The following is a 55,381-nucleotide window of genomic DNA, read 5'->3' as shown; positions in this document are numbered from 1 at the left end:
TTGAGGTCCGCGCCCGCGCAGAACGCGCGTCCGGCGCCGGTGAGGACGATGACCCGCACCTCGTCGTCCGCGTCGGCCTGCTCGAGCAGCGTCCCCACGGCCGTGGAGAGCGCCGCATCGACCGCGTTCAGTGCCCGCGGGCGGTTGAGGGTGATGATCGCGACGCTGCCGCGACGCTCGTACAGCGCGGCGGGCTCAGTGTTGGTCGGCTCGTCGGCCATGGGACTCCTTCAAGATGATCCTACTTACTTAACGATCGCTAAATTGGTACCATGGCGGGCAGGGAGTGCCGACGGCGGGTGCTATCTATCGCACGCTAAGTTGATCTGATGGGCATCGTGACGCTGCACCGACGCACCGAGTGACTCGGATCGTTCCTTGCGCGAGACTCATCCGCCACTGCTCGAGTGGCCCTCCGAATCTGCAACTGACAACCGAAGGAGCTCACTGTGACAACGACCGAACCGGGTGTCGTCAGTACCGTCGAGGACGGTGTCCTGCGCGTCGTCATCGACCGACCTGCGAGCATGAACGCCGTCCGCACCGAGACGCTGGACGCGATTGCTGATGCGTTCGAGAAGCACTCCGCCGACCCCGATGTTCGGGTCGCAGTCCTTGCCGGCTCCGGTCGTGCGTTCTGCACCGGGGCCGACCTGGCGGGCCTGGACCTCTCCGCTCCGCCGTCGCCGGCAGTGATCGATGCCGCCAACCGGGTCGCCGACACGATTCGCACCTTCCCGCAACCGGTGATCGGAGCCGTCCGGGGCCCCGCCGCGGGAGTCGGTGTGTCGCTGGCATTGGCCTGTGACCTCACGGTGGCATCCGAATCCAGCTACTTTCTACTGGCGTTCACCAGAATCGGCCTGATGCCGGACGGCGGTGCCACCGCGTTGGTTGCCGCCTCGGTCGGGCGGGCGCGGGCGATGGCGTTGGCGCTGTTGGCGGAGCGCCTCGGAGCTGCCGAAGCGTTGGATGCGGGACTCATCGCGCAGGTCTACGCCGACGACGAATTCGACACGGAGGTCGAGGCACTCGCGGGGCGCCTGGCCGCCGGGCCCGCTGTGGCCTTCCGAAAGACCAAGGCCGCGATCAACGCCGCGACGCTCGGACAGCTCGACACGGCCTTCGAGCGTGAGCGGGAGGGGCAACTCGAGTTGCTCGCCGCCGCGGACTTCGCGGAGGGCGTCGACGCGTTCCAGAACAAGCGCGCCGCGCGGTTCGGGCGCTGACCGTAGTCGGTGTCGACACACCGATCGATCGAAACCTCTGAAACCTCTGAACGGTGCCGGTAGTGATCCGGGTGCCGATCGGGAAAGGACTGATTCATGACCGGACCTCTCGACGGGCTGAGGGTGATAGAGCTCGCCGGTATCGGCCCCGGACCGCACGCCGCGATGATCCTGGGTGATCTCGGTGCCGACGTCGTGCGCATCGAACGGCCGAGTTCCAGCACCCCCGACGCACTGGACGGCAATCCGGACCACATGCTGCGCAACCGGCGTTCGGTTGCTGCCGACCTGAAGAACAGCGCCGAGCGTGACATGGTGCTGCGGCTGATCTCGAAGGCCGACGTGTTGATCGAGGGGTACCGGCCCGGTGTGGCCGAACGTCTCGGGCTCGGGCCCGAACCGTGCGCCGAAGTCAATCCGAGGCTGGTCTACGCCCGGATGACAGGTTGGGGGCAGACCGGCCCCATGGCCTCACGGGCCGGTCACGACATCAACTACATTTCGCTGACCGGCGCGTTGCACGCGATCGGGCGGCCGGACGAGCGCCCCGTGCCACCGTTGAACCTGGTGGGCGATTTCGGCGGCGGTTCGATGTTCCTGCTGGTCGGCATCCTGTCGGCGTTGTTCGAGCGACAGCAGTCGGGTCGCGGCCAGGTGATCGACGCGGCCATGCTCGACGGGGTAGCCGTGCTGTCCCAGATGATGTGGGCGATGCGTGGATTCGGTCAGTGGTCGTCGAGCGCAGGTACGAATCTCCTCGACGGTGGCGCGCCGTTCTATGACACGTACGCCTGCGCTGACGGGCGAGCCGTGGCGGTCGGTGCCATCGAGCCGCAGTTCTACCGGGCACTGTTGGACGGGCTGGGGCTCACGGATGCGGACCTGCCGGATCAGAACGACCGGTCCGGTTGGCCGACGTTGCGGGCGAGGTTCTCCGAGGTCATCGCCTCGAAGGACCGCGAGCACTGGATCGACGTGTTCGACGGCACCGATGCGTGCGTGACACCGGTGCTGTCCTTCGACGAGGTCGCCGAGGACTCATATCTCCGAGAGCGCGGCACCCTCGTGGATGTCGACGGCGTCACCCAGGCCGCGCCGGCACCGCGGTTCTCGCGGAGCTCGCCGGGAATGCCGACCCCGCCGCGGCCGGTGGGGGCAGACGGCCCCGACGTTTTGCGGGAGTGGTTGGGGCACTGACTCTCCGGTGTCCGGGCCGGTCGGCGGTACCGGAGCCGATCGGAAATCGAAGGACGCTCGAGTAATCTCGGATCATCAGCACAACGTGAACGATAGGTGTGGTCAGGTGGCGAAGTTGTCGACAGACGTGGCTGAAGATGCAGATGATCCGGGTGACTGGTGCAGCCTGGAGCGGTTGGAGCTGACGCCCATTCTGTCGGCGTCGCTCGACGCCTTCTACGAGTCGGGCTTCCACGGGGCATCGGTGCGGGAGATTGCTCGTCGGGTCGGCGTCACCGTCCCGTCCCTGTACTACCACCACCAGAGCAAGGAAGGATTGCTCATCGCGCTTCTCGAGCGCAGCATCGGGGACCTGCATTCCCGGTCGCTCGCTGCGAACGCCGCAGGCGACGACGATCCGGTACAGCGCTTGGCCAACGTGATCTTCACGATCGTGTTGCAGATGACCAACCGTGCACTGCTGGCTGCTCTCGAGGGCGAAGCGCGGTACCTGGGGCCGGAGAACTGGGAGCGCTACCGCGCGGTGCGGAAGGGCGTCGAGGGCCTGGTGCTCGACATCGTGAATGACGGAAACGGGACCGGGGAGTTCGACGTGGACGATCCCGCCGAGACCACCCGGGCGATTCTCGGTATGTGCCAGGTGATTCCCCGGTGGTACCACGCGGAGGGCATGCACAGCCCGGAGGTAGTCGCCCGGAAGTACGTCGTGATCGCTCTGAGGATGGTCGGTGCGACCCGGGTACCGGACATGCCCGAGGTCTCGGGGTAGGCGGCGCGACCAACGGGGTGGGCTGAAAGTCTCGGCAGCACGAGATTCAGGTGGCGCATCTCGAAGGGACTGCTGGCCACGTGATCCCGTCCCCGGCCCGCGTGGGGAAAACGTGCGGACCGGGGACCGGATCAGGCTGCCTGTTCCGGGGCCGCCACAGCCAGTCGGCGCAGCGCCAGTTCGCTGTAGAGGGCGGCGCCGTCGCCGAGGACGCCGTCATCGAACTCCGCGAGCGGCGAATGGTTGTACGCGGCCGCCGTCGGATCCCGGTCCGCGGGGCACGCGCCGAGGAACACGAACGCGCCCGGAATCTCGTTCAGCACCCGCGAGAAATCCTCGGACAAGCTCGCCGGGTCCGGTTGCCACGCGAACCGTTCCGGGCCGTGCACCTGCGAGACGACATCGGCGACGAACTCGGCCTCGGTGTCGTCGTTGACGGTCACCGGATACTGCTCGGAGTAGTCGACGTCCACGCGCAGGCCTCACGTGCAGACCGTACGCGGCCACCGGACGCGTGCCGGACGCCTCGAGGACTCCTTCTGCCAGCATGTGTCCGGCACCGTCGTATCCCTCCTCGCCCGGCTGGAACATGAACACGATGTCGCCGGCGAGGTTCTCGCGCCGCGCCGACAGCAGGTGCGCGGCGCCCACCAGCATCGACGTGTGCAGGTCGTGTCCGCATGCGTGTATGTGTCCCGGGACCGTCGAGGCGTAGTCGATGTTCACGCGCTCGCCCACCGGGAGCGTCGGCCTGGGTCACGGCGCATCCCGCAGGGCCGCAGCCGGCCGCGCTCGTCGAGATCGAGTGCGAGGCCGGACAGGTGCTCGCGACCGCCGAGGCCCTGGTGCGGTGGCCGCACGTGCTGACCGTCGAACACGCCAGTGGCTCAAGGGATCTGCTACTCACCGTCAGCGTGCCCGACCTGGCGTCGCTGGCGGGCATGCTGCTGACCTCCGTCGAGTCGCTTCCCGGAATCCGATCGACCCGAACGCATCTCGTGATCCGTCCGTACGCGATGGGCGGCGACTGGCAGTTGCAGGCCCTCGATGCGGACCAGCGTGCCCCTCGCCGACATCGCGGCGGAAGTCGACTGCAGGGTCAGTACCGCACGCCGCCGACTGAACGCGCTACTGGACCGGCACGCGGTGCTGCTGCGTTGCGATGTCGCGCAACCGCTCTCGGGATGGCCGGTCTCGGTGTGGATGTGGGCCCGCGTGCCGGTCGACGAATGCGACGACGTGGCCAAGCGTCTGTCCGCGTGGCCGGAGACCCGTGCGTGCCTCGTCGTCACCGGCGCGCCGGCCAACTTCTTCTACTCGGTGTGGGTCCGTTCGCTCGAGGACGTGCACCGCGTGGAGCAACTGCTGCGGCGGGCGGTGCCGTCGCTCGAGATTCTCGACCGCTCCATCACCCTCCGGTTCTTCGAGCGGATGGGGCGCATCCTCGACGACGTCGGGCGCAGCGTCGAGTGCGTTCCTATGGACGTCTGGTCGGATCCGGTGGAGGCGGCGCGGGGCTGACGTCAGCGGAGCCGCTCGCGGCGGGACATGGTGCTGCGCAGCCCCTCGGCGGCCGCCCGGACGGCGTCGACCTGGCTCTCGGGCCGGTAGCGGTTGGTGGGCCCGGTGACGCTGATCGCCGCGACGATGCGGTCGTCGGGTCCGAAGACCGGTGCCGCCACGCACGCGATGCCCAGCGCCGACTCCTCGCGCTCGAAGGCCACCCCGGTCTCCACCACCTTGTCGAGCTGGCCGCGCAGGATTCCCGGCGCCACGACGGTGTGCGGGGTCCTTCGGACCATCGGGGAGGAGAGGACCTCGCGGCGCAGCTCCGGATCGGAGTTCGCGAGCAGTGCCTTGCCGATTGCGGAGCAGTGCAGGGGGATCCGTCCGCCGGTGCGTGACGGGGCGTTCGCCTGGCGGTGGCCGCCGATCTTCGCGACGTAGACCACGTCGTGGCCGTCGCGCACCCCGAGGTGCACGGTCTCGTGGGTGCGCTCGTACAGGTCCTGCAGGAACGGCATCGCCATCTCGAGCAGGCTGCGCTCGAGCGAGGCGAGCATGCCGAGTTCGAACAGGCCGCCGCTGAGGCGGTAGCCGTCGTCCACGCGGTCGAGCAGTCGGTTCGCGACCAGTTCCTTCGCGAGGCGGTGCACGGTCGCCTTGTGCAGTCCGGTCCGGCGGACCAGCTCGGCGAGGGAGACCACGTGGTCCTCGGGGCGGAAGGCACGCAGGATCGTCACCGCCTTGCCGAGGACCGTGTCGAGGTTGGTGGCTCCGGTCATGCATCGAGCGTATCGCTGAGTGAGACGAAAGGTTGGCCTGCGGGGCTTCCGCCCAGCACAGTAGGCGTCATGAGCCAGCCCACGAACTCCACCGCGGTGAGCGAGTCCGCTATCGCCGCTGCCGCGGAACGCCTCGCGTCGGCCGCTGCGGCCGGTGTGCCCTGTGCGCCCATCCGCGACCTGATCGGCGCCGACGACCTCGCGGCCGCGTATGCCGTGCAGAACCGCGTCAACGACCTGCGCATGCAGGCGGGCGCCGTCGTCGTCGGCCGCAAGATCGGCCTCACGTCGGAGGCTGTCCAGCAGCAGCTCGGCGTCAACCAGCCCGATCTCGGCGTCCTGTTCGACGACATGCAGTTCGCCGACGGTGAAGACATCCCGATGAACGTGCTGATCCAGCCCAAGATCGAGGGCGAGGTCGGCTTCGTGCTCGGCGCCGACCTGATCGACGGACCGCTCGACGCCGCGCAGGTGCGCGACGCGATCGAGTACGCCGTCGCCGCGCTGGAGATCTGCGACAGCCGCATCGAGAACTGGGACATCCGCTTCGGCGACACCGTCGCCGACAATGCGTCGTCCGGCGTCTACGTCCTCGGCACGCAGCGTCGCACGCTCGACGAGTTCGAGCCCAAGGACGTCGTCATGTCGATGGCCGTCGACGGTCGTGAGGTCTCCTCCGGCAACGGTGCAGCCTGCCTGGGCGACCCGATCGAGGCCGTCGTGTGGCTCGCCCAGACCGCACGCGAGCTGGGCCAGCCGCTGCGGGCCGGTCAGGTCATCCTGTCCGGTGCGCTCGGCCCGATGGCACCGGTCCAGGCCGGCAACGTCGTCACCGTCTCCGTGTCCGGACTCGGTGTCGTGACCACCCGTTTCAAGGAAGGAACCGAGGCATGAGCAAGGTCAAGGTCGCGATCATCGGATCGGGCAACATCGGCACCGATCTGATGATCAAGGTGCTGAACCATTCGGAGCACCTGGAGATGGGCGCGATGGTCGGCATCGACCCGGCATCCGACGGTCTCGCGCGCGCCGCGTCCATGGGCGTGCCGATCACCGCCGAGGGCGTCGAGGGCCTCGTCGGCCTTCCCAACTTCGACGAGATCGACATCGTCTTCGACGCGACGTCGGCGAAGGCTCACGTCGTCAACGACGCGCGTCTGCGCCCGCTGGGCAAGCGCATGATCGACCTCACCCCCGCCGCGATCGGCCCGTTCGTCGTGCCCGCCGTCAACGGTGACGAGCACCTCGACGCCACGAACGTCAACATGGTGACCTGCGGTGGCCAGGCCACGATCCCGATGGTCGCGGCCGTCTCCCGGGTCGTCCCGGTTGCCTACGCCGAGATCGTCGCGTCGATCGCGTCGAAGTCCGCCGGCCCGGGCACCCGCGCCAACATCGACGAGTTCACCGAGACCACGTCCAGTGCGATCGTGTCCGTCGGTGGCGCCAAGCGCGGCAAGGCGATCATCATCCTGAACCCGGCCGAGCCGCCGCTGATGATGCGCGACACGGTCTTCTGCCTCGTGGACGCGTCGGACCCGGCCACCCACGACCAGATCCGCGAGTCCGTCGCGAAGATGGTCGGCGACGTCTCGGCGTACGTGCCCGGCTACCGCCTCAAGCAGCAGGTCCAGATCTCGGAGATCCCCGCAGATCAGCCGGTCGAGACCCTGATCGACGGCGGCAATCGCCCGACCCACCAGGTGTCGATTTTCCTCGAGGTCGAGGGCGCAGGGCACTACCTGCCCGCCTACGCAGGCAACCTCGACATCATGACCTCTGCCGGACTGCAGATCGCTGAGCGGATCGCCCAGAAGAAGGAAGCCACCCGATGAGCACGAACCCCACCATCTTCGTCCAGGACGTCACGCTGCGCGACGGCATGCACGCCGTGCGTCACCGCATCTCGCCGGAGGACGTCAAGCGCATCGTCAAGGCTCTCGACGCTGCCGGTGTCGACGCGATCGAGGTCGCGCACGGTGACGGACTCGCCGGCGGTTCCGTGAACTACGGCCCGGGTTCCAACACGGACTGGGAGTGGATCGAGGCTGCGGCCGACGTCCTCGAGAACGCCCGCCTGACCACCCTGCTGCTGCCGGGTGTCGGCACCATCGAGGAGCTCAAGCACGCCTACAAGCTGGGTGTGCGCTCGGTCCGCATCGCGACGCACTGCACCGAGGCCGACGTCTCCGCGCAGCACATCGAGACGGCCCGCGAGATCGGCATGGACGTCTCCGGCTTCCTGATGATGAGCCACATGGCACCCGCCGAGGAGTTGGCCAAGCAGGCCAAGCTCATGGAGTCGTACGGCGCGCACTGCGTGTACGTCACCGACTCGGGCGGACGCCTGACCATGAACGGTGTCCGTGACCGCGTCCGCGCCTACAAGGAGGTCCTCAACGAGGGCACCGAGATCGGTATCCACGCGCACGAGAACCTGTCGCTGTCGGTGGCGAACAGTGTCGTCGCCGTCGAGGAGGGCGTCTACCGCGTCGACGCATCGCTCGCCGGGCACGGCGCCGGTGCGGGCAACTGCCCCATCGAGCCCTTCATCGCCGTCGCCGACCTGCACGAGTGGAAGCACGGCTGCGACGTCTTCGCACTGCAGGACGCCGCCGACGACATCGTCCGCCCGCTGCAGGACCGCCCGGTCCGCGTCGACCGCGAGACCCTCACCCTCGGCTACGCCGGCGTGTACTCGAGCTTCCTGCGCCACGCCGAGGCCGCGTCGGCCCGCTACGGCGTCGACGTCCGCACGCTGCTCCTCGAGGCCGGCAAGCGTCGCCTCGTCGGTGGCCAGGAGGACATGCTCGTCGACATCGCGCTGACGCTCGTCGCCGAGCGCGAGGGCCAGAGCGCCTGATCTCGGGCATCTCCCTCTCGGGCGCTGTGACCTTTTCCGGTCACAGCGCCCGAGCTGTTTTCGAGGGTTGCGGACACGCCCGCAGGCCCGCGCTACATCGGTGACGGGGATACGGTCGAGGTGAGCATCGAGGGACTGGGCTCGGTGCGCAACAAGACCGTCGTCAGGTAGGAGCGTTCGTGGCCTTCAACGATCTGGATCTGTCCGAGCGACTGGACCTCGCGCGTGAGGGGACCGCGTACTTCGCGCAGCGGCTCGCGGCGGTGTCCGACGCGGACCTGTCGGGTCCGAGCCTGCTCGAAGGGTGGACGCGAAAGCACCTCGTCGCGCACGTCGGCTACAACGCCGCCGCGCTGTGCCGGATCCTCGACTGGGCTGCGACGGGTGTGGAGACGCCCATGTACGAATCGATGCAGCAGCGGGCCCGGGAGATCGACGAGGGCGCCACGCTGAGTGCCGGTTCGTTGCGAAACCTCTTCACCCACACAGCCGCCCGGCTCGACGAGCAGTGGCGCACCCTCCCTCGGGAGGCGTGGGCCGCGCAGGTGCGGACCGCACAGGGGCGGATGGTGCCGGCGTCGGAGACCGCATGGATGCGCAGCCGCGAGGTGTGGATCCACACGGTCGACCTCGGGAACGGTGGGCGCTTCGACGAGTTCCCCGACGTCGTCCTCGACTCGCTCCTCGACGACATCGTCGGGATGTGGCGAGGCAGGGGCGACGGTGCGGGGCTCGTGCTCGAGGTCGGCGGGCGCAGGCTGGTGGTCGTGCAGGAGGACGCGCCGGTCACGGGCGCGGTCGTGGGCCCACTCGTGTCCGTCGTGCGCTGGGCGTCCGGTCGTGGGGCGGTCGGGCTGACCGCCGGTTCGGATCTACAACCGCCTCGCTGGCTGTAGATCCGAACCGGGATGGCGCCGTTGTCGATTCAGCGCGCCGGTGGAACGTGCCCGGTGACGATGCGGTGGATGAGCCGTGCCGCGGTGCGGGCGGTCCGGTTGTCGACGTCGAGCGACGGGTTGAGTTCGGCGACGTCGACAACCGCCAGCTTCCCGCTCGCGCTCACCTGATCGCACACCCGCTGGATCGTCTCCAGCGGCACGCCGTAGGCCGCGGGTGCGCTGACACCGGGTGCTACGGCGGCGGGCAGCACGTCCAGATCGATTGTCAGATAGACGATGTCGACGTCGTCGAGGAAAGCGGTGACGAACTCGTCGACCACCGCGCGGTCCGCGATCCCGCACCGATCGTCCAAGAGGTACCGGACGCCGAGCCGATCAGCGGTGTCGAACAGGGCCGTGGTGTTGCTGGGCTGGCTGATCCCGATCACGTCGTAGCGGTGGCTGGTGCCGGCGGCATCCTCGGCCTCGGCAATCTGCCGGAACGGGGTGCCGGAACTGGGGACCGGGTCGCTGCGCAGGTCGAAGTGGGCGTCGAGATTGAGGATGCCCAGGCGGGGGTGCCGCTTCCGCAGCTGCGAGGGCGCCACGCCGAGATAGGTGCCGTACGCGACCTCGTGGCCGCCGCCGAGGACGACGGGCAGCCGTCCCGCATCGATTGCCGCTGTGACGGCGCGACCGAGCGCGGCCTGGCCCGTTTCGAGTTCCTCGCCGGTCACGGTCACCGTGCCGGCGTCCGCGATGGGCAGGGGCTCGGCGAGCGCCATCGAGGAGAGCGCGGCGCGCAGGGCGCGGGGGCCGTCGGCGGCGCCGCGCCGTCCCTTGTTGCGCCGGACGCCCTCGTCGCTCGCGAAGCCGATCAGCACGCTGCCGGTGTCCGGATCGGGGGAGTAGGGCGCGATGGCCTGGTGCCAGCGCAGGTGCTCCGGGGTGTCGCCGTCGGTGCGGCCGGTCCAGGGCGCAGGGGCGACGTCGACGACGATCTCGTGGCTCATGCGAGGCTCCCGGCGACAGCAGTGGCGGATGCACCGACCAGGACGCCGTCCTTGAACACCTCGCGGATCAGCGGCACGCCCGGACGGTAGGCGAGGTGCAGGTACGACGGCGCGTCGAGCGCGATCGCGTCGGCGCGGGCACCGATCCGCAGGCTGCCGACGTCCTCGCGCTGCAGTGCGCGGGCACCACCGGCGGTCGCGGCCCACACGGCCTCGGCCGGCGTCATGTGCATGTCGCGGACGGCGATGGCGATGCAGAACGGCAGGCTCGTGGTGTAGCAGGTGCCGGGGTTGCAGTCCGCGCCCAGCGCGACGGTGACGCCGGCGTCGAGCAGTGCGCGGGCGCCGGGGTACTGGTTGCGGGTGGAGAAGTCGGCGCCGGGCAGCAGCGTCGCGACCGTCGAGCTACCGGCGAGCGCGTCGATGTCGGCGTCGGTGACGTAGGTGACGTGGTCGACCGAGGCCGCACCCATCTCGACGGCCAGCTGCACGCCCGGGCCCTCGCCGAGCTGGTTGCCGTGCACGCGGGGGATCAGGCCGTGGGCGACGCCGGCGGTGAGGACGGCGCGCGACTGCTCGACGGTGAACGCGCCGCGCTCGCAGAACACGTCGATCCACTTCGCGTACGGGGCGCACGCCGGGATCATCTCGTCGACCGCCATCGCCACGTACTCGTCGCCGCGGCCCGCGTACTCGGGCGGCGGGACGTGCGCGGCCAGCAGCGTGACCTCGTCGGTGAACCGGCCCGCGACCTGCACGCTGCGCAGCTCGTCCCGCGTGCTCTGGCCGTAACCGCTCTTGATCTCGACGGTGGTGCTGCCGGAGCGCAGCGACTCGTCGAGCAGCCGGCGCACGTTCGCGGCGAGCTGGTCGTCGCTCGCGGCCCGCGTCGCCTCGATCGTGGTGCGGATGCCGCCCGCCGCGTACTTCTCGCCCGCCATGCGGGCCGCGAACTCCTCGGCCCGCTCGCCCGCGAACACCAGGTGCGAGTGGCTCTCGACGAAGCCGGGCAGCACGGCCCGTCCGCCGAGATCGAAACCGGCGTCGGCGGCCGGGGCGTCCGCGGAGTCACCCACCCACGCGACCACGCCGTCCTCGAAGACGACCGCAGCGTCGTGCCGGACACCCAGTGCTCCCTCGCCCAGCGTGGGGTCGTTGGTGACGAGGGTGCCGATGTTCGTCAGTGCGGTGGTCCGGGGACCGGTCGTGGTCACGTGAGGCTCCTAGGTGACTGTGGTGAGGGGGAATCGGTGGTCGGTGACCGGGATCAGACCCGGCTGTCGACCATCGCGGTGTGGGCGGGGTAGATCATGGCGGCCGGCGGGTTGTTGGTCCGCTTGGCGACCGGGTAGTAGATCGCGCCGGTCAGGACGATGCCGACGATCCACGAGATGTCCGCGCCGCCGAGCATCTCGGTGATCGGGCCGGTGTACATCTTCTGCGCGAGGAACGGGATCTGCGCGAGCACGCCGACGGCGTAGACGACCAGCGCCGGGACGTTCCAGGCTCCGTAGCGCCCGTTCGGGTCGTACAGCGCCGGGATGTCGATGCGCTCCTTCGAGATCAGGTAGTAGTCGATCAGGTTGATCGCGCTCCACGGCGTGAACACCATCAGCAGCACCAGGACGAAGTTCTTGAAGTTGTCCAGGAAGTCCGCGCTCGCCGCGATCGCGATGAACATCGAGACGACGGTGAAGCCGAGGATGTAGAACGAGCGGGCCTTCGTCGAGATCTGCGACCGGCCGTCGAACGCGGTGACGGTGGTGAGGATCGACATGAAGCCGCCGTACGCGTTGAGGACGTTGACCGTCAGCTTGCCGGTCACGATCACCAGGTAGATCAGGAACGCGATGATGGCGGGACCGGCGAGGTCGCCCATGAAGCCGACCTGGTTGCCGAGGAAGGCGTCGCCCGCGACGGCCGCGACGAGGGCACCGAAGGTCATCGACCACTGCGAACCGATGACGCTGCCGAGGAAGGTCGACCAGAACGTGGTGCGCTCGCTGGTCTCGCGGGGCAGGTAGCGGGAGTAGTCGGCGACGTACGGACCGAACGTGAGCTGCCAGCCGGCGCCGAGGGAGATCGCGAGCAGGAACGTCACGAAGTCGAAGTCGACGACGCCGACGTAATCGAGGACGTCGTACTCGAGGAAGAGACGGATCGCCAGGTACGTGAATCCGATGATGCCGACGACGGTGGCGATGCGGCCGACGATGTGGATCAGCTTGTAGCCGGTGACGGCGACGAATGCCGTGAGCAACCCGAAGATCACGATGCCGACGGTGGCGTTGTCGATGCCGAGGACCTTGTTCACGGCCTGACCGGCCAGGACGGTGCCGGTGGCGGCGAAGCCGAGGTACATCAGGATCACCAGCACGAGCGGGATGACCGCGCCCTTGACACCGAACTGGGCGCGACTGGAGATCATCTGCGGCAGGCCCATGCGGGGGCCCTGTGCCGAGTGGAGGGCCATCACGGCACCGCCGAAGACGTTGCCGATCAGCAGGCCGATGATGGCCCACAGCGCGTCGGCGCCGAAGACGACGGCCAGGGCGCCGTCGACGACGGCCGTGATCTGCATGTTCGCGCCGAACCACAGCGTGAACTGGCTGCGGGGAGTGCCGTGCCGTTCGTCGTCGGGGACGACGTCGATGGTGCGCCGCTCCGGGGCGAGGAGCACCTCGGACGTGCTGCCGTCGTGTGTCATTGGGCCTGCTCTTTCTGCGGTGACCGCACCGTGCGGCGGGGTCGACTTCCGGGGGTGATGCCCACCTTCTTCGGTGCTTGTGCGCTGGATCACGCCATGTCGCTGGGAAATGTATAGGCCTGTATATACAGGTCTGTCAACATTCAGGTTTGTAACCGGATTGTTTGTCCTGGTCGACGGTCAGAAGCCCTTTCCGGGATTCATCAGACCGAGCGGATCGAATGCGGCCTTCACCGCGTGATGGATGTCCAAACCTGTCTCTCCCACTTCGAGCGCCATCCAGCGTCGCTTCAACACCCCGACGCCATGCTCACCTGTAAGGGTGCCACCCAGCTCGAGCGCGCGCCGGAACACCTCGTCGGCGGCCGTCCAGACGGCATCCGGGACGGACCCGTCGGCGAGGCGGTCGAACACGAACGTCGGGTGCACGTTGCCGTCCCCGGCGTGCGCGACCGTCATCACGGTCACCCCGTGGCGCCGCGAGATCTCCTCGATCGACTCGACCATCTCGGGCAGCCGCGAGCGCGGCACGCCGACGTCCTCGACCAGGCACTGCCCGAGCCGTTCGGCCGCCGGGTACGCCAGGCGGCGGATCTCGAGCAACTGCGCCGACTCGGCCGGGTCCCGGGACAGGGCGACGAAGTCGGCGCCCGCGTCGGTGAAGTGTCGTTCGATCGCGGCGGCGGCCTCGTCGGCGTCGGGGCCGTCGGCCTGCGCGATGAGCATCGCCTCGGTCCCGGACTCCAGGCCGATGCGCTTCCACTCGTCGACGGCGACCAGTGTGGCCCGGTCGATCAGCTCGAGCAGGCTCGGTCCGATTCCGGCACGCACCACCGCGGCGACGGCGTCCGCGGCAGCGCGCAGCGATGCGAAGCTGCCGACGATCGTCGCGGGCTCCCGAGCCGGCCGCGGCCGCAGACGGACGGTTGCGCTCGTGACGATCCCGAGGGTGCCCTCGGAACCGACCAGCAGCCCGGTCAGGTCGTAGCCGGCGACGCCCTTGACGGTGCGGTGCCCGGTCCGCAGGATCCGGCCGTCGGACAGGACCACCTCCAGACCCAGGACGGAGTCCCGGGTCACGCCGTACTTGACGCAGCGGAGTCCGCCAGCGTTGGTGGCGATGTTCCCGCCGATCGTGGAGATCTGGAAGCTGCTCGGATCGGGGGCGTACATCAGTCCGTGCTCGGCGGCCGCGCGGTCGAGGTCGGCATTCACGACGCCGGCCTGCACCACCGCGAGCTGATCGGCCGGATTCACTTCGACGATCGTGCGCATCGCGGCGGTGGACACCACGAGGCAGCCGTCGATCGCGGTGGCGCCGCCGGCCAGGCCGCTGCCGGCGCCGCGGGGGACCACCGGAACGCGATGGGCGGTGGCCCATTTCATCGCCGCGACGACGTCGTCGGTGGAGTCCGCGATCAACACTGCGAGCGGACGGCCGGGCTCCGCGAGATGTGCCTCGTCGCGGCTGTAGGCGTCCATGACGTCGGGATCGGTGACGAGTCGACGCGAGCCGAGGGCGTCGGCGAGCGCGGTGAGGGACATCTGGGTTCCTTGTCGTCGTCGGTCAGTGTTCGGCGGGGAGCGAGGTCAGGTCGCCGACGGCGGCGAGGACAGCGTCCTCGGCATCGCGGTCGCCGACGGTCACCCGTACGCCCTCGCCGGGGAACGTGCGGACGGACACCCCGTGCGCCACGCAGGCGGCGTCGAGTGTCGTGGCCCGGTCACCGACGGGGATCCAGACGAAGTTGCCTCCACTGGAGGGTGTTTCGAATCCGTGCGCGGCCAGTCCCGAGCGGACGTGGTGCCGACCGGCTCGCACCGACTCCACGATCCGGTCGGTGTGTGCCGACTCGGCGAGGGCGGCGCACGCCGCCGCCTCCGCGACCGAACTCAGACCGAACGGGGGTGCGGCGGCGTGCAGGGGAGCGGCGACGGCGGAACCGGCGATCGCGTATCCCACGCGCAGCCCGGCGAGCCCGTACGCCTTCGAGAACGTCCGCAGCACGACGACATTCGGGAACTCACGGAGCAGCTCGACGCCGTCGGCCTGCTCCTCGCCGAACTCGCGGTAGGCCTCGTCGAGGATCACCAGGACGTCCGACGGCACGTTGTCGAGGAGGTGCCGCAGTTCGGAGTCCGTGAGTTCGGTGCCCGTCGGGTTGTTCGGATTGCACACCAGGACCGCGCGGGTGCGGGGCGTCACCGCCGCGATCATCGCATCGACGTCGTGGCGGTGCCGCCCGTCGAGCGGTACCGGAACCGCTGTGGCACCCGCGATCCCGATGAGAATCGGGTACGCCTCGTAGCTGCGCCACGCGTGGACCACCTCGGTGCCGGGGCCGGTGAACGCTGTGAGAACCTGCTGCAGCAGCGCCAGCGAACCGGCGCCCGTCAGCACCGAATCGGCGGGCACGGACAGTCGATCGGCCAGAGCGGCGACAAGATCGTCCGCGAACAGCGTCGGGTACAGGTGGCCGTGCGCGCCGGCGCGGGCGATCGCCTCGACGACGGCCGGGGAGGGCGCGATGGTCGACTCGTTGCTCGACGCCCGCCAGCGCACCGTCGCGGCACCCGAGGCCCTCGAATACGTGGGCAGCGCGTCGATCTCGGGCCGGGCCCGGGGCAGGGCGATCGAGCGGGTCACTGCAGGTCTCCGATCGCGTCCTCGGCGGCCGCGACGAGCGCGCCCGAGGCCGCCAGCGCGACGGCCTGCTCGATCTCCGGCGCGAGGAACCGGTCGGTGCCCGGACCCGGGACGCTCTCGCGGAGTGTGCGGACCACCGCGCCGGTTCCGGTTGCCGGCGCGAGCGGCGCGCGCAGATCGATTCCACTTGCGGCCGTGAGGATCTCGATGGCGAGCACGCGGGTGAGACCGTCGACGGCCCGGCGCAGCTTGCGGGCACCGGACCAGCCCATCGAGACGTGGTCCTCCTGCATCGCCGAGGACGGGATCGAGTCGACACTGGCCGGCGCCGCCAACCGCTTGAGCTCGGAGACGATCGCGGCCTGGGTGTACTGGGCGATCATGAGACCGCTGTCCACGCCCGGGTCGTCGGCGAGGAACGGCGGCAACCCGTGGTTGCGGGCGACGTCGAGGAACCGGTCGGTGCGGCGCTCGCTGATGCTCGCGACGTCGGCCGCGACGATCGCGAGGAAGTCGAGGACGTAGGCCACGGGGGCGCCGTGGAAGTTGCCGTTGGACTCCACGCGGCCGTCGACCGTGACGACGGGGTTGTCTACCGCGGACGCGAGTTCGCGCAGAGCGACCGTGCGGGCGTGCTCGACGGTGTCGCGCGCGCCGCCGGCCACCTGCGGTGCGCAGCGCAGCGAGTAGGCGTCCTGTACGCGGGTGTCCTCGGGGCCCGCATGGCTCGCGACGATGGGGGAGCCGTCGAGTAGCCGGGACATGTTGGCGGCCGCGGCGGCCTGGCCGGGATGCGGGCGGAGCGCCTGCAGGTCGGCTGCGAACACCCGATCCGTGCCCAGCAAACCCTCGACGCTCATCGCGGCCGCGATGTCGGCCAGTTTGAGCAGGTGGTCGAGGTCGGTGACCGCGAGCGCGAGCTGGCCCAGCATCCCGTCGGTGCCGTTGATGAGCGCCAGACCCTCCTTCTCGGCGAGGACGACGGGCTCGAGTCCGCACTCGGCCAGGGCGACCGAGGCATCGACGAGGCGGCCGTCCGCGGTGCGGACCGTGCCCTCCCCGGTGACCGCCAGGGCGACGTGCGCGAGCGGCGCGAGGTCGCCGGAGCAACCGAGGCTGCCGTACTCGTGGACCACCGGGGTGATCCCGGCCGTGAGGAGATCGGCGTATGCCTGCGCCACCTCGACCCGGACGCCGGTGCGGCCGGTGGCGAGGGTCGACAGGCGCAGCAGCATCAGCGCGCGCACCACGTCGCGCTCCACCTCCGGTCCGGATCCGGCCGCGTGCGAGCGAACCAGGCTGCGCTGGAGCTGGGTTCGCATCTCCTGAGGAATGTGCCGGGTCGCGAGCGCGCCGAAGCCGGTGGAGACGCCGTACACGGGACGGGGGTCGGCGGCGAGGTCCTCGATGCGCCGGCGCGAGCGGGCGATCTCGGCGAGAGCGTCGTCGGTGAGGCGCACCCCGTGGCCGCGGCGGGCGACGTCGACGACGTCCTCGATCGTGACGGGTCCGAGTCCGACGTCGACGACGTCGGTGGACTGGGTGGTGAGGGTCATGGGGACTCCGAAGGCAGGGACGGCCCGGCGGTCGCGACGGATCGGTGGCCGTGAAGATTGTGTCTCGTATACGAGACCATAGTCTCGTATGTAAGACAATAGGCGAGCGGGGATTGGCGGATCGAAGGGGATCGCCGGTTCCGGACTCCGGTTCAGGACTCGATGGATTCCTCGACCATGCGGTCGCTGAGGCTGTCCGAGAAGTGGGCGGCGGCGTCCGTGACGAGCTGGGCCAGTTCGGCGGTCTCGGCGTCAGTGCGCGCCCCGGTCAGGTACGCGACACCCAACGCGGCGACCGGACGTCCCTCCCGGGTGACCACCGGGCCGGCGATGCAAGTGACACCGTTGGTGGTCGAGTCCCGCTCCACGGCGTACCCGAGTTCGCGATCGGCCTTCAGGAGTGCCCGCAGGTCGTCGAGCGACGTCGGCCCCTCGCCGGTACGCATGGGCCAGGTGTACCCGGCGTACAGCGCACTGAGCTGCTCGGGGTCGAGGCGCGCGAGGATCGTGCGTCCGACGGCCGTCAGATGCGCGGGCAGTCGCGTCCCGACCTCCGTCACCAGCCGCACACCAGGCTTGAGCGGCTCGCGCTTGTCCAGGTAGATCACGTCGGTCCCCTGCAGCACCGCCAGGTGCGAGGTCTCGTCCGCGGCCTGGGTGAGCGCGACCATGTGGCGTTGCCCCTCGCGATGCAGCGGTCCGGACCGCATGTACGACGCCCCCACCTCGAACGCCGAGACGCCGAGAGTCCATGCCCGCTGGTCGGGCCAGTAGGAGACGAAGCGCCGGTCCCGCATCACGTTGAGCAGGTGGTGCGTGGTGCTCTTGGGCAGATCGAGTTCACTCGCGATCTCGGTCGCCGCCATGGGCACACCCCGCCGGGCGAGCAGATCGAGCACGTCGAGCACCCGCTCTGCGGACTTGACCCGGCTCGTCGACATCGAACGTCCCCTTTCGTTCCCGGCCGATCGGCCGGGGTGCCGCGTCATTGTCCTGACCGGCGTGCCGCGTCATTGTCCTGACCGGCGTGCCGCGTCATTGTCCTGACCGGCGTGCCGCGTCATTGTCTCGGATACGAGACCGTGGACCAAACGCCTCGGTTTCCGAACTGTCGTGGGTGGCCGAATGTGACATTCGTTCAGTCCAACCGAACCAATGTCACATTCGGCCGGCAGCCGGCAGCCGGCAGCCAGCAGCCAGCAGCCAGCAGCCAGCAGCCGGCGGCCCAGGCGGGCTTCGGACTACGACGGGGCGGTGCGGCCCAGTTCGGCCGACAGTCGCGCGCAGCGCTCGACGAGGACCTGCCCGTGCTGGGCGCAGACGTCGTCGTCGAGTCGAAACGTGGGTCCGACGACGCTCAGTGCCCCCACGATCCGGCCGATCGCGTCGTAGATCGGGGCGGCCACGCCGGTGGAGTGGTCCTCGATGGTGTCGTGGGCGATGGCGTATCCGTCCGCGCCCACCTCGCCGAGCAGGGCCGCGCCCACCGCGGTCCCGACGAGGGGAACGGTCTGGCCGACCCACCCCATGTGCCGGATGGCGTGGGTCCCCTCGATCTGCCCCATGTACAACGCCGTGCCCCGGGGCCCGGGAGCCGACAGGTACGTCGACTCCCGGGTGATCTCGGCGATCTCAGCCATGGCCGGCTGCGCCCGCAGGAGCAGTTGGTTGTCGGCGATGGCCTTCGCGCCGATCTGCAGTAGCCGGGGACCGACCCGGTACACGTTGTCCTCGCCACGCAGGACGAACTCGGTCTGCTCGAGGCTGCGGATCAGCCGCAGCGCTGTGCTGGTCGCGAGGTCGGTCGTCTTCGCGGCGTCGGCGAGGGTCAGTCCACCGTGCTCGATGATCGCGCTGAGCAGTTCGAAGGTGCGACTGACGCTGCGCGTCACGTCACCGGGGGCCATGCGTGTCTCCCATGCCGAGGGCGTCGACCGTTCGGCCGACCGTTCGACGAATCTATCGTGTGGGCGTTCCGCCGAGGACCTCGTCGTGGTGCTCGTCGAGGAGCGGGCTGCGCCGCACCGCCGGACGCGCGCTGTCGCCGAAGACGACCGGCTGCCGGACGTACGACACCGTGCCCGCCTTGGGATGCTCGAATGTCTCCACGACACCGCGGTAGCGGGCCTGCTCCGACCCGAGCGCCTGCTGGACGTCCCACACCTCGGAGCCGGCCAGGCCGGCCGCGTCCAGCAGCTCGAGGACCTGCGCGACGGTGCGGCCGGCGGCCCACGCCTCGATCTCCTTGCGCAGCGCGGGCTCGTTCTCGGTGCGCAGGGTGTCCTCGGTGAACCGGGGGTCGGTGATCAGTTCCTCGCGGCCCATGGTCCGGGCCAGCGTCTGGAAGCCCTTCTCGCTGGCGATCGCGAGGACGAACAGGCCGTCGTCGGCGCGGTAGGTGTCGAACGGCGTCGACACGGGGTGCCGGTTACCGACCCGCTTTGGGGTCGCGCCGGACGCCTGGAGCTGGCTGTGCGCGGTGGGCAGCATCGCGAGCATGCTGTCGAACATCGCGACGTCGAGGTGCTGCCCCTGGCCGGTGGCACGGGCGGCCAGCAGCGCGGTGCTGATGCCCCACGCGGCGAAGACGCCGGTGATGGTGTCGCCGAACGATTCGCCCAGACGGGTGGGGCCGGAGTCCTCGGTGCCGGTGATGCTCATGACGCCGGACAGGGCCTGGACCACGAGGTCGTAGGCCGCGGCGCCCGCCATCGGACCCTTCTGCCCGAAGCCGGAGATCGACGCGTAGACGATCTTCGGGTTGCGGGCGCGCGCAGCCTCGTAGTCGATGCCGAGCCGGCTGGTGACGCCGGGACGGAAGTTCTCGACGACGACGTCGGCGTCGGCGATCAACTGCAGCAGCGACTCCCGGTCCTCGGGGTCCTTGAGGTCGAGTGCGATCGAGCGCTTGCCGCGGTTGAGGACGTTGAAGTAGATGCTCTCACCGTCACGGAACGGTCCGAGGTGGCGGGAATCCTCACCGGCCTTCGCCTCGATCTTGACGACGTCGGCGCCGGCGTCAGCGAGCAGCGCGGTGCAGAACGGGCCCGCGAGCACGCGGGACAGGTCGACGACGCGGACGCCGTCGAGCGGGGGGAGTGCGGGGGTGACCATGATCGCCTCCCCTCTCAGTACTCGGTGGAACGGATCGACGGGGCGTTGCCCGCGATGGTGAGCAGCTGGATCTGCGAGGTGCCCTCGAAGATGCGCAGGATCCGGCAGTCGCGGTAGAGGCGCTCGATCTCGGACTCGCGCATGAACCCGGCGCCGCCGTGGATCTGGACGACCTGATCGACGATGGAGAAGCAGGCCTCGGTCGCCACGAACTTCGAGATCGAGGCGGCGCGGCGCAGGTCCTGGCCGGCGTCCTTGACGTCGGACGCCCAGTCGGCGGTCACCCGCGAGGCGACGAGCTTGGCGTCGCACTCGCCGAGCAGCAGCTGGATGGCCTGGAACTCGAAGATGGGGTGCCCGAACTGCTTGCGCTCGGACGCGTACTCGCGGCCGAGTTCCCAAGCGCGCAGCGCGATTCCGTTGGCCATCGCGGCGACGTCGATGCGGGCGCGGTTGAGGGCGGTCAGCGCGATGTTGCCGCCGCGGCCCTCGGTGCCGATCACTGCGTCGTGCGGCAGGACCACGTCGTCGAGGTAGACGGTGTAGGTGGGCGCCGAGCGGATGCCCATCTTGTCCTGCGGCTCCGAGTAGCTGATGCCGGGCGTGCCCTTCGGGACGGCGAACGCGGTGATGCCGCGGAAGCCGGCCGAGGGGTCGGTCTTGGCGAACAGCACGACGAGGTCGGCCTCGCGGGCGTTGGAGATGAAGGTCTTGGAGCCGGACAGGTGCCAGCCGTCGTCCTCGCGGCGCGCCACGGTGCGCATGGAGGCGATGTCCGAGCCCGCGTCGGGCTCGGTGAGCGCGAAGCCGGCGAGGACCTCACCCGAGGCCAGTCCGGGCAGCCAGCGCTTCTTCTGCTCCTCGGTGCCGCCGACCAGGATCGGCTCGAGGCCCAGGTAGTGGGCGGTGTAGATCGACGCCAGCGCGGCGTCGGCGCGGGCGACCTCCTCGACCGCAACCAGCTGGGCGCGGGTCGACAGGCCGAGGCCGCCGAACTCCTCCGGGACGGAGATGCCCATCAGGTCCTGCTCGGCGAGGCGGCGCATCAGGCGAGCTGGGAACTCCTTGGACTCGTCGCGCTCGGCCGCGCCGGGAAGGATCTCCGCGTTCGCGAAAGCGCGGACGGTGCTGCGGAATTCGGACAGGTCGAGGGTGTCGTCGAGCGTCTGAGTGGCCACGGGTAACTCCTGGGTGAACGAGAGGGGGAATCGCTAGATTTCATCTAGTGGAAGTCGATTGCCATCTAGTGGCATGCGACGACTATCGCATCCGGTCCTGTCGTTTGTCCAGAGGGAGTTCGTCCGTCCCGCCGGGCCCGGAAACGACGACGAGCGGCAACGCGCAGGGGGATCGTCCTGCGCGTTGCCGCTCGTCACGGAGCCGACGTCAGTGCCGCCGGCTCGGGCTCACGCTGGTCGTCGTGAGCCGTGTTCAGGTGTGGGGATCAGTTGTTCCCGGTCAGTTGTTCTCGGTCAGTTGTTCTCGGACATCGGAATCCGGACGCCGCGCTCACGCGCGGTGTCGATGGCGTGCTCGTAGCCGGCGTCGGCATGGCGGATGACGCCCATGCCCGGATCGTTGGTGAGCACGGCCTCGATCTTCTTCGCGGCCAGCTCGGTGCCGTCGGCGATGCACACCTGGCCGGCGTGGATCGAGCGGCCCATGCCGACGCCACCGCCGTGGTGGATCGACACCCAGGACGCGCCGGAGGCGGTGTTCACGAGGGCGTTGAGCAGCGGCCAGTCGGCGATCGCGTCGGAGCCGTCCTTCATGGACTCGGTCTCGCGGTACGGGGAGGCGACGGAACCCGAGTCGAGGTGGTCACGGCCGATGGCGATCGGCGCCGACAGCTCGCCGCTGGCGACCATCTCGTTGAACTTCAGGCCGGCCTTGTGGCGCTCGCCGTATCCGAGCCAGCAGATGCGGGCGGGCAGGCCCTCGAAGGCGACCTTCTCGCCGGCCATCTCGATCCAGCGCTTGAGGTGCTCGTTCTCGGGGAACAGCTCGAGTATCGCCTTGTCGGTCGCGGCGATGTCCTTGGGGTCGCCCGACAGCGCGGCCCAGCGGAACGGGCCGAGGCCCTCCTCGAACAGCGGGCGGATGTAGGCCGGGACGAAGCCGGGGAACTCGAACGCGCGGTCGTAGCCGGCCTTGCGGGCCTCGTCGCGGATGGAGTTGCCGTAGTCGAAGACCTCGGCGCCCTTGTCCATGAAGCCGACCATGGCCTCGACGTGCGCGGCCATCGCCTTGCGCGAGTCCTCGGTGAACTTCTCCGGATCCTTCGCGGCCAGATCCTTCATGTCGGCGATGTCGACGCCGATCGGCAGGTAGGACAGCGGGTCGTGCGCCGACGTCTGGTCGGTGACGATGTCGATCGGCGCGTCCATCTCCAGCAGCGCCGGGAAGATCTCGGCGGCGTTGCCGACCAGGCCGATCGACAGCGGCTTGCGCGCGTCACGGGCCTCGGTGGCCAGCTGCAGCGCGTGCTCGATGCTGTCGGCCTTGGTGTCGAGGTACTTGTGGGCGATGCGGCGGTCGATGCGGGTGACGTCGCAGTCGACGCAGATCGCGACACCCTCGTTCATGGTGACGGCCAGTGGCTGCGCGCCACCCATGCCGCCCATGCCGGCGGTGAGGGTGATGGTGCCGGCGAGGGTGCCGTCGAAGCGCTTGCGGGCGATCGCGCCGAACGTCTCGTAGGTGCCCTGCAGGATGCCCTGGGTGCCGATGTAGATCCAGGACCCGGCGGTCATCTGGCCGTACATCATCAGGCCCTCGGCCTCGAGCTTGCGGAACTGCTCCCAGTTGGCCCAGTCGCCGACGAGATTGGAGTTCGCGAGCAGCACGCGCGGCGCCCACTCGTTGGTGCGGAAGACGCCGACCGGCTTGCCGGACTGGACCAGCATGGTCTCGTCGTTCTTCAGCGTCTTCAGGGTGGCGACCATGGCGTCGAACGCGGCCCAGCTGCGGGCGGCGCGGCCGGTGCCTCCGTAGACGACCAGGTTGTCGGGGTGCTCGGCAACCTCGGGGTCGAGGTTGTTCATGAGCATGCGCAGGGCGCCCTCCTGCTGCCACCCGAGGGTGTTCAGCTCGGAGCCGCGGGGGGCGCTGACCGGGCGGGCCTCGTGGCCGGGTGAGGTGATGTCCATCGGATAACTCCTAGTGATCGGGCGGTGAGGGCGCGGGTCGTGTCACGCGGTCGCGGTCCGACGCCGTTGTCGTCCGTGTCCGTGTGGGCGTAGCTGTTGTGCGCTGGCTCACGTTCTGCAACTATGACTTGTATATTCCTGTCTATACAAGCTGATGTCAAGGGGCACCCTGCAGTGCCGCCCCCGACATCGCGAGATGTTCGACCAGTTGAACGGACACGACGACCAGTCGGGTGCAGCGTGGCGCCCGGCGGAAGGTTCCCAGATGAACACCGTCTCCACCCAGACCGATCCGATGCCGAACCCCCGCGAGATCGACGACGCTCTCGCCCGAGTCTTCCGCAGTTGGGACGAGCGTGTGCTCGCCGACGCGGACCCCGCAGCGCGTGAGCATCTCGCGCGATTCGTCTCCGGCCTTCCCGCCGGGTACAAGCAGGACATCACCCCCGAGCGCGCGCGCATCGACCTCGACATCCTCGCCGGGCTCACCGACGGAGCGGCGCGGGCACGCATCGTGCCCGACACGACGGCGCGCGGTACGCACCGACTGTCGTTGTACGTCGGCGGGCATCCGGCGTCGCTGGGCGACCTGATGCCGCTGCTGCAGAGCCTCGGCGTGGAGGTGCTGGACGAGCGGCCGTACGCGCTGGCCTCGCCGGCGGACATGCCGTGCTGGGTGTACGAGTTCACCGTCCGGTACCCGATCGCCCCGGCCGACGGGTTCGACGAGTTCGCGGCCCGGTTCGGCGCGGCCGCCGAGGCCCTGTGGCGGGGCGACGCCGAGGCGGACCGGCTGAACGAACTGGTGGCCCGGGCGGGCCTGCGCTGGCGTGAGGTCACGGTGCTGCGCGCGTACGTCGAGTATCTGCGTCAGGGCGGATTGCCCTACAGCAGCGCGTATGTCGCGGACGCACTGTGTCGTCACCCGTCCATCGCGGCCGGTCTGGTCAGGTTCTTCACGGAGCGATTCGACCCGGATACGGCATCGAACGACGGAGGTGGGGCGGCGGCCGCCGAGGTGTCCGCGTCGATCGAGCTGGTGCCGGGCCTCGACGAGGATCGCATCTTCCGCGCTCTCCTCGACACCGTTCGCAACACCGTGCGCACCAACCACTTCGCGGCTCCCGCGCGCAAGACCCTGGCGCTCAAGTTGGACTCGCGCAACATCGTGGAACTGCCCGAGCCTCGGCCCCGGCACGAGATCTTCGTGTACTCGCCGGCCGTCGCGGGGGTGCACATGCGGTTCGGGTCCGTCGCCCGAGGGGGCCTGCGGTGGTCCGACCGTCGTGAGGACTTCCGCACCGAGGTGCTGGGATTGGTGAAGGCACAGGCGGTGAAGAACGCCGTGATCGTGCCGGTCGGCGCCAAGGGCGGTTTCGTGCTGCGCAGGCCGCCGGTGCCCACCGGTGACGTCGAGGCCGACCGGGCGGCACAGCGAGAGGCGGGCGTGGCGGGCTACCGCATGTTCATCCGCGGCCTGCTCGACCTCACGGACAACATCGACCGGGGCACCGGGGCGGTCGTGCCGGCACCGGGTGTCGTCCGGCACGACGCCGACGACACTTACCTCGTGGTGGCCGCCGACAAGGGAACGGCGTCGTTCTCGGACATCGCGAACGCGGTTGCGGCCGAGTACGACTTCTGGCTCGGTGACGCCTTCGCATCCGGTGGTTCGGTGGGATACGACCACAAGGCGATGGGCATCACCGCTCGCGGCGCGTGGGAGAGCGTCAAACGCCGCTTCCGGGAACTGGGTGTCGACTGCCAGCGGCAGGATTTCACCGCGGTCGGCATCGGCGACATGAGCGGGGACGTCTTCGGCAACGGCATGCTGTGCAGCAGGCACATTCGGCTCGTGGCCGCGTTCGACCACAGGCACGTGTTCCTCGACCCCGATCCCGACCCCGAACTGTCGTACGCGGAGCGGGAGCGGCTGTTCGCGTTGCCGCGGTCGTCGTGGGCCGACTACGACCGGTCACTGATCGGTCCGGGCGGCGGTGTGTGGGAGCGCGGCGCCAAGTCCGTGCCGATCGGCGACGCCGTCCGCCGGGTGCTCGGTCTGGATCCGGGCGTCACGGAAATGACGCCGCCCGAGCTGATCCGGGCGATCCTGTGTGCTCCGGTCGACCTGCTGTGGAACGGCGGAATCGGCACGTACGTCAAGGCCTCGACCGAGTCGCACGCCGACGCGGGGGACAAGGCGAACGACGTTGTGCGCGTGGACGGATGCGATCTGCGGGCCCGGGTCGTGGGCGAGGGCGGCAACCTCGGCCTGACGCAGGCGGCCCGGATCGAGCTCGCTCGCACGGGCGGACGGGTGGGCACCGACGCGCTCGACAACTCGGCCGGTGTGGACTGCTCCGACCACGAGGTCAACATCAAGATCCTGCTCGACGACCTGGTCGGGGACGGCACCCTCGACGCCGAGGTGCGGCCGCGCCTGCTGGCCGAGATGACCGACGAGGTCGCCGCGCTGGTGTTGGCGGACAACGTCTCCCAGAACGAGGCGATGGGCGTCGCCCTCACGGACGCGTCGGAGATGGTGGGCGTGCACGCGCGTCAGATCAAGGCACTCGAAGCCGCCGGGGCGCTCGATCGCGCGCTCGAGGTGCTGCCCGACGCCAAGACGCTCGCCGCGCTGCAGCGGTCCGGCGACGGCCTGTCGGCTCCGGAACTGGCGACCCTCATGGCGCACGTCAAGCTCGATCTCAAGGGTGCCCTGCTGGCCGGCGAACTGGTCGACCACGACGTGTACCTGCCGATTCTTCGCGAGTACTTCCCGCAGCCGCTTCGTCGCGATCACGAGGCGGCCGTCGACCGGCACCCGCTGCGCCGCGAGATCGTCGCGACGGCACTGACCAACGACGTCGTCGACCGCGGCGGTATCTCCTACGTCTTCCGGCTCGCCGAGGAGGTGGGCGCGACGGCGGACGACTCCGTCCGCGCGTTCGGAGTGGTCAGCGAGGTGTTCGGGCTGCCCGACCTGTGGTCCAGGATCGCCGGCGCCGACGTTCCAAGCGAGGTCGCCGACGAACTCGTGCTCGTCACCCGCCGACTGCTCGACCGGGCGTCCCGCTGGATGCTGCACCGGCGACCTCAGCCGCTCGCGGTGGGCGCGGAGATCACGCGGTTCCGGGACCGGATCGAGGACGCGTCGGCGCATCTCGAGGAATGGCTGGTGGGCGCCGACCGCACCAACCTGCGCGACCGCACGCGCGCGATCGCCGAGCGCGGCGCCCCCGAAGACCTGGTCCGGGACGTGGAGTTGGCTCTCGACCGGTTCGGGCTGCTCGACGTCGTCGAGATCGCGGACCTGGCCGAGTGCGACCTGGCCGTCGCGGGTGAACTCTACTTCCGGCTGTGCGAGCGGGTCGGTCTTGTTCCTCTCCTCAACGGGGTCTCCGCGCTCGGCAAGGCGAGCCGATGGGATGCGCTGGCCCGCCTGGCGCTGCGTGACGAGCTGTACGACAGCGCACGGGCCCTGACCCTGGACGTCCTCGCGCATGCGGTTCCGGGCGACGACACCGACCGGATGATCGGAGATTGGGAGGAGCGCAACGAGTCCCGTCTGCGTCGGGCGCGCAACACACTCGCGGAGATCTCGGGATCCGATCAGCGCGACCTCGCCGCCCTGTCCGTCGCGTCCCGTCAGTTGCGGCGGATGGTCGGTTGAGAGCCGGAGAGCCGACACGCTCCCCATCCACGAGAGGAAAAGCCATCACTACCGTGAACTCCCGCAGTACCAGTGAGCCCGCCGGAGCGGTCTCTTCACGAGACGCGCGTTCGTGGCTGCTGGTGCCCGGAACAGGTACGCACGAACTCGAAGACACGATTCGAGGGCATGGCCCCGACGCCGTCATTCTCGATCTCGAGGACGGTGTCGCCCCCGAGGACAGGTCCCGTGCCCGCGACGAGATCCACGACTGGGCCACGAGGGGCGGGAAGGCATGGATCCGTGTGAACGCGGCCACCACCGCGGATTGGAGCGTGGACCTCGAATTCGCGGCTCGGTGTCCGGGGATTCTCGGGGTCGTGCTGGCGAAGGCCGAGTCCGCGGCGCAGATCGACGCGACCTCGGCCGAACTGGGCGACTTCGACGGGGGCCTGATCGCTCTGGTCGAGTCGGCGACCGGGGTGCTGGACGCGGTATCGATCGCGCGCGCGAACTCGGTGACCCGCTTGGCATTCGGCAGCGGCGACTTCCGCCACGACACGGCCGCGACGGACGATTCGGCAACGGTCATGGGGGCGCGGGCGCACCTCGTCCTGGCGAGTCGATCGGCCGGACTTCCCGCGCCGATCGACGGACCGTCACTCGCCGCCGAAGTGGGCGGACTGCGCAGCTACTGCCGCCGATCCCTTGCAACCGGGATGGGCGGCATGCTGTGTGTGAAGCCGGACCACATCGGCACGATCAACACCGGGTTCGCGCCCAGCCCGGAGGAGGTACGAGGTGCCAGGGAACTCCTCGCCAACCGCACCGACAGTATCGACGGAAGCTATCTTCCCCGCCTGCGCGCGGCCGAGGCCATCCTCGACCGCGCCCGGACATACCGGATCGACATCATGGACGACGCTCGGGTGACGACGAGTCGATGACCAGGCACACCGTTTCGGCCGCACACTGGTCGGTAGACTTCGTGGGCCGAGTCGACCGACGGAGCGTTGGGACTTCTCGAGATACAGGGGCAGCGGATGGCAGTGGTTGACGTCGACGCGGAACTTGCCGCGCTGTTCGACGAGGCCGGCGGCGAGTCCGTGCCCGCCTACGAGCGGGTCAAGAAGCTGGTGGCCGAGCAGATCCGTTCGGGCCGTTGGTCGGAAGGCGACCAGTTGCCGTCCGAGAACCAGTTCGTCAACGCACTGGGGCTGTCCCGGATGACGATCAACCGCGCGTTGCGCGAGCTGACGGGCGACGGCCTGATCGTGCGGATGATGGGCATCGGCACGTTCGTCGCCAGCACCAAGACCCCGTCACCACTGTTCGAGGTGAAGAACATCGCGGACGAGATCCAGGAGCGTGGTCACCGGCACCGCACCGAGGTGATTTTCGTGCGCGAAGAGGAGACCGACCACTCGCAGGTATTCCTACGGGATGCGGTCGGTGCCAGGGTGTTTCACTCGGTCCTCGTGCACTATGAGGACGAGACTCCGATCCAGGTGGAGGACCGGTTGGTGAATCCCGTCGAGGCGCCCGACTATCTCGACCAGGACTTCACCGCCATCACCCCCAACGACTACCTAAGCCGGGTCGCGCCGCTCGTGCGCGGTGAGCATGTCGTCGAGGCCGTCCTCGCCAGCCCGGAGGAGTGCCGTCTGTTGCAGATCGACCGCGGTGAGCCGTGCCTGCTGATCCGGCGGCGAACCTGGTCCGAACGGGGTCTGGTCAGTGCTGCCCGGCTGATCCACCCGGGGTCACGCAACCGGCTCGAGGGTGCCTTCAGTCGCTGAGGCTCTTGTCGCAGGCGCGCCGATCAGTACTCCTCGAGGAACGGCTTCACCACCGCCAGCACCTCCGGTGAGGCCGCGACGGTGGTGGCGTGGTCGAAGCCGGGAATGACCGCCAGCCGCGACCCCGGAATGAGCGACGCCAGCTTCTTCGTGTCGGACAGCCGCGGACGGTCCTCCGACCCGACGAACAGCAGTGTCGGCAGGTCGAGTGTTTCGAGTGCCGCGTCGGGGACGCCGGGCTCGGTCTCGGACCGGCGCAGGTACGCCACCAGCGCGCGGGTGTCGTTCGCGTTGAACGCGGCCCGAGTAGCGGCGTCCAGCGGCCAGGGGCGGTACGCGTTCCACTGATCGAGGAAGGCCGTCATGCCCTCGTGGTCGAGGACATCGATGCAACCAGGGAAGAACAGTTTGTCGAACGAACCGGCCTGTGGACGGGAACTGCCGCCGCCGACGGTGAGGGTGCGCAGGCGGTCGGGGGCGCTCACCGCGAGCGAGAGCCCGACGCGTCCGCCGAACGAGTAGCCCAGGTAATGGGCCCGGTCGTGACCCAACGCGTCGAGCACCGCGACGATGTCGCCCACCACCAGGTCCATCGCGTACGAGTCCGCGTCGTGCGGGGTATCGCTGCGGCCGTGGCCGCGCATGTCCGGCAGGATCAGCTGGTACCGATCGCGCAGGGCCTTGACGTATCCGAACGCGCGCCAGATCGCACTGGACAGCGCGGTGCCGTGCGCCAGCACCAACGGTGGCCCGTCGCCGATCACCCGATACGCGATCCCGACACCGTCGACGGGGTTGACTGCCTGCTGCATGACCACCCCCCTACGTTAGGTCGCGATCGGGATCAGCAGACCTACACTGAGGCCGTGCCCGAGATTCCCGCTATCGACCCGGATCACGCCCGCCGCGCGGCGCTGGCGCTCGAGACGCCGGACATCGGAGCGTGGGCCAACCGCTTCGAGCTGCTCTCCGACCCCAACCGGCTGCGGCTGCTGCTGTGCCTGCACCACGCCCCCGACATCTGCGTCACCGATCTCGCGGTGGCCCTTGGGATGACGGGCACCGCGGTGTCCCACGCGCTGCGTCTGTTGCGGCAACAGGGCTGGGTGTCGGCCGAGCGGTCCGGCCGCACCGTCCGCTACCGCCTGGTCGACGACACCGTGCACGAGCTGCTGCACACCATCGGGGCCACCCACTTCCACGAGCACGACGCGAGCTGACGTCGCTTCACCGAATCCCCTGTTGCCGGTCGCGGGTGCGGCCTATCGTGACTTCGGACAGCCTCCGTCCGGAGGGGACCCGTGATGCACGAGATGGCAATCACCCAGAGTGTCGTCGACGCGGTGTGCGAGCGCGCCGGCGACCGCGACGTGCGCAGCATCCGACTGCAGGTCGGTTGCCTGTGCGCGGTGGTGCCCGATGCGATGCAGTTCTGCTTCGAACTGGTCACGGAGGGGACGGTCGCCGAGGGCGCCCGCCTCGATATCGAGGAGCCTCCCGGACTGGCGCACTGCCGCGGCTGTGACACGGACTTCCCCCTGCGCGATCTGGTTCTGCTGTGTCCGTGCGGCAGCGCCGACGTCGAGGTCCTCTCGGGCCGTGAACTGCGGATCATGTCGATGGAAGTGGGTTGAACCATGTGTGCAACGTGTGGCTGCGGCAAGGTCGACGAGGCCGGCGGGACGGCCGGAACCCGGATCAGTGTCCCCGGCGTGGACCCTCGCGAGCATGCGCACGAACACGAACACGAACACGAACACGGTCACGGCCATGCGCACGGGCACGGCCACTCGCACGAGCCGACCGGGACCGAGACGATCACGCTCGAAGAGAAGATCCTGGCCAAGAACGACGTCCTCGCGGAGGAGAACCGCGCGTGGCTCACCGAGCGCGGGGTGCTCGCGTTCAATCTGATGAGCTCGCCCGGCTCGGGAAAGACCACGCTGCTCGAGCGCACAGTGCGAGACCTGTCGGATACCGGTCCGGTCTCGGTGATCGAGGGCGATCAGGAGACACTGCTCGACGCCGAACGCATCCGGGCCACGGGATGTTCTGTGGTACAGGTGAATACGGGCTCGGGATGCCACCTCGACGCCGAGATGATGCGCGGCGCGCTCGACACGCTGCGTCCCGCGAACGAGTCGCTGGTGTTCGTGGAGAATGTCGGAAATCTGGTGTGCCCCGCCCTGTTCGACCTTGGCGAGCAAGGTAAGGTTGTCCTAATATCGGTGACGGAGGGCGACGACAAGCCGTTGAAGTACCCGCACATCTTCGCGGTCGCCGACCTCGTGATCGTCAACAAGACCGACCTGCTCCCGTATGTCTCGTTCGACCCTGCGGTGTGCGAACGGAACGCAAGATCGGTGAATCCCGGTGTGCAGGTTGTGAATCTGTCCGCGACCAGCGGCGAGGGGATGGACCGGTGGTACCGGTGGATCGCCGAGCGTCGGCTGGGATGACCATCTGCCGTTGACATATCTCCCGGTCCGCGCCTTAATTGTGGTGGGCGTCACGCAAGTGGGCCGAGGGTCGACTCCGGTGACGCAGGGGCGGGTGAGCCCCGGGGAGTGGCCGACATGTCGACACCGACCAAAGCTGCGAAGAAGCCAGAGCACGCCAAGGCCGACGAGACGGACGAGGGGATCATCCACGTCCTGTGGATCAATGCGGGGCTCAGCTGCGACGGTGACTCCGTCGCGCTCACCGCCGCCACCCAGCCGAGCGTCGAGGAGATCGTCTTCGGCGCACTGCCGGGACTGCCCAAGATCGCCGTGCACTGGCCGTTGATCGACTTCGAGTGCGGGCCCGAGGGCGGCGCCGACGACTTCCTCGAATGGTTCTGGAAGGCCGACCGCGGAGAGTTGGAGCCGTTCGTGCTCGTCGTCGAGGGTTCGATCCCGAACGAGAACCTGCACGACGAGGGCTACTGGTGCGGATTCGGCAACAACCCGGAGACCGGGCAGCCCGTCACGACGAGCGAGTGGCTCGACCGGCTCGCGCCGAAGGCGACGGCGATCGTCGCGGCCGGCACGTGCGCCTGCTACGGCGGTATCCATGCGATGGCCGGCAATCCGACCGGGGCGATGGGCGTCCCCGACTACCTCGGGTGGGACTGGAAGTCCAAGGCGGGCCTGCCGATCGTGTGCGTGCCGGGCTGCCCGATCCAGCCGGACAACCTGTCCGAGACCCTGACCTACCTGCTGTACCAGGTGACCGAGCAGGCACCGATGATCCCGCTCGACGAACAGCTCCGGCCGCAGTGGCTGTTCGGGCAGACGGTGCACGAGGGCTGTGATCGCGCCGGCTACTACGAACAGGGTGACTTCGCGACCGAGTACGGCTCACCCAAATGCATCGTCAAGCTCGGATGCTGGGGTCCGGTCGTGAAATGCAATGTGCCCAAGCGTGGTTGGATGGCCGGCATCGGTGGCTGTCCCAACGTGGGCGGCATCTGCATCGGATGCACGATGCCGGGCTTCCCGGACAAGTTCATGCCGTTCATGGACGAACCCCCAGGCGGCATTCTCTCGAGTTCGGTGTCCGAGGTGTACGGATCGGTGATCCGCACGCTGCGCAACGTCACCGGCAGGACGCTCGAGAAGGAACCGCATTGGCGCGCGCCAGGGCGCCTGCTCAGGACGGGGGCCGTCCGCACCTGGTAGCGCGAACACACGCGATCGCCGAGGGAAAAGAGGCATCTCGATGACTTCAACCGTGCCCGAGCCGAAACAGGGGGCGACCGACGACAAGGGCCTCGTCGAGATGGCCTGGGATCCCATCACCCGCATCGTCGGCAGTCTCGGGATCTACACCAAGGTCGACTTCAAGAACAAGACCGTCGCCGAGTGCCACAGCACGTCGTCGATCTTCCGCGGCTACTCGCTGTTCATGAAGGGTAAGGATCCGCGCGACGCACACTTCATCACCAGCCGGATCTGCGGGATCTGCGGCGACAATCACGCGACCTGCTCGTGTTACACCCAGAACATGGCGTACGGGGTCCAGCCGCCGCATCTGGGGGAATGGATCGCCAATCTCGGCGAGGCCGCGGAGTACATGTTCGACCACAACATCTTCCAGGAGAACCTGGTCGCGGTGGACTACTGCGAGAAGATGGTGTCCGAGACCAATCCCGGTGTGCTCGCCCAGGCCGAGAACACCCCGGCGCCGCACGCCGACGAGCACGGCTACCGGAGCATCGCCGACATCATGCGGGCGCTCAACCCGTTCACCGGCGACTTCTACCGGGAGGCGCTCCAGGTCAGTCGGCTGACCCGAGAGATGTTCTGCCTCATGGAGGGTCGGCACGTCCACCCGTCGACGCTGTATCCCGGCGGAGTGGGGACGGTCGCGACGGTGCAGTTGATCACCGACTACACCACGCGCCTGATGCGCTACATCGAGTTCATGAAGAAGGTCGTGCCCATGCACGACGACCTGTTCGACTTCTTCTACGAGGCGCTGCCGGGTTACGAGCACGTCGGCGAGCGTCGGGTGATGCTCGGGTGCTGGGGTGCCTTCCAGGATCCCGAGGTGTGCAATTTCGCGTACAAGGACATGACGGACTGGGGTCGGAAGATGTTCGTCACCCCGGGCGTGATCGTGGACAACAAGCTGGTGACGACGGACCTCGTCGACATCAACCTGGGCATCCGCATCATGCTGGGGTCGTCGTACTACGACGACTGGTCCGACCAGGAGATGTTCGTCAGCACCGATCCGCTGGGCAATCCCGTGGACCGTCGCCACCCGTGGAACCAGCACACCAATCCCAAGCCGCAGAAGCGCGACCTCGAGGACAAGTACAGCTGGGTGATGTCGCCGCGGTGGTTCGACGGCAAGAGCAATCTCGCGCTCGACACCGGCGGCGGTGCCCTGGCCCGGATGTGGTCCACCGCGCTGGCCGGGATGGTCGAGACCGACGAGGTCATGGCCACCGGGCACAGCGTCAAGATCGACTTCCCGAAGACGGCGCTGAAGGGCCCGGCCAGCTTCGAGTGGCGGATCCCGCAGTGGAGCAACACGATCGAGCGCAACCGGGCGCGCACCTACTTCCAAGCGTACGCGGCCGCGATGGCCCTGCACTTCGCGCGCAAGGCGCTCGTCGAGATCAACGCCGGCCGCACCAAGACGTGGGAGTCGTTCGAGGTGCCCGACGAGGGCATCGGCTGCGGCTTCACCGAGGCGGTGCGCGGGGTGCTGTCGCACCACATGGTGATCCGGGACGGCAAGATCGCGAACTACCACCCGTACCCGCCCACGCCCTGGAACGCGAGTCCGCGTGATGCCGAAGGGGTCCCGGGTCCGTACGAGGACGCGGTGACGGATCTGCCGATCTACGAGGAGAACGGCCGTGACGACTTCAAGGGCATCGACATCATGCGTACCGTGCGCAGCTTCGATCCCTGCCTGCCGTGCGGTGTGCACATGTACCTCGGCGACGGGAAGAGTCTCGACAAGCTCCATTCTCCGACGCAGTCCATGACCGGGGAATGAGGTGAGGAATGGGGCCGGTAGACGACGAGACACGGATCCAGGCGCACGAATCCGATCGCTGGCGGGGAGCCGGCGATCGGATCGAGGCGCTGCTCGACGCCTCCGCGGTGGGAGGTCCGGTCGCGCGTGAACGGGCCGAGCAGCTCGTCCGCGAGGTGGTGGACCTGTACGGCGAGGCGTTGGACCGGATCCTGACCGCCGCCGGCCGCACCCCCGGGCTGGTGGACGAGCTGGCGCGGGACGAGTTGGTGTCGAGTGTGCTGCTGGTGAGCGGTCTGCATCCGCACGACGTCGAGACGCGGGTGCGGACGGCGCTCGACAGCGTCCGCCCCTACCTGGGTTCGCACGGCGGCGACGTCGAACTGGTGGACGTGTCGGACGGCGTCGTGCGCCTGCGCCTGCTCGGCAGCTGTCACGGCTGTCCGTCGTCGGCGGTGACGCTGCAGCTCGCGGTGGAGGGCGCCGTGCAGGCCGCGGCCCCGGAGACCACGACGATCGAGGTGGAGACCGACGAGCGCGAGACCGCACCCACGCCGGGCGTGTTCACTGCCGATTCGCTGCTCTCGCACGTGCGTGAGACCACTCCGCAGAACGGAAACTGGCTGGCGGTACCGGAATTCGCCGAGCTCGCTCCGGGGGAGGTCGGCGGGTTCACCGTCGGGGGACTCACTATGCTCGTCTGTCGCGTCGGCGACGATCTCTTCGCGTACCGGGACCGGTGCCCCGCGTGCGGGAACTCGATGGCCGGCACCACGATGGCGCGCCGCGCCGGTGGGCCGGTGAACGATGCGGTCCTGCGGTGCCCGAGCTGTCGCGCTCACTACGACGTCCGCCGGGCCGGCGCCGGGGTGGAGGTGCCGGACGATCACCTCGACCCGCTACCGGTCCTGGTGCGTGACGGCGTGCTCTCGGTGGCCGTGCCCACGGCGGTGACCGGGTGACCGCGCCGCGTGGCCCAGGCACCCCCACCGGACCGGCCCTGGGGGTGCTGCGTCGTATCGCGGTGACCAGACCGGACGCGCCGGTGGGCGAGCGGTGCGAGATGTGTGCGGCCCCGATCGCCGACGAGCACTCGCACGTCGTGAACATGGCCGGACGTCAGCTGATGTGCGTGTGCCGTCCGTGCTACCTGCTGTTCACCGAACCCGATGCGGCGCTGAAGTATCGGGCCGTGCCCGACCGGTACCTGTCGTTCCCGGACTTCCGGCTGGGGCCGGGCGAATGGGACGGGCTGGAGATCCCGGTGGGCCTGGCCTTCTTCTTCCGCAACTCCGAGCAGGATCGCACGGTCGCGTTCTACCCCGGACCCGCCGGTGCGACGGAATCCGATCTGCCGATCGCCGCCTGGGATTCGGTGGTGGCGGCCAATCCCGCGCTCCGCACCGTGGTCGCCGACGTGGAGGCGTTGCTGATCCGGGTCCCGACCACCGGACCCGGTGGCGCCGAGTGCCACCTGCTGCCGATCGACGCGTGCTACGAACTGGTCGGCCGGCTGCGGCGCTGCTGGCGCGGCTTCGACGGCGGGCAGGACGCCCGCCGCGAACTCGACGACTTCTTCGCGCGGATCGAACGCCGCAGTGTCGCCGCCGGCGAGGGAGGTGCGCTGTGACGTCGGTGGATTTCTCGGTGCTGTCGATCGGGCCGGAGCCGTTCTCGGTGACCCCCAACCTGATTGCGCGGGTGCGGATCGCCGAGAGCACGGGCGCGACCGTGCACGCGCTGGTGCTGCGCTGCCAGATCCGGATCGAGCCGCGGCGCCGTCGCTATTCGGACGCCGAGGAGGCGGGTCTGCTGGACCTGTTCGGGCCGCGGGAGCGCTGGGGGTCGACGCTGTCGACCTTCCCGTGGCTGCACACCACCGCGGTGGTGCCCGGGTTCACGGGTGAATGTGTGACCGAACTGGTGATGCCGTGCACGTACGACTTCGAGGTGACCGCGTCGAAGTATCTGCACGCACTCGAGGGTGACACGGTCCCCCTCAGTTTCCTGTTCAGCGGCACCGTCTTCACGAAGGGAGCCGGCGGGTTCTCGGTGGAGCAGGTCCCGTGGGATCGCGAGGCGCAGTTCGACATGCCGGTCGAGGTGTGGCGCGACGTGGTGCGGCAGAACTTCCCGTCGGACGGATGGGTGCGGCTGGACCACGACACGATCGCGGCGCTGGCGCGGTTCAAGGCGGCCCGGGGCCTGCTCGGGATCGATCAGGCCGTGACCGAACTGCTCGACGGTGCCGGGGAGGTGGCGACATGACGGGGGTCGGCGATCTGGCGCGGCTGCGGGCGGTGGCCGACGCCGTCCTCTACGAGGGCTACCTGCTCTACCCCTATCGGTCCACATCGGGAAAGAACCAGTCGCGCTGGCAGTTCGGTGTCGTGGGTCCCGTCGGTGCCGGCGAGCGGGGCATCGGCGAGGACTCGTGGATGCACGTCGACTGCGTGCTGGACCGAGCATCCGGCGACGTCGTGCTCGAGCCGGTGCTGCGGTTCCTGCAGCTGCAGGTCCGCACGGCCGAGGCAGCAGAGGCGGCCGAGGAGGGCGGCTACACGCCCGTTCCCGAACTCGTGTCGGCCGGGCAGACGTGGGTGAACTGGGACGAGGCCGTGGAGGTGGAGATCCCGCTCGGCGCGTTCACGCTGCCCGAACTGCTCGTCGGCGCCGGCAGCGAGATCCGGGTGCCGGGCGGAACCGACACCGAACAGCTCGGCGCCGCGGGACGTCTGGTCCGCGAGCGGTTCCCGTTGCGGGGCAGGGTCGATCTGCATGCGGTGGACGTGGACGGCGCGGTCCGACTGGGCGTCGACGTCACGAACGACGGGCGGCTGGACGACCTGGTGCGGTCGGGGGTGACGGACAAGGATACCGCGATCCGGCACTCGTTCATCGGCGCGCACCTGGTCCTCTCGACCGACGGTGCGCGTTTCGTGTCGCTGCTCGACCCGCCCGCGACGTTCGCCGACGCCGTGGCCGGCTGCCGCCAGTTCCGGTGCTACCCGGTGCTCGCGGGCGATCAGGATCCGCTCACGCCGGGGACCAGCGACATCGTCCTGGCGTCGCCGATCATCCTGTACGACCACCCGGAGGTGGCGCAGGAGAGCGGCGGAGACCTGTTCGACGCCACCGAGATCGACGAGATCCTCACGCTGCGCGTCATGACGATGACCGACGCGGAGAAGGCGCAGGCCCGCGCGACCGATCCACGGGCGGCGCAGATCATCGATCGGTGCGACAGCATGACGCCCGCCGAGATGCAGCAGTTGCACGGTGCGCTCCGCGATCCGCGCGCCTTCGGATCCGGGCTCGCCGAACCCCCGACGTTCGTCACCCCCGGTGGCCTCCTTCCCGAGGTGCCCGACGACGTCCCGTGGTGGGATCCCGCCGCCGACACCACCGTTCGGCCCGGCGTCGACGGTGTCCTCGTCGGCGGGGTGCGGGTCGCGAAGGGGAGTCTGGTGCGGCTGCGGCCGTCGCGGCGCGCCGACGCGCAGGACCTGTTCTTCGCGGGCCAGGTGGCCCGGGTAGCGACCGTGCACGCGGATGTGGACGGCGGAACGCACGTCGGGGTGGTGCTCGTGGACGATCCCGCGGCCGAACTGCACGACTGGTACGGCCGCTACCTGTATTTCGCGCCGGACGAAGTGGAACCACTCGATTCGCAGGGCATTTCGGCGAACGAGCGAGAGGAGAATGGGTCATGAGGGCAGTAGGAATGTTCTCCACCGTGCTGTTCGCGGCGGTGGCGGCGGCGGGTGCGTGGATCGCCGTGCGCTCGATCCCGGACATGCAGCGGTATCTGCGGATGCGTCGGATGTGACGATATGACGTCCGCCCCGCCGCGTGTCCTTCTCGCGGGCATCGGCAACATCTTCCTCGGCGACGACGGTTTCGGGCCGGCGGTGCTGAAGGCGGTGGTGGGCGGCCCGCTCCCGGCCGGTGTGCGCGCGGTGGACTACGGGATCCGGGGCATGCACCTGGCGTACGACCTGCTGGATGGCTGGGACGGCCTGATCCTGGTGGACGCGGTGCCGGACCGGGGTACGCCCGGCGCGGTCCGCGCGTTCGAGGTGGGCCGCGAACATCCCGACACGGCACCGCAACTCGACGCGCACGGGATGGACCCGGCGTCGGTGTTCGCGAGCCTCGCGGCCCTGGGCGGCACCTTGCCGCGGACCGTCGTCGTCGGGTGTCAGGTGCGCGACGTCGACGAGGGGATCGGCTTGTCCGCACCGGTCGCGCGGGCGGTGCCCGACGCCGCGGACGTGGTTCGTGCGGTCCTCGCCGACTTCGGCGCCGGTGTCGGAGTGGAGGGCTGAGCGATGTGTCTGGGAATCCCGGGACGGGTGGTCGGCATGCTCGAGGGCTACGGCGGCCAACTGGCACTCGTGGACGTGGAGGGCAGCGAACGCAAGGTCAACATCGGCATGCTCGACGATGCGAGCCTGGCCCCCGGCGACTGGGTGGTGATCCACATGGGTTTCGCGGTGGAACGCGTCGACCAGGCCGGTGCCGAGCAGGCGATGGCGGGTCTGGAACTGATGGGGCGCCCCCGGGAACCGCAGGGCGACCGCGGCGGTCCGCCGTGACGGCCGAGGCCGCCGACACTGCGGTGGTCGCGGGCCGGGCCGCCGTGGTGCGCCACCGGTTGACCGTGCGCGGGGTGGTGCAGGGGGTGGGGTTCCGCCCGTTCGTCGCGCGCCTCGCCGAGGACCTCGGCCTCGCCGGGCACTGCGGCAACGACGAGGTCTCCGTGTTCGTCGAGGCCGAGGGTCCGTCCGGTGCACTGACCGAGTTCGCGCGGCGACTCAGATGTGACGCGCCGCCGCTGGCCGTGGTGCTGGGCGTGACGGTCGAGGAGATACCGGCACACGGAGACGGTGCCCGGGAGTTCCGGATCGTGCCCAGTGTGCACACCGTCGGTGCGCGCACCCTCGTCCCGCCCGACGTGGGGATCTGCGTGGACTGTGCGCGCGAGATGGCCGACCCCGCCGACCGTCGGTACCGGCACCCGTTCGTGAACTGCACCAACTGCGGTCCCCGATTCACCGTCGTCACCGACCTGCCGTACGACCGGCCCGCAACCACGATGGCGGTGTTCCCGATGTGCCCGCGGTGCGCCCACGAGTACCGCGACCCCACCGACCGCCGGTATCACGCGCAACCGATCTGCTGCCCGGACTGCGGACCGCGGATCTTCCTCGAGACGGACGGCTGCCGGATCGACGGCGACGACGCGGTGCTCGAGCGGGTGCACCGGGAGCTCGCGGCGGGCGGCATCGTCGCGGTCAAGGGGATCGGTGGTTTCCACCTGGTGTGCGATGCCGGCAATCCGGGGGCGGTGCGCCGACTGCGACAGCGCAAGCACCGCCCCGCCAAGCCGTTCGCGGTGATGGCGGCGGACCTGTCGGTGGCGCAGGAGGTGTGCACCGTGAGCACCGCCGAGCGCGAGGTTCTGCGGAGTCCGGCGCGGCCGATCGTGTTGCTGCGGAAGGCGGCCGGAACCGCAGGAGTGTCGGAGGTGGCGCCGGGCCTGGACGAGCTGGGAGTCCTGCTGCCGTACGCGCCGCTGCACCACCTGCTGTTCGCCCCGGTGCCGGGCAGCGACGTCCGGCCGCCGCGGCTGCTGGTGATGACGTCCGGCAACCGCGGCGGCGAGCCGCTGTGCTTCGACAACGACGATGCGCGGCACCGGCTCGGCGGCATCGCCGACGTCTTCCTCATGCACGACCGGGACATCGCGGTCCCGTGCGAGGACTCGGTGCTGACGGTCGTGGACGGCGACGCGGCGCCGATCCGGCGGTCCCGCGGCTACGCGCCGCTGCCGGTGCTGCTGGACCGGGCCGGTCCGACCGTGCTCGCCGTGGGCGCCGAGGTGAAGAACACCTTCTGCCTCACCCGGCAGGACTTCGCCTTCTGCTCGGGGCATCTCGGCGACATGGGCAGCCTGGAGAGCCGACGCGCCTTCGACGCGACGGTGACGCTGCTGTCGGCGCTGCACGACGTCCGGCCCGCACTGGTGGTGGCCGACGACCATCCCGGGTACTCGACCCGGAGCTGGGCGGAGGACTTCAGTGCCCGGACCGGCGTGGACCTGTGCACCGTCCAGCACCATCACGCGCACGTCGCGGCGCTGGCGGCCGAGCACCGGCTGATCGGATCGCCGTTGCTGGGCATCGCCTTCGACGGCACCGGCTACGGCTGCGACCGCACCGTGTGGGGCGGTGAGCTGATCCGGGTGGGTGCCGACCTCCTCGACACCGACCGCGTGGGGCACCTGCAGTCGTTCTCGCTGCCGGGCGGCGACGTCGCGGTCCGCAACCCGGCCCGGGTGGCGCTGGCGCTGCTGCACGAGGTCGGTATCGACATCACCGACACGACGGACACGGGTGATCTGCCGTGCGTACGCGCGCTGCAGGCGAACGAACGAGCCGTGGTCACCGCCCAATTGGCGTCCGGACGGGGGTGCGTCCGGACCACGAGCGTCGGTCGGCTGTTCGACGGCGTCGCGTCGTTGCTCGGGGTCCGGCACCGGGTCAGCTACGAGGCGCAGGCCGCGATCGAACTCGAGGCGCTGGCCCGCACCGCCCGCACCGCGGCGCCGATCGAGATGCGGGTCGCCGACGGGCAGTTGCTCCTCGGGGACCTGCTCGACGGGCTCGTGACGGGTTTCCGTGCAGGAGTGCCGGTTCCGGAGTTGGCGCTCGGATTCCACCGCGCACTGGCCGAGGCCACCGCCGGGCTCGCCGTCGCCCTCGTACGGGAGGCAGGAATGGACACGGTGGGACTGACGGGCGGAGTGTTCCAGAACCGGCTGCTGACGTCGCTGCTGCGGCGCCGGTTGGAGGTGGCGGGCCTGACGGTGCTGACCCACCACGTGGTGCCGCCCAACGACGGCGGACTCTCGCTGGGGCAGGCGGTGCTGGGGCTCGCGGTACTCGGGGCGGAGCGCCGGACAAGGACCGAAGCGATCGATGGGGTGCAACCATGACGACGAGCGACACCAGGGTCGAACTGATCGACCGCGAACTGTCCGCGGATCTGGCGTCGGCGGCGCTGTCGCTGGCCCGCAGGTTCCAGAACGGCGCGACGTTGTGGGTGGTCTCGCCGCAGTGGGAACCGCACGCACACCACGTGGCGGTCGAGTTCGTGCACCCGGTGATCATGGGTAAACGTGCGCTGCCGTCGGTGTCACTCGTGGAACCGGATCCGGTGGCGCAGTGCCGCGTCGCGGCTCGGCCCGGCGACGTGATCCTCGCGGTGGCGTCCGCGGACCAGTCGCAGGTCCGCGACATCATGCGCCGCGCTCCGGCGTGGGGCACCGACACGATCTGGATCGGCTCGGGACCACGACCCGACGCAGGCGCGGCCACCCACATCCTGTGGGTGGACTCCGACGACCCGATGGTTCCCGCTACCGGACGGTTCGTGCTGATGTACCACCTGCTGTGGGAGCTCACTCACGTGTGCTTCGAGCATCCGGGACTGCTCCGTGCCTCCGACGGCACCGACGCCTCCGACTGTGCCGACGACGTGTGCGTCACGTGCAGCGACGAGGGCAGGCTCGCGGAAGTGGTGATGGTACCGGTGAATTCGTTCGACGAGGTACTCGTTCGCACCGCGGCGGGGGAGGAGCGGGTGGACGCAACGTTGATCGGTGACGTCGCCGAACGGGATCTGCTGCTGATCCACGGCGGCGCGGCGATCACCCGGGTACATCCCGACGAGGAGGCGCGGTCATGACCGGCACGACACCGGAATCCGGCTCGCAGGGCACGGACTTCCTGTACCCCTTCATCGACGCCCACGAGGAGGGCGCCGACGCGCTACTGGACGACCTCGCCGCATCGGCCCGGGGCAAGGCCGCGGAAAGTGCCCGGCTGCAGCGGGACTCGATCTCCGAATGGGGCGAGCAGATCCGGGAGGCCGGTGCCCGGATGGCCGAGCGGTTCGCCGACGGCGGTCGGCTCTACACCTTCGGCAACGGCGGGAGTTCCACGGACGCCGCCACGCTCGCGTCGCTCTTCAGCCGACCGGCCCTGGGGCGGCCCGTCGCGGCGTGGTCGCTGGCCGCGGACCAGGCGGTGGTCACCGCGCTCGGCAACGATGTCGGGTTCGATCTGATCTTCTCGCGGCAGATCATCGCGCACGCCCGCTCGCAGGACATGGCGATCGCGTTGTCGACGTCCGGCAACTCGGACGACCTGATGATCGCCCTCGCGGAGGCGCGGCGGCGCGGGCTCCTCACGATCGGTTTCGCCGGGCACGACGGCGGCCGCATGGCCGTCAGCGACGACCTGGACTACTGCTTCACCATCCGGTCGCAGAGCATCCACCGCATCCAGGAGAGCCACGCCCTCGTCGGCTACCGGCTGTGGTCGGCGGCCCAGGAACACATGTCACGGCAACACATGTCACGGCAACACACGTCACACGAACATTCGACCGCGACAACGGGACAGGAGGGTTAGCCATGGCAACAGAACCCACGACGGCCGCCGAGCGTGAGGACCGGGTGCTGGACCGCATCGCATCCTTCCGTAAGCGCCGGCCCCGGCTGCTCGAGGAGGTGGTGACCCTGGCGCACGGAGCGGGCGGGAAATCGTCCGCTGCGCTGGTGGACTCGGTGTTCGTGGAGGCGCTGCGCAATCCCCAGCTCGAGCAGTTGGGGGACGCGGCCGCCCTCACCCTCCCCGCGGGGGAGCGGATCGCGTTCTCCACGGACTCGTTCGTGGTGCAGCCGTTGCAGTTCCCGGGAGGATCGATCGGCAACCTCGCCGTCCACGGCACCGTCAACGACCTCGCGGTCTCGGGTGCCCGGCCGCTGTGGCTGTCGGCGGCGTTCGTCATCGAGGAGGGCTTCCCCATCGCGCTGCTGCGCGAGATCGTCCGGGACATCGCCGATTCGGCGGCGCAGGCCGGTGTCCACGTGGTCACCGGGGACACCAAGGTGGTCGGCAAGGGTGCGGCGGACGGCGTTTACATCTGTACCGCCGGCGTCGGCTCACTGCCCGTCGACCGGAAGCTGGGGCCGGAGCACGTCGGTCCCGGGGACCGGTTGCTGATCTCCGGCACCATGGGCGAGCACGGCATGGCGGTGATGCTGGCCCGCGGCGAACTCGCGATCGAGGCCGACATCCGTTCCGACACCGCCCCGGTCAACGGTCTGGTGCACGCGCTGCTCGAGGCGGCCCCGTCGACCCGATGGATGCGCGACGCGACGCGTGGCGGCGTCGGCACGGTGTGCAACGAGCTGGCCCAGTCCACCGGGTTCGCCGTCGTCCTCGACGAGGAGGCGCTGCCGGTGCAGCCGCAGGTGCTGGGCGCGTGCGACCTGCTCGGCATCGATCCGCTGTACGTCGCGAACGAGGGCAAGTTCGTGGCGGTGGTCGCGGAAGCCGAGACGGAGGCAGCGGTCACGGCGCTGCGCAGTTGTCCGGGTGGCGAGAACGCCGCCGTCGTCGGGGAGGTGCTCGCCGAGCCCGAGGGCATCGTCGCGCTGCGGACGGCGTTCGGTGGCAGTCGGATCGTGGACATGCTGGTGGGAGATCCGTTGCCCCGCATCTGTTGAGCGGACGAGCGGTTCGAGAGGAGGAAACGATCATGTGTCTGGGTATCCCGGGCCAGGTGGTGCAGATGGTGGACACCGAGCAACACCTCGCGAAGGTCGATGTCAGCGGTGTCCAACGGACGATCAGTGTGCGACTGCTGGCCGACGACGGACTGGTGGTGGGCGACTGGGTGCTGGTCCACGTGGGTTTCGCGATGGCGAAGATCGACGAGGCCGAGGCCGCGCTCACGCTCGACCAGGTCCAGAAGATGGGCGCCGACTACGTCAACGAGATCGACGCCTTCAACTCGTCGCGCATCAACTGAAGCGGCACCGGTACGAGGAGGTTGCAGCATGAAATTCGTGGACGAATTCCGCGACCCGGCGGCTGCTCGCGCGCTGGTCCGGTCCATCACCGAACTCGCCGGCGACGACGAGTTCAAGTTCATGGAGGTGTGCGGCGGCCACACCCACACCATCTACCGGCACGGCATCGAGCACCTGCTCCCGCAGTCCGTGGAACTGGTGCACGGACCCGGCTGCCCGGTGTGCGTGATCCCGATGGGCCGCGTCGACGACGCGATGTACCTCGCGGAGCAGCCGGACGTCATCTTCACGACCTTCGGCGACATGATGCGGGTGCCGGGATCGCACGGCAACCTGATCGAGGCCAAGGCCCGCGGTGCCGACGTGCGGTTCGTGTACTCACCGCTCGACGCCCTCAAGATCGCCGTCGACAACCCGGACAAGCAGGTGGTGTTCTTCGCGGTCGGATTCGAGACCACCGCACCGTCCACCGCGGTGACCCTGGTGCGGGCCCGGCAGATGGGGGTGACCAACTTCAGCATCTTCTGCAACCACGTGACGATCGTGCCTCCGATCAAGGCGATCCTCGAGTCGCCGGATCTGCGACTGTCCGGGTTCCTCGGCCCGGGACACGTGTCGACGGTGGTGGGCCTGCGGCCCTACCGGTTCGTCCCCGAGGTGTACGGCAAGCCGATGGTGGTGGCCGGGTTCGAACCCCTCGACATCCTGGCGTCGGTCTGCATGCTGCTGCAGCAGATCCGGGACGGTCGCTGCGAGGTGGAGAACCAGTACATCCGTGTGGTGCGCCCGGAGGGGAACACACAGGCGCTGAAGCTGATGAGCGAGACGTTCGCGCTGCGACCGCACTTCGAGTGGCGGGGGCTGGGATTCATCTCGCAGAGCGCCCTGAAGATCCACCCCGACTACGCCGAATTCGATGCGGAGGAACGGTTCTCGATGCCGGGCGTGCGGGTGGCCGATCCCAAGGCCTGCCAGTGCGGAGAGGTCCTCAAGGGTGTCATCAAGCCGTGGGAGTGCAAGGTGTTCGGTACCGCGTGCACACCGGAGACCCCGATCGGCACGTGCATGGTGTCGCCGGAGGGCGCGTGTGCGGCGTACTACAACTTCGGCAGGCTGCACCGCGAGACGGCGCTGCTGGTGGGGCGGAGACCGGAGTGACCACCGGCATCGATTCCGGACGGATCCTGTTCGCGCGGTACGCCTATGCGCCGAACGCGCTGGGCTACTGCGGTCCGCCCGGCGCCGCGGGCCTCGAGGCGGTGGCGTGCGGGACCGGATCGGGCGTCGACGTCGGTGCCGCGGCCCGGCAGTTCAGTGGTGCGTGGCCGTACCAGCAGTTGCTCGCCGAGCTGGCGGGGATGGACGACCCGCTCGACGAGAGGGTGGTGCGCGGCTACTGGACCGGCAACGAACTGACCGCCGCCGTGGACCGGGAACGGTTCGGCCGGGAGTTGCTGGTCCGGTTGGGGGAGCGGGCCGGACACTACTGGAACTACCTCACCGACGACCTGTTGCCCGAGGCCGCGCCCACCCACGCCTTCCACGTGTTCGGGGTGTACCCGTGGACCCGACTGCTCGGCACCGGGATGCCGCAGCCGCTGCACGTGCTGGACTCGTGCCGGATCCGCAACGGCGTCGTCCTGGAGTTGCGGCCGGACACCGCCATCGTGCGTTCGCGGGGACTGCAGTTCGACGGGACGAAGCTGATGCTGGGCCCGCTCGAGGACCGGGCGGTGCGCCGACGCGTCCCGGCCGGCTCGTTCGTACCGGACCTGCGGATGGGCGACCGGGTGGCGGTGCACTGGGACCTGGTGTGCGACCGGCTCGACACCGACGAGGCGGCGTCCCTGGAACACTGGACCGACTGGCAGCTGGGGCGGACCAACGAGCGGCTCGCGAGCGAGGCCGTCAGTGCCCCGTCCCAGGACCCGGTGTAGCCGCCGGAAGCACGAAGCCCCACGGTAGTTCGAGGCGGTGCGCCGCGAGCAGGGCGTCGTCGGCGAGGACCCGCTCGATCCGGTCGTCGGCGACCACGCGCCCGTCGTCCAGTACGACGGCCCGCCCGCACAGCTGCGCCGCGTAGGGCAGGTCGTGCGTGACGAGCAGCAGCGTGGTGTCCAGCCCGCCCAGGACCTCGGCGAGCTCGCGTCGGGCCACGGGATCGAGATTGCTCGACGGCTCGTCGAGCACCAGGACCTCCGGCCGACACGCCAGCACCGTCGCGAGGGCGACCCGGCGGCGCTGCCCGGCGGAGAGGTGTCCGGCGCTGCGCTGCGCGTGCTCGGTCATCCCCACCTGTTCGAGGGCGTCGGCCACCCGGTGTTCGAGGTCGCTGCCGCGGACCCCGAAGTTGGCGGGGCCGAACGCGACGTCCTCGGCGACGGTGGGCATGAACAGTTGGTCGTCGGGATCCTGGAAGACGACACCCACCCGGCGTCGGATCTCGCGGACGGTATCGCGGCCCAGTTCGAGCCCGCCGATCCGCACGCTGCCGGCGGTGGGGGTGAGGACGCCGTTGAGCTGGAGCATCAGGGTGGTCTTGCCGGCGCCGTTCGGTCCCAGCACCGCGACCCGTTCGCCCTCGGTGACCGTGAGATCGATGCCGTCCAGCGCGCGGCGCCGGTCCGGATACTCGAAGGTGAGCTGCCGGACGTCTATCGCTGTCGGAGCAGCCATCTCACACCATCCATGCTGTCGTCGCGATCGCCACCGCGCATACGGTCGGCGCCAGGCCCACACACCAGTCCACCCGGCCGGCGGGTGCGCTCGACAGCGGCACCGTGCCGGTGAAACCCCGGGACGCCATCGCCAGGTGCACGCGTTCTCCTCGCTCGTAGGCGCGCAGGAAGACTCCGCCGACGCCACGGGCGGTGGCTCCCACCTGATGCAGCGTGCGGGGGTCGTCACCGCGGGCGATCCGCGCGGTCCGCATCCGATCAATCTCCCCGGCAAGGATATTGACGTAGCGCAGCATCAGCGTCACGACCGTGACGATGATGCCGGGCACGTGCAGCCGGGACAGCCCGGCCGGCAGTGCGCGGACGGGGGTCGTGGCGGCCAGCGTCAGCGACACCAGCACGCCGAGGGTGCCCTTGACCAGAATGTTCCACGCCGCGAGAAGCCCCGGGACCGACAGAGACAGCCCGACGGCGGTGATCCGGTCACCGGACTCGGCGAACGGCAGGAGCACCGCGAGGACGACGAACGGCAGTTCGATGAGCATCCGGGGTGCCAGCCAACGCAATCCGATGCCCGCGATGCACCAGACCACCACGAGGATCGCGAGGTACAGCGCGAACGCCCACACCGCCTCGCGTGGTGTGGCGACGATCGCGAACACCCCGACGAACGCGGCGAGAATCTTCACCTCGGCGGGCAGTCGGTGTACCGGGGATGCGCCCTCGAGATAGAGCGGGTGGGTGTGCGAACCCGACACGTCACGGCCCCCGGCGGCGGGCGAGGACGCGGAACAGCAATCCGGCCGCCACGAACACGGCCACCACCCCGAGTATCCCGGCCACGCCGGTGAGCGCGGAGTTGCCGCGGATCGAGTAGTCGGCCAGCGGCGACGAGGACAGGTGGTGATCGGTGGCGTTCTGCGCGATGCAGTCGCCCACCAACTGCTCGGCGCCATCGGTCTCGACCACCTCGCACCCGCGCTGCGTGGTCGCGTCCAGGCCGTCGGGGCTGGAACTGGCGAAGTACGAGAGCACGCCCGCGATCAGCAGTGCTGCGACCGCGAAGCCGACCAGGAACCACGAGCGGGTGCGGACGGTCCTGGTCATGGCGTCACCGCCGCCCGCACCGGCCGCGCGCGCAGCAGGTACACCAGGTCCGGGCGGGCGCGGGCGACCGCAACGACCGTGAACGCGGTGATGATCCCCTCGCCGACCCCGATCAGCGCGTGGGTGCCGAACATGTACGCGGCGACGGTGTGCAGCGACGTCACGGCGGCGCCGCCGATCGCGTACTCCACCACGAACATCGATGCTGCGAGAACCGTTGCACACCAGGCCGAGAAGAACGCGAGGATGCCGATCCCGGCATCGCCGCCTCGAACCAGCAAGGGCCGCAACGCGACGGCCACGGTGTACCCGACCGCCGTCCCGACGAGCGCCATGTTCGTGATGTTCGCGCCGAGTGCGGTGAGACCGCCGTCGGCGAACAGGAGCGCCTGCACGGTCAGCACGATCGTGATGCACAGTGCGCCGGTGTACGGCCCCACCAGGATCGCCGCGAGACCGCCCCCCAGCAGGTGGCCGCTGACTCCCGGCAGGATCGGGAAATTGATCATCTGCACCGCGAAGATGAATGCCGCGACCAGTCCCGCCATCGGGGCGGTCCGCTCGTCCAATTCGGTTCGCGCGCGCCAGATCGCGATGCCGACACCCACGGCCGCGACAGCCCAGAACAGGGCCGACGTGGGAGCGTCGAGGATGCCGTCGCTCATGTGCATTGCGGAGTATTCGATGACCACGGTGCCCTCCTGGGGCCGGGGATCGGTACCCGCAGTCTATCGAGTCATCTGAACAGTTGAACAGGCTTTCCGGAATCGTCCGGTTCCGGTGTCTGCCAACGATCTATCGGGGGCGCAGGAGGACGTATGCGCATCCCAACGTTGTCGCGGTCAGGACCAGGATTCTGAGGGACTCGGCCACTCTCACTCCGATGGCAAGGGCGAGGACGGTCGGGCCGATCGTGAAGAGGACCGCGCAGAGAATCAGCGGGATCCGCCTGGAGGGGCGGGCGGGCCGTCGAATATCGGTTTCGTCGGACCGCGAATCGATCAGGTCGAGTTGCGGGTCGAGGTGATCGAGACTGTTCATTGGGGCTTTCGCACGTGTTCGATGGGATCGTGCTGGTTGGAAGGGGTTTTGTCGCGCTGCGCCGGATTCGATGCTAATGGAATTCGGGTGGCCCACCGACCCGCTTTCGTATTCGTTGACGACAGTAAATTCAACGAAAATGGTCTGTTCTTCTCAGGACTCGACGCGGCCGAGTCCATTGGGGTCTTTCGGCACTGGTACGCCTTGGCCGCTCGTGGCAGCGCCGGCGAAATCGGCCCGCAGATGGAGAGAATTGTCACTCCCGGCTCAGCGTGCAATTCGTGGGTCAGTCGATTTCCCGTAGGCCTGAATCGTCCAGTTCGAGCCGGCGCGTGATACCGATGTCGTCGAGGAACTGCCGATCGTGGCTGACGACGATCAGCGCCCCGCGGAACCCGTTGATCGCCTGCACCAGGTGGGCAAGGCTCGGCAGGTCCAGATTGTTGGTGGGCTCGTCGAGGATCAGCAACCGCGGCGGGGGATCGGCCGCGAGGAGCATCGCGAGCGCGGCGCGCAACCGCTCGCCGCCCGACAGCGTCGCGACCGCCGCGTCGGATTCGGCTCCCCGGAACAGGAATCGCGCCAGACTGCCGCGGACTTGTTCGGCCGACGCGTGTGGGGCGGCGGCGGCAACATTCGCGGCCACCGACTTCTCGTCGTCGAAGATGTCGAGACGCTGGGGGAGTAGCGCGAACGGAACCTTCGTGCCGCTCCGCGCGATCTCCTGCAGCGCCGTGGTCTTGCCGATCCCGTTCGGTCCGGTCAACGCGATCCGCTCGGGACCGGTGACGGTGAGGTCGACTGACTGACCGGAACGCAGGCGCGTGCCGGTCAGCTCGATCACCTGCTGTCCCGGAAACACTTCGGTGTCGGGCAGATCGACGCGGATCTCGCGATCGTCCCGCACCCGGTCCTGCGCATCGGCGAGAATCCGTTTGGCGTCGTCGAGCTTCTCGATGTGATTGCCCCGCAGCTTGCCGGCCGACTCCTGCGCTGCGCGCTTGCGCAGGCCCATCACGATCTTCGGTTCCCTCTTGTTCTCGGACATCTTCTTGCCGTACCGCGCTCGACGGTCGAGCTTGATCTGCGCCTCGACGAGTTCGCGTCCCTGCTTCCGGACGTCGCTGCGGGCGTCGCGCAGTGCAGCGCGGGCGGCTTCCTGCTCGGCCTCGACGGCCGTCTGGTAGTCGCTGAAGTTGCCGCCGAACAAGCGAATTCGACCGTCCCGCAGTTCGGCGATCGAGTCCATCGTCTCGAGCAGGCCGCGGTCGTGGCTGACGGTCAGCACGGTGCCGGGGAACTGGAGGACCGCGGCGGTGAGAAGGTCGCGGCTGTCCACGTCGAGGTTGTTGGTGGGCTCGTCCAGCAGCAGGACGTCCGGTTGGAGCAGTAGTTGCGCGGTGAGCCCGAGCAGTGTGGTCTCGCCGCCGGACAACTCGCCCACCGTGCGGTCGAGATCGCCGACGCCGGTGACGATGCGCTGCAGTCCGAGGCGGTGCAGCGTCGACACGGCGCGTTCCTCGATGTCCCACGAGTCGCCGACCGTGGCGAAATCGGATTCGGTGCCCGCCCCGGATTCGATGCGCGACAGCGCCTGTCGAATGTCGGCGATGCCGAGCACGACGTCCACCCGAACAGTCGGGTCGAGTGTCAGGTCCTGCGCCAGATACGCGACGGTGCCGTGCGCGGTGACGGAACCACGGTCCGGTCGCAACCGTCCGCCGATCAGTTTCAGGAGCGTCGACTTGCCGGAACCGTTGAGACCGACGAGGCCGGTTCGGCCCGAGCCGAACACGGCGTCGAGTCCGTCGAGGACGGGGGTGCCGTCGGGCCACGAGAACGTGAGGTCGGACAGGGCGACGGACGAGGAAGGATGTGCCATGAATACTCCGAGAGGTTGCGTGCGGTGCGCAGGCGTGTGCCGCAGCACACGCCGCGCTCTGGCGCGGGGTCACCTCTACAGGAGCAAGGGCTCTCTCCGATCGAACGGGAACATCGACGTCGAACACGTTATGGGCGGTTCAACGCTCGCGCAACCCATTTATTCCGCTCGCGGGGAGCGGAAGGGTTCCGCAGACCGGTGACCACGACGATCATGGAACTCGTGTGCGGGTACTCGACCCATGCGACCCCCAGGAACCCGGGAGACATCGATGACGGTCACCGACGAATACCTCGAGAACAACAAGCGCTACGCCGAGACCTTTTCCGGCCCGCTGCCGCTGCCGCCGAGCAGGCACGTCGCGGTGGTCGCCTGCATGGACGCGCGACTGGACGTATACCGGATCCTCGGGCTCGGTGACGGCGAGGCGCACGTGATCCGCAATGCGGGCGGCGTCGTCACCGACGACGCGTTCAAGCGCGCCATTCAGGACGAGACCGGCATCAAGCCGAACTGGTCCGCCGAGGCGTTCCCGGACGTGGAGGAAGACGTCCGGCAGTCGTTGCGCCGCGTCGCGAGCAGCCCGTTCGTCACGCTCACCGAGTCGTTGCGCGGCTTCGTGTTCGACGTCGCCACCGGGCGGCTCACCGAGGTCGGGGACTGGCGCTAGCGGGAGCCGACCCGGAACAAACCAGAGGTCCGCCCCGGCCAGGGAGATCGGGAGTTCGTATGCGTGCATACTCCTTCCATGACAGTCGATTTCGACCTTTCCTGGTCGCAGTTCCTCTGGATGGAATTCATCTTCGTGGGTGTGCCCACCATCTTCGGTGCGGGCATCATCCGGTCCGCTTGGCGGTCGGAGCGGGCCGGCCTGGCGTACTCCTCGGGCAGAGGGGATCTGGTCGGAATGCAGACCGGCGGTGGCAGGTTGGGGCTATGGGCGACCGGCCTGATGGCGTTTGTGCTGGGGTTCCTGTCGTGTGCGGGCTGGTTGACTTGGTCCGCCGACTACCGAGGAGAGTTCCGTGGCCCCGGACTGCCCGCACCGAACCAGTTCCCCACCTGGCAAGTGGTTGCCTGCGGAGTGACTGTGGTGCTGTTGTGTCTGGCCTCGGCTCAGCTCTCCCGCTGGGCGGTGGCCGGCGGGCTGGCCGCCGCGGCGGGCACGGCGGCCGGGTTCACGACCGCGTTCAGTGCGGTCGCCAGTACTGATGTCACCGGCCAGTCAGGAGTTGGCGTCGTGCTCTCGGAACTCGGATGGGGCATCGCTCTGGGCGTGCTGATGCTCGTCCGGGGAGCCTGGCTGACCGGCCGGCACAGCAGGCAGGCCGGTAGCCCCCAGCCCTAGCGGCTGCCCGGGCTCGACGAGACGTCACGAGCCCCACCCCGATCGCCTCGCCATACCCGTTCGATCCGGAGTCGATCCCGGCGACCGTGGTTCAACGATCGTCATACAGGGCACCATTCGGGCCTGCGATCGGTGGCGGTTGAAGCACATACGATCCACGGAATCCCGGTCTGAGCACACCGAAGGTAGGTGCGCGATACCCTGCGTGGGTGGCCGACAACGCTAGCCTTCGCATCATGCGCCTGCGAGCTCTGATCGAGCACCCACGCACTGGAGACAGTGAACGGGCAGCAGCAGAACGAATGCTCGAGCGAGTTCTGAACAAGTCACGCACCCAGTGCGGCTACGGTGACCGTACATACGGTGCGCGCCACGATCGGGTGGGTCGGCATGCCAGTCTGTCGCGAATCGCAGACATGATCCGCGAAGACATTGCGCTTGCGCGAGTGACGTTCCCGGCGGCGGCTGCACCAGAACAGGTCGCTGTCAATGATCCAATCGGCGATGCCCCTCGGGGGATCAGCTTCACTGTGGAGACGCCGCATGATGCCAATATCGACATCACGATTCGTGGCGTCCCCAGGGATTGGGGATGGGACGGCGAAGGTGGTGTCGAGACCGTCAGCGCTGCGCTACGAGCCCTCGCCGGCGAGCTTGCGGAAATCATGAACGGCTACAACCGCAACGGGTCAGACATAGAGAAGCGGTTCTTCGGCCGTGTTCGAGTGGACGGTCAGACGCTGGAGTGGTGACCACGTGTCTGATCGGTTGGCGCGCAACTGCGCCCGCGCGTTGCCGACCCGTCCGCGGTGATCACTTCCGCCGGCCGGCCAGGTGCGTTCGGGTCCTCGGGGAAGTCGGACGAGCAGGATTCCGGTGAGTCAGTCGATCGGCTGTCAGTTTCAGAAGTGGACTGCGCTGTCACCTGGCGTTTTACCGTCGTGTGCTGTCGGCTTCTGACATTTGCGTGCCGGAAGTGTCGTGCACTGTTCGGCGATGGTCCGGCATGTGGGTGTTGATGTAGCCGTAGAGGGTGGCGCGGCTGAAGCCGAGGGCTTTGGCGATGTGACCCGAGTCGAGCGGCTGACCTGTTGGGGTGTTGCCGATGCCGATGTGGGCCGGGCGCAGGCTTTTTCTGGACGGATGTCCGTTATGTTCTTTCCCAGGTGGCTGTCGGACGGTGGCTGCCGCGTGCCCGGCACGGGGTGCGGACCACTCTGGAAGGGAACATCCTCTTATGGCCATCGTTGATCGGCTACGCCCACGTGGGCGACTGTCTCGTAGCGCGGCGGCACTTGCCGTCGGCGGGTTCGCTGTTGCCGCCGTCCTGACCACCGCGGTTGCCGGCCCGGCCGGCGCGGACACCGTCACCGACTCCATCGAGGTCGGCGCGAATCCGGTCGGGGTGGCGATCAGCGGCACCCGCGCCTACGTCACCAACCAGAGCGACGGCACGGTGTCGGTGATCGACACCGCCGCGACCCCGCCCGCGGTCATCGACATCATCGAGGTCGGCGCGAATCCGGTCGGGGTGGCGATCAGCGGCACCCGCGCCTACATCACCAACCAGAGCGACGGCACGGTGTCGGTGATCGACACCGCCGCGACCCCGCCCGCGGTCATCGACATCATCGAGGTCGGCGCGTCGCCGTCCGGGGTCGCGATCAGCGGCACCCGCGCCTACGTCACCAACTGGGGTCCCGGCACGGTGTCGGTGATCGACACCGCCGCGACCCCGCCCGCGGTCGCCGACATCATCGAGGTCGGCGCGTCGCCGTCCGGGGTCGCGGTCAACGGCACCCGCGCCTACGTCACCAACTGGGGCGACGGCACCGTGTCGGTGATCGACACCGCCGCGATCCCGCCCGCCGTCATCGGCGCACCCATCAGGGTCGGCGCCAATCCGTACGGGGTGGCGGTCGGCGGCAACCGCGCCTACGTCGCCAACCAGGGCAGTGGGACGGTGTCGGTGATCGACACCGCGGCGAGCCGGCCCGCCGTCATCGGCGCACCCATCAGGGTCGGCGCCAATCCGTACGGGGTGGCGGTCAACGGCAACCGCGCCTACGTCACCGACCGCACCAGTGGGACGGTGTCGGTGATCGACACCGCCGCGACCCCGCCCGCGGTCATCGACACCATCGATGTCCGCACGAATCCGTCCGGGGTGGCGGTCGGCGGCAACCGCGTCTACGTCACCAACCAGGGCAGTGGCACGGTGTCCGTCATCGCGATCGACGAGTCCCCCACCCTCGCCGGAACCCCGGCCACGGGAATCATCGGCCAGCCCTACAGCCACACCTTCACCGTCACCGGGCAGCCCGCCCCCACCGTGAGCGTCCTCGCCGGCACTCTGCCCGACGGACTGACACTGTCACAGGACGGGGTGCTCTCCGGAACCCCCACCACCAGTGGACGATTCGAATTGACTCTCACCGCCACCAACGGCATCGGCGATGCTGCCGTGTTGCCGATCGTTCTCGACATCACCGACACCACCCCGCCCGCGGCCGGTTCGTTCGGTTCGTTCGGCAGTGTCGGTTCCTCGAGCTGGACATTCTGATCCGCCAGCACCATCACCGCTCACGTCCTGTGGCCGCCCACCCGACCGGGGTAGGCGGCCACAGGCCTTCACGCCGACAGCACAGTGGGACGGCCCCCTGTCGTTGGCACTGCACGGGACGGTATTCGACCGGCGTCGCGCGACCGACATCAGCGCTAGTGGGAGAACCGCTCGTAGCTTCCGTGCATCAGCGTTCGAAGATGCTGCCGCCCCGCTGATCCAGGTAGCTGGGCTCGTCGGTGTCGTCGCGGCACGACGACGGCCGTGGGGCGGCTTCGGGTCCCTGCGACCTGATCCATCTGTTCAAGCCGGCCACCTGTGGATCATCGGTGACCTCGGCGAGCGCCTGTCGCATCCGTGGTTGCAGGTCGGCGACCGCGCCCGCGAAGGTGCTGCGGATCAGCTCGGCGAGGCGATCGGCGCCGAGGTGCATCGTCTCGGGGGCGAGTTCGATTGCGGTGAGACGATTTCCGGCATCGACCTCGATGGTCACCCCGTCCCGGCCGGCCCGGCCGCGGAGCCGCTCCACCACGTCCTGTGCGC

At 69.1% G+C, this 55,381-nt stretch carries 55 protein-coding genes and 3 pseudogenes (1 of these 58 running past the window's edge); 36 read left to right on the top strand and 22 right to left on the bottom strand.

All coding sequences use genetic code 11. From position 1 onward, the window contains the following. Positions 1-221: enoyl-CoA hydratase/isomerase family protein (locus tag J2X34_RS04005; RefSeq protein WP_429516161.1), on the bottom strand; the 221-nt coding region annotated here is incomplete at its 3' end. A 228-nt stretch (positions 222-449) separates the two neighbouring features. On the opposite strand from J2X34_RS04005, the gene J2X34_RS04000 reads away from it, so the two are divergent. From J2X34_RS04000 to J2X34_RS03990, 3 genes are all read left to right on the top strand, one after another. Further along, a complete protein-coding gene (locus tag J2X34_RS04000) occupies positions 450-1,229 on the top strand; it encodes an enoyl-CoA hydratase (RefSeq protein ID WP_114724363.1) in 780 nt (259 codons plus the stop codon). Between the two features lie 96 nt (positions 1,230-1,325). Continuing rightward, complete coding sequence (locus tag J2X34_RS03995) at positions 1,326-2,426, top strand: CaiB/BaiF CoA transferase family protein (protein WP_429516160.1); 1,101 nt, start codon at positions 1,326-1,328, stop codon at positions 2,424-2,426. A gap of 127 nt (positions 2,427-2,553) precedes the next feature. Beyond that, on the top strand, positions 2,554-3,195 hold the full coding sequence (locus J2X34_RS03990) for a TetR/AcrR family transcriptional regulator (RefSeq protein WP_429516159.1): 642 nt from the start codon (positions 2,554-2,556) through the stop codon (positions 3,193-3,195). Between the two features lie 131 nt (positions 3,196-3,326). Here the strand turns inward: J2X34_RS03990 and J2X34_RS03985 are convergent, their stop codons facing one another. Further along, positions 3,327-3,668: a M20/M25/M40 family metallo-hydrolase gene (locus tag J2X34_RS03985; protein ID WP_429516158.1), complete on the bottom strand. Its 342-nt coding sequence runs from the start codon at positions 3,666-3,668 to the stop codon at positions 3,327-3,329. A gap of 64 nt (positions 3,669-3,732) precedes the next feature. Then, positions 3,733-3,921 (bottom strand): annotated as a pseudogene (locus tag J2X34_RS03980) (M20/M25/M40 family metallo-hydrolase); the annotation flags it as partial. On the opposite strand from J2X34_RS03980, the pseudogene J2X34_RS03975 reads away from it, so the two are divergent. Together J2X34_RS03975 and J2X34_RS03970 are read left to right on the top strand one after the other, a co-directional pair. Further along, positions 3,876-4,142 (top strand): annotated as a pseudogene (locus J2X34_RS03975) (Lrp/AsnC ligand binding domain-containing protein); the annotation flags it as partial. The pseudogenes J2X34_RS03980 and J2X34_RS03975 overlap by 46 nt on opposite strands. Positions 4,143-4,242: 100 nt before the next feature. Next, positions 4,243-4,716, top strand: coding sequence for an Lrp/AsnC family transcriptional regulator (locus tag J2X34_RS03970; protein ID WP_429516157.1), 474 nt, complete (start codon positions 4,243-4,245; stop codon positions 4,714-4,716). A 2-nt stretch (positions 4,717-4,718) separates the two neighbouring features. Here J2X34_RS03970 and J2X34_RS03965 read toward each other — a convergent pair whose 3' ends face one another. Beyond that, positions 4,719-5,480, bottom strand: coding sequence for an IclR family transcriptional regulator (locus tag J2X34_RS03965; RefSeq protein ID WP_114724361.1), 762 nt, complete (start codon positions 5,478-5,480; stop codon positions 4,719-4,721). A 69-nt stretch (positions 5,481-5,549) separates the two neighbouring features. On the opposite strand from J2X34_RS03965, the gene J2X34_RS03960 reads away from it, so the two are divergent. The 5 genes and pseudogenes from J2X34_RS03960 to J2X34_RS03940 all read left to right on the top strand — a co-directional run bounded on the left by J2X34_RS03960 (position 5,550) and on the right by J2X34_RS03940 (position 9,239). Next, positions 5,550-6,374, top strand: coding sequence for a 2-keto-4-pentenoate hydratase (locus tag J2X34_RS03960; protein WP_429516156.1), 825 nt, complete (start codon positions 5,550-5,552; stop codon positions 6,372-6,374). Continuing rightward, the gene (locus tag J2X34_RS03955; RefSeq protein ID WP_114724360.1) at positions 6,371-7,315 is read left to right on the top strand and encodes an acetaldehyde dehydrogenase (acetylating); all 945 of its coding nucleotides are present in this window, start codon (positions 6,371-6,373) and stop codon (positions 7,313-7,315) included. Before J2X34_RS03960 ends, J2X34_RS03955 begins: the two co-directional genes overlap by 4 nt. After that, on the top strand, positions 7,312-8,343 hold the full coding sequence (dmpG, locus tag J2X34_RS03950) for a 4-hydroxy-2-oxovalerate aldolase (RefSeq protein ID WP_114724359.1): 1,032 nt from the start codon (positions 7,312-7,314) through the stop codon (positions 8,341-8,343). The genes J2X34_RS03955 and dmpG overlap by 4 nt, the downstream gene beginning before the upstream one ends. 65 nt (positions 8,344-8,408) lie before the next feature. Next, positions 8,409-8,514, top strand: a pseudogene (locus tag J2X34_RS03945) (fumarylacetoacetate hydrolase family protein); the annotation flags it as partial. 8 nt (positions 8,515-8,522) lie between these two features. After that, positions 8,523-9,239: a maleylpyruvate isomerase family mycothiol-dependent enzyme gene (locus J2X34_RS03940; RefSeq protein WP_429516155.1), complete on the top strand. Its 717-nt coding sequence runs from the start codon at positions 8,523-8,525 to the stop codon at positions 9,237-9,239. A gap of 29 nt (positions 9,240-9,268) precedes the next feature. Here J2X34_RS03940 and hutG read toward each other — a convergent pair whose 3' ends face one another. From hutG to hutU, 11 genes are all read right to left on the bottom strand, one after another. Next, on the bottom strand, positions 9,269-10,234 hold the full coding sequence (gene hutG / locus J2X34_RS03935) for a formimidoylglutamase (RefSeq protein WP_429516154.1): 966 nt from the start codon (positions 10,232-10,234) through the stop codon (positions 9,269-9,271). Next, positions 10,231-11,448, bottom strand: coding sequence for an imidazolonepropionase (gene hutI / locus J2X34_RS03930; RefSeq protein WP_114724356.1), 1,218 nt, complete (start codon positions 11,446-11,448; stop codon positions 10,231-10,233). The genes hutG and hutI overlap by 4 nt, the downstream gene beginning before the upstream one ends. A gap of 53 nt (positions 11,449-11,501) precedes the next feature. Further along, entirely contained in the window at positions 11,502-12,941 is a 1,440-nt protein-coding gene (locus J2X34_RS03925; RefSeq protein WP_429516153.1) for a purine-cytosine permease family protein, read from the bottom strand. A 180-nt stretch (positions 12,942-13,121) separates the two neighbouring features. Then, complete coding sequence (locus J2X34_RS03920) at positions 13,122-14,486, bottom strand: FAD-binding oxidoreductase (protein WP_429516152.1); 1,365 nt, start codon at positions 14,484-14,486, stop codon at positions 13,122-13,124. A 22-nt stretch (positions 14,487-14,508) separates the two neighbouring features. After that, positions 14,509-15,588, bottom strand: a complete 1,080-nt coding sequence (locus J2X34_RS03915) for a histidinol-phosphate transaminase (protein WP_114724354.1) — start codon at positions 15,586-15,588, stop codon at positions 14,509-14,511. Beyond that, positions 15,585-17,144, bottom strand: coding sequence for a histidine ammonia-lyase (gene hutH / locus J2X34_RS03910; protein ID WP_429516151.1), 1,560 nt, complete (start codon positions 17,142-17,144; stop codon positions 15,585-15,587). Before hutH ends, J2X34_RS03915 begins: the two co-directional genes overlap by 4 nt. A 152-nt stretch (positions 17,145-17,296) precedes the next feature. Beyond that, positions 17,297-18,085 (bottom strand): IclR family transcriptional regulator, encoded by a 789-nt coding sequence (locus tag J2X34_RS03905; RefSeq protein WP_429516150.1) that lies wholly within the window; start codon positions 18,083-18,085, stop codon positions 17,297-17,299. A gap of 300 nt (positions 18,086-18,385) precedes the next feature. After that, a complete protein-coding gene (locus J2X34_RS03900; protein WP_114724351.1) occupies positions 18,386-19,051 on the bottom strand; it encodes an IclR family transcriptional regulator in 666 nt (221 codons plus the stop codon). A 52-nt stretch (positions 19,052-19,103) separates the two neighbouring features. Beyond that, positions 19,104-20,258 (bottom strand): CaiB/BaiF CoA transferase family protein, encoded by a 1,155-nt coding sequence (locus tag J2X34_RS03895; RefSeq protein ID WP_114724350.1) that lies wholly within the window; start codon positions 20,256-20,258, stop codon positions 19,104-19,106. A gap of 14 nt (positions 20,259-20,272) precedes the next feature. Beyond that, on the bottom strand, positions 20,273-21,436 hold the full coding sequence (locus J2X34_RS03890; RefSeq protein WP_114724349.1) for an acyl-CoA dehydrogenase family protein: 1,164 nt from the start codon (positions 21,434-21,436) through the stop codon (positions 20,273-20,275). Between the two features lie 294 nt (positions 21,437-21,730). Continuing rightward, entirely contained in the window at positions 21,731-23,407 is a 1,677-nt protein-coding gene (gene hutU / locus J2X34_RS03885; protein WP_114724348.1) for a urocanate hydratase, read from the bottom strand. A gap of 265 nt (positions 23,408-23,672) precedes the next feature. Between hutU and J2X34_RS03880 the strand changes: the two genes are divergently transcribed. From J2X34_RS03880 to hutC, 3 genes are all read left to right on the top strand, one after another. Then, positions 23,673-27,080, top strand: coding sequence for an NAD-glutamate dehydrogenase domain-containing protein (locus J2X34_RS03880; RefSeq protein WP_114724367.1), 3,408 nt, complete (start codon positions 23,673-23,675; stop codon positions 27,078-27,080). A gap of 53 nt (positions 27,081-27,133) precedes the next feature. Further along, entirely contained in the window at positions 27,134-28,006 is an 873-nt protein-coding gene (locus tag J2X34_RS03875; protein ID WP_114724347.1) for an HpcH/HpaI aldolase/citrate lyase family protein, read from the top strand. A 96-nt stretch (positions 28,007-28,102) separates the two neighbouring features. Further along, positions 28,103-28,858 carry a histidine utilization repressor gene (gene hutC, locus J2X34_RS03870; protein ID WP_114724346.1) on the top strand — a complete coding sequence of 252 codons (756 nt, stop codon included), beginning with the start codon at positions 28,103-28,105 and terminating at the stop codon, positions 28,856-28,858. A gap of 23 nt (positions 28,859-28,881) precedes the next feature. On the opposite strand, the gene J2X34_RS03865 is transcribed toward hutC, so the two are convergent. Beyond that, positions 28,882-29,670 (bottom strand): alpha/beta fold hydrolase, encoded by a 789-nt coding sequence (locus J2X34_RS03865; protein WP_429516149.1) that lies wholly within the window; start codon positions 29,668-29,670, stop codon positions 28,882-28,884. A 54-nt stretch (positions 29,671-29,724) separates the two neighbouring features. On the opposite strand from J2X34_RS03865, the gene J2X34_RS03860 reads away from it, so the two are divergent. The 19 genes from J2X34_RS03860 (at position 29,725) to J2X34_RS03770 (ending at position 46,156) form a co-directional block, all read left to right on the top strand. After that, positions 29,725-30,078, top strand: coding sequence for an ArsR/SmtB family transcription factor (locus J2X34_RS03860; RefSeq protein WP_114724344.1), 354 nt, complete (start codon positions 29,725-29,727; stop codon positions 30,076-30,078). Between the two features lie 84 nt (positions 30,079-30,162). After that, positions 30,163-30,492 carry a hydrogenase maturation nickel metallochaperone HypA gene (locus J2X34_RS03855; RefSeq protein WP_114724366.1) on the top strand — a complete coding sequence of 110 codons (330 nt, stop codon included), beginning with the start codon at positions 30,163-30,165 and terminating at the stop codon, positions 30,490-30,492. A gap of 3 nt (positions 30,493-30,495) precedes the next feature. After that, complete coding sequence (hypB, locus tag J2X34_RS03850; protein ID WP_429516148.1) at positions 30,496-31,317, top strand: hydrogenase nickel incorporation protein HypB; 822 nt, start codon at positions 30,496-30,498, stop codon at positions 31,315-31,317. A gap of 117 nt (positions 31,318-31,434) precedes the next feature. After that, the gene (locus J2X34_RS03845) at positions 31,435-32,520 is read left to right on the top strand and encodes a hydrogenase expression protein HypE (protein WP_429516147.1); all 1,086 of its coding nucleotides are present in this window, start codon (positions 31,435-31,437) and stop codon (positions 32,518-32,520) included. 40 nt (positions 32,521-32,560) lie between these two features. Next, a complete protein-coding gene (locus tag J2X34_RS03840; RefSeq protein WP_429516146.1) occupies positions 32,561-34,354 on the top strand; it encodes a nickel-dependent hydrogenase large subunit in 1,794 nt (597 codons plus the stop codon). Positions 34,355-34,362: 8 nt separating this feature from the next. Then, a complete protein-coding gene (locus tag J2X34_RS03835; RefSeq protein ID WP_114724341.1) occupies positions 34,363-35,295 on the top strand; it encodes a NifU family protein in 933 nt (310 codons plus the stop codon). Further along, a complete protein-coding gene (locus J2X34_RS03830; protein ID WP_429516145.1) occupies positions 35,292-35,963 on the top strand; it encodes a DUF5947 family protein in 672 nt (223 codons plus the stop codon). The genes J2X34_RS03835 and J2X34_RS03830 overlap by 4 nt, the downstream gene beginning before the upstream one ends. After that, entirely contained in the window at positions 35,960-36,601 is a 642-nt protein-coding gene (locus tag J2X34_RS03825) for a DUF6084 family protein (protein ID WP_429516144.1), read from the top strand. The genes J2X34_RS03830 and J2X34_RS03825 overlap by 4 nt, the downstream gene beginning before the upstream one ends. Beyond that, a complete protein-coding gene (locus tag J2X34_RS03820; RefSeq protein ID WP_429516143.1) occupies positions 36,598-38,046 on the top strand; it encodes a hypothetical protein in 1,449 nt (482 codons plus the stop codon). Before J2X34_RS03825 ends, J2X34_RS03820 begins: the two co-directional genes overlap by 4 nt. Then, positions 38,043-38,162: a DUF6893 family small protein gene (locus tag J2X34_RS03815; protein ID WP_397484761.1), complete on the top strand. Its 120-nt coding sequence runs from the start codon at positions 38,043-38,045 to the stop codon at positions 38,160-38,162. The genes J2X34_RS03820 and J2X34_RS03815 overlap by 4 nt, the downstream gene beginning before the upstream one ends. Before the next feature lie 4 nt (positions 38,163-38,166). Further along, on the top strand, positions 38,167-38,661 hold the full coding sequence (locus J2X34_RS03810) for a hydrogenase maturation protease (RefSeq protein ID WP_429516142.1): 495 nt from the start codon (positions 38,167-38,169) through the stop codon (positions 38,659-38,661). A gap of 3 nt (positions 38,662-38,664) precedes the next feature. Beyond that, positions 38,665-38,931: a HypC/HybG/HupF family hydrogenase formation chaperone gene (locus tag J2X34_RS03805; RefSeq protein ID WP_429516141.1), complete on the top strand. Its 267-nt coding sequence runs from the start codon at positions 38,665-38,667 to the stop codon at positions 38,929-38,931. After that, positions 38,928-41,333 (top strand): carbamoyltransferase HypF, encoded by a 2,406-nt coding sequence (hypF, locus tag J2X34_RS03800; protein WP_429516140.1) that lies wholly within the window; start codon positions 38,928-38,930, stop codon positions 41,331-41,333. Before J2X34_RS03805 ends, hypF begins: the two co-directional genes overlap by 4 nt. Continuing rightward, positions 41,330-42,085: a hydrogenase assembly protein HupF gene (locus J2X34_RS03795; RefSeq protein ID WP_429516139.1), complete on the top strand. Its 756-nt coding sequence runs from the start codon at positions 41,330-41,332 to the stop codon at positions 42,083-42,085. Before hypF ends, J2X34_RS03795 begins: the two co-directional genes overlap by 4 nt. After that, positions 42,082-42,813 carry a D-sedoheptulose-7-phosphate isomerase gene (locus tag J2X34_RS03790; protein ID WP_429516138.1) on the top strand — a complete coding sequence of 244 codons (732 nt, stop codon included), beginning with the start codon at positions 42,082-42,084 and terminating at the stop codon, positions 42,811-42,813. Before J2X34_RS03795 ends, J2X34_RS03790 begins: the two co-directional genes overlap by 4 nt. Before the next feature lie 2 nt (positions 42,814-42,815). Next, positions 42,816-43,913: a hydrogenase expression/formation protein HypE gene (gene hypE, locus J2X34_RS03785; protein ID WP_429516137.1), complete on the top strand. Its 1,098-nt coding sequence runs from the start codon at positions 42,816-42,818 to the stop codon at positions 43,911-43,913. 32 nt (positions 43,914-43,945) lie between these two features. Continuing rightward, positions 43,946-44,218: a HypC/HybG/HupF family hydrogenase formation chaperone gene (locus J2X34_RS03780; protein ID WP_114724331.1), complete on the top strand. Its 273-nt coding sequence runs from the start codon at positions 43,946-43,948 to the stop codon at positions 44,216-44,218. A 28-nt stretch (positions 44,219-44,246) separates the two neighbouring features. Beyond that, a complete protein-coding gene (gene hypD / locus J2X34_RS03775) occupies positions 44,247-45,377 on the top strand; it encodes a hydrogenase formation protein HypD (protein WP_114724330.1) in 1,131 nt (376 codons plus the stop codon). Next, on the top strand, positions 45,374-46,156 hold the full coding sequence (locus J2X34_RS03770) for a DUF6390 family protein (RefSeq protein WP_429516136.1): 783 nt from the start codon (positions 45,374-45,376) through the stop codon (positions 46,154-46,156). The genes hypD and J2X34_RS03770 overlap by 4 nt, the downstream gene beginning before the upstream one ends. On the opposite strand, the gene J2X34_RS03765 is transcribed toward J2X34_RS03770, so the two are convergent. The 5 genes from J2X34_RS03765 to J2X34_RS03745 all read right to left on the bottom strand — a co-directional run bounded on the left by J2X34_RS03765 (position 46,128) and on the right by J2X34_RS03745 (position 50,927). After that, positions 46,128-46,895 carry an energy-coupling factor ABC transporter ATP-binding protein gene (locus J2X34_RS03765; RefSeq protein ID WP_114724328.1) on the bottom strand — a complete coding sequence of 256 codons (768 nt, stop codon included), beginning with the start codon at positions 46,893-46,895 and terminating at the stop codon, positions 46,128-46,130. The genes J2X34_RS03770 and J2X34_RS03765 overlap by 29 nt on opposite strands. A gap of 1 nt (position 46,896) precedes the next feature. Then, complete coding sequence (gene cbiQ / locus J2X34_RS03760) at positions 46,897-47,655, bottom strand: cobalt ECF transporter T component CbiQ (RefSeq protein WP_114724327.1); 759 nt, start codon at positions 47,653-47,655, stop codon at positions 46,897-46,899. 1 nt (position 47,656) lies between these two features. Beyond that, a complete protein-coding gene (locus J2X34_RS03755) occupies positions 47,657-48,004 on the bottom strand; it encodes a PDGLE domain-containing protein (protein WP_114724326.1) in 348 nt (115 codons plus the stop codon). After that, a complete protein-coding gene (locus J2X34_RS03750) occupies positions 48,001-48,675 on the bottom strand; it encodes an energy-coupling factor ABC transporter permease (protein ID WP_114724364.1) in 675 nt (224 codons plus the stop codon). Before J2X34_RS03750 ends, J2X34_RS03755 begins: the two co-directional genes overlap by 4 nt. Before the next feature lie 656 nt (positions 48,676-49,331). Further along, positions 49,332-50,927 (bottom strand): ATP-binding cassette domain-containing protein, encoded by a 1,596-nt coding sequence (locus tag J2X34_RS03745; RefSeq protein WP_114724324.1) that lies wholly within the window; start codon positions 50,925-50,927, stop codon positions 49,332-49,334. A 271-nt stretch (positions 50,928-51,198) separates the two neighbouring features. Between J2X34_RS03745 and J2X34_RS03740 the strand changes: the two genes are divergently transcribed. From J2X34_RS03740 to J2X34_RS03725, 4 genes are all read left to right on the top strand, one after another. Further along, positions 51,199-51,597 (top strand): carbonic anhydrase, encoded by a 399-nt coding sequence (locus tag J2X34_RS03740; protein WP_114724323.1) that lies wholly within the window; start codon positions 51,199-51,201, stop codon positions 51,595-51,597. A 78-nt stretch (positions 51,598-51,675) separates the two neighbouring features. Next, positions 51,676-52,275 (top strand): hypothetical protein, encoded by a 600-nt coding sequence (locus J2X34_RS03735; protein WP_114723263.1) that lies wholly within the window; start codon positions 51,676-51,678, stop codon positions 52,273-52,275. A gap of 209 nt (positions 52,276-52,484) precedes the next feature. After that, positions 52,485-53,027, top strand: coding sequence for a hypothetical protein (locus tag J2X34_RS03730; protein WP_114723264.1), 543 nt, complete (start codon positions 52,485-52,487; stop codon positions 53,025-53,027). A gap of 485 nt (positions 53,028-53,512) precedes the next feature. After that, entirely contained in the window at positions 53,513-54,838 is a 1,326-nt protein-coding gene (locus J2X34_RS03725) for a YncE family protein (protein WP_429516135.1), read from the top strand. Between the two features lie 187 nt (positions 54,839-55,025). Here the strand turns inward: J2X34_RS03725 and J2X34_RS03720 are convergent, their stop codons facing one another. Then, positions 55,026-55,381, bottom strand: partial view of a YbaB/EbfC family nucleoid-associated protein gene (locus J2X34_RS03720; protein WP_114723266.1) — the 3' portion only. It continues 43 nt past the right edge of the window; only the last 356 of its 399 coding nucleotides appear in the window; its start codon lies off the right edge, out of view — the gene reads right to left on this strand; its stop codon occupies positions 55,026-55,028.

The sequence above is a fragment of the Rhodococcus sp. BE178 genome (assembly GCF_050433545.1).
GTDB lineage: Bacteria > Actinomycetota > Actinomycetes > Mycobacteriales > Mycobacteriaceae > Prescottella.
This window is presented reverse-complemented; position numbering and strand designations above follow the sequence as displayed.

Coding starts and splice junctions, on each gene's coding strand:
- J2X34_RS03995 (WP_429516160.1), top strand. CDS start 1,326: ATGACCGGACCTCTCGACGGGCTGAGGGTGATAGAGCTCGCCGGTATC.
- J2X34_RS03970 (WP_429516157.1), top strand. CDS start 4,243: ATGCGGACCAGCGTGCCCCTCGCCGACATCGCGGCGGAAGTCGACTGC.
- J2X34_RS03965 (WP_114724361.1), bottom strand. CDS start 5,480: ATGACCGGAGCCACCAACCTCGACACGGTCCTCGGCAAGGCGGTGACG.
- J2X34_RS03960 (WP_429516156.1), top strand. CDS start 5,550: ATGAGCCAGCCCACGAACTCCACCGCGGTGAGCGAGTCCGCTATCGCC.
- J2X34_RS03955 (WP_114724360.1), top strand. CDS start 6,371: ATGAGCAAGGTCAAGGTCGCGATCATCGGATCGGGCAACATCGGCACC.
- dmpG (WP_114724359.1), top strand. CDS start 7,312: ATGAGCACGAACCCCACCATCTTCGTCCAGGACGTCACGCTGCGCGAC.
- hutG (WP_429516154.1), bottom strand. CDS start 10,234: ATGAGCCACGAGATCGTCGTCGACGTCGCCCCTGCGCCCTGGACCGGC.
- J2X34_RS03925 (WP_429516153.1), bottom strand. CDS start 12,941: ATGACACACGACGGCAGCACGTCCGAGGTGCTCCTCGCCCCGGAGCGG.
- J2X34_RS03920 (WP_429516152.1), bottom strand. CDS start 14,486: ATGTCCCTCACCGCGCTCGCCGACGCCCTCGGCTCGCGTCGACTCGTC.
- hutH (WP_429516151.1), bottom strand. CDS start 17,144: ATGACCCTCACCACCCAGTCCACCGACGTCGTCGACGTCGGACTCGGA.
- J2X34_RS03905 (WP_429516150.1), bottom strand. CDS start 18,085: ATGTCGACGAGCCGGGTCAAGTCCGCAGAGCGGGTGCTCGACGTGCTC.
- J2X34_RS03900 (WP_114724351.1), bottom strand. CDS start 19,051: ATGGCCCCCGGTGACGTGACGCGCAGCGTCAGTCGCACCTTCGAACTG.
- J2X34_RS03895 (WP_114724350.1), bottom strand. CDS start 20,258: ATGGTCACCCCCGCACTCCCCCCGCTCGACGGCGTCCGCGTCGTCGAC.
- hutU (WP_114724348.1), bottom strand. CDS start 23,407: ATGGACATCACCTCACCCGGCCACGAGGCCCGCCCGGTCAGCGCCCCC.
- J2X34_RS03880 (WP_114724367.1), top strand. CDS start 23,673: ATGAACACCGTCTCCACCCAGACCGATCCGATGCCGAACCCCCGCGAG.
- hutC (WP_114724346.1), top strand. CDS start 28,103: ATGGCAGTGGTTGACGTCGACGCGGAACTTGCCGCGCTGTTCGACGAG.
- J2X34_RS03865 (WP_429516149.1), bottom strand. CDS start 29,670: ATGCAGCAGGCAGTCAACCCCGTCGACGGTGTCGGGATCGCGTATCGG.
- J2X34_RS03855 (WP_114724366.1), top strand. CDS start 30,163: ATGCACGAGATGGCAATCACCCAGAGTGTCGTCGACGCGGTGTGCGAG.
- hypB (WP_429516148.1), top strand. CDS start 30,496: ATGTGTGCAACGTGTGGCTGCGGCAAGGTCGACGAGGCCGGCGGGACG.
- J2X34_RS03845 (WP_429516147.1), top strand. CDS start 31,435: ATGTCGACACCGACCAAAGCTGCGAAGAAGCCAGAGCACGCCAAGGCC.
- J2X34_RS03840 (WP_429516146.1), top strand. CDS start 32,561: ATGACTTCAACCGTGCCCGAGCCGAAACAGGGGGCGACCGACGACAAG.
- J2X34_RS03835 (WP_114724341.1), top strand. CDS start 34,363: ATGGGGCCGGTAGACGACGAGACACGGATCCAGGCGCACGAATCCGAT.
- J2X34_RS03820 (WP_429516143.1), top strand. CDS start 36,598: ATGACGGGGGTCGGCGATCTGGCGCGGCTGCGGGCGGTGGCCGACGCC.
- J2X34_RS03815 (WP_397484761.1), top strand. CDS start 38,043: ATGAGGGCAGTAGGAATGTTCTCCACCGTGCTGTTCGCGGCGGTGGCG.
- J2X34_RS03810 (WP_429516142.1), top strand. CDS start 38,167: ATGACGTCCGCCCCGCCGCGTGTCCTTCTCGCGGGCATCGGCAACATC.
- J2X34_RS03805 (WP_429516141.1), top strand. CDS start 38,665: ATGTGTCTGGGAATCCCGGGACGGGTGGTCGGCATGCTCGAGGGCTAC.
- J2X34_RS03795 (WP_429516139.1), top strand. CDS start 41,330: ATGACGACGAGCGACACCAGGGTCGAACTGATCGACCGCGAACTGTCC.
- J2X34_RS03790 (WP_429516138.1), top strand. CDS start 42,082: ATGACCGGCACGACACCGGAATCCGGCTCGCAGGGCACGGACTTCCTG.
- hypE (WP_429516137.1), top strand. CDS start 42,816: ATGGCAACAGAACCCACGACGGCCGCCGAGCGTGAGGACCGGGTGCTG.
- J2X34_RS03780 (WP_114724331.1), top strand. CDS start 43,946: ATGTGTCTGGGTATCCCGGGCCAGGTGGTGCAGATGGTGGACACCGAG.
- hypD (WP_114724330.1), top strand. CDS start 44,247: ATGAAATTCGTGGACGAATTCCGCGACCCGGCGGCTGCTCGCGCGCTG.
- J2X34_RS03765 (WP_114724328.1), bottom strand. CDS start 46,895: ATGGCTGCTCCGACAGCGATAGACGTCCGGCAGCTCACCTTCGAGTAT.
- J2X34_RS03755 (WP_114724326.1), bottom strand. CDS start 48,004: ATGACCAGGACCGTCCGCACCCGCTCGTGGTTCCTGGTCGGCTTCGCG.
- J2X34_RS03750 (WP_114724364.1), bottom strand. CDS start 48,675: ATGCACATGAGCGACGGCATCCTCGACGCTCCCACGTCGGCCCTGTTC.
- J2X34_RS03745 (WP_114724324.1), bottom strand. CDS start 50,927: ATGGCACATCCTTCCTCGTCCGTCGCCCTGTCCGACCTCACGTTCTCG.
- J2X34_RS03740 (WP_114724323.1), top strand. CDS start 51,199: ATGACGGTCACCGACGAATACCTCGAGAACAACAAGCGCTACGCCGAG.
- J2X34_RS03735 (WP_114723263.1), top strand. CDS start 51,676: ATGACAGTCGATTTCGACCTTTCCTGGTCGCAGTTCCTCTGGATGGAA.
- J2X34_RS03725 (WP_429516135.1), top strand. CDS start 53,513: ATGGCCATCGTTGATCGGCTACGCCCACGTGGGCGACTGTCTCGTAGC.